Origin of the sequence: Chryseobacterium indologenes (genome assembly GCF_018362995.1) — a bacterium.
Lineage (GTDB): Bacteria > Bacteroidota > Bacteroidia > Flavobacteriales > Weeksellaceae > Chryseobacterium > Chryseobacterium indologenes_G.
Genome location: NZ_CP074372.1, coordinates 3,515,774 through 3,573,444 on the forward strand (window position 1 = coordinate 3,515,774; position 57,671 = coordinate 3,573,444).

General features: G+C 37.1%; 55 protein-coding genes (2 of these 55 running past the window's edge). 24 read left to right on the plus strand and 31 right to left on the minus strand.

From position 1 onward, the window contains the following. The 9 genes from hflX to DYR29_RS16000 form a co-directional block, all read left to right on the plus strand. Nucleotides 1-51, plus strand: the 3' end of a protein-coding gene (gene hflX / locus DYR29_RS15960; RefSeq protein WP_213277646.1) for a GTPase HflX. It extends 1,176 nt beyond the left edge of the window; 51 of the gene's 1,227 nt are visible here — the last part of the coding sequence; the start codon falls outside the window, past its left edge; it ends in the stop codon at nt 49-51. After that, nucleotides 51-686 carry a DUF4919 domain-containing protein gene (locus tag DYR29_RS15965; protein WP_213277647.1) on the plus strand — a complete coding sequence of 212 codons (636 nt, stop codon included), beginning with the start codon at nt 51-53 and terminating at the stop codon, nt 684-686. Before hflX ends, DYR29_RS15965 begins: the two co-directional genes overlap by 1 nt. A 21-nt stretch (nt 687-707) precedes the next feature. Continuing rightward, nucleotides 708-1,994 carry a cation:proton antiporter gene (locus DYR29_RS15970; RefSeq protein ID WP_213277648.1) on the plus strand — a complete coding sequence of 429 codons (1,287 nt, stop codon included), beginning with the start codon at nt 708-710 and terminating at the stop codon, nt 1,992-1,994. Between the two features lie 27 nt (nt 1,995-2,021). Continuing rightward, nucleotides 2,022-2,738, plus strand: a complete 717-nt coding sequence (locus tag DYR29_RS15975; protein ID WP_213277649.1) for a DNA alkylation repair protein — start codon at nt 2,022-2,024, stop codon at nt 2,736-2,738. A 91-nt stretch (nt 2,739-2,829) separates the two neighbouring features. After that, nucleotides 2,830-3,498 carry a hypothetical protein gene (locus DYR29_RS15980; protein WP_213277650.1) on the plus strand — a complete coding sequence of 223 codons (669 nt, stop codon included), beginning with the start codon at nt 2,830-2,832 and terminating at the stop codon, nt 3,496-3,498. A gap of 17 nt (nt 3,499-3,515) precedes the next feature. Next, nucleotides 3,516-5,537: a hypothetical protein gene (locus DYR29_RS15985; RefSeq protein WP_213277651.1), complete on the plus strand. Its 2,022-nt coding sequence runs from the start codon at nt 3,516-3,518 to the stop codon at nt 5,535-5,537. Next, complete coding sequence (locus DYR29_RS15990) at nt 5,538-6,773, plus strand: hypothetical protein (RefSeq protein WP_213277652.1); 1,236 nt, start codon at nt 5,538-5,540, stop codon at nt 6,771-6,773. Nucleotides 6,774-6,802: 29 nt separating this feature from the next. After that, nucleotides 6,803-7,141, plus strand: a complete 339-nt coding sequence (locus tag DYR29_RS15995) for a DUF6122 family protein (RefSeq protein WP_213277653.1) — start codon at nt 6,803-6,805, stop codon at nt 7,139-7,141. A gap of 66 nt (nt 7,142-7,207) precedes the next feature. Further along, nucleotides 7,208-8,278: a calcium:proton antiporter gene (locus DYR29_RS16000; RefSeq protein WP_213277654.1), complete on the plus strand. Its 1,071-nt coding sequence runs from the start codon at nt 7,208-7,210 to the stop codon at nt 8,276-8,278. A 52-nt stretch (nt 8,279-8,330) separates the two neighbouring features. On the opposite strand, the gene DYR29_RS16005 is transcribed toward DYR29_RS16000, so the two are convergent. Beyond that, nucleotides 8,331-8,711, minus strand: a complete 381-nt coding sequence (locus tag DYR29_RS16005; RefSeq protein ID WP_213277655.1) for a group III truncated hemoglobin — start codon at nt 8,709-8,711, stop codon at nt 8,331-8,333. A 163-nt stretch (nt 8,712-8,874) separates the two neighbouring features. Here DYR29_RS16005 and DYR29_RS16010 point away from each other — a divergent pair, with 163 nt between their 5' ends. The 3 genes from DYR29_RS16010 (at nt 8,875) to DYR29_RS16020 (ending at nt 10,870) form a co-directional block, all read left to right on the plus strand. Further along, nucleotides 8,875-9,846 carry an ion channel gene (locus tag DYR29_RS16010; RefSeq protein ID WP_213277656.1) on the plus strand — a complete coding sequence of 324 codons (972 nt, stop codon included), beginning with the start codon at nt 8,875-8,877 and terminating at the stop codon, nt 9,844-9,846. After that, nucleotides 9,847-10,335, plus strand: a complete 489-nt coding sequence (locus tag DYR29_RS16015; protein ID WP_213277657.1) for a YkgJ family cysteine cluster protein — start codon at nt 9,847-9,849, stop codon at nt 10,333-10,335. It begins immediately after the preceding gene. A gap of 232 nt (nt 10,336-10,567) precedes the next feature. Further along, a complete protein-coding gene (locus tag DYR29_RS16020) occupies nt 10,568-10,870 on the plus strand; it encodes a hypothetical protein (RefSeq protein WP_213277658.1) in 303 nt (100 codons plus the stop codon). Nucleotides 10,871-10,914: 44 nt separating this feature from the next. Here DYR29_RS16020 and DYR29_RS16025 read toward each other — a convergent pair whose 3' ends face one another. The 4 genes from DYR29_RS16025 to DYR29_RS16040 form a co-directional block, all read right to left on the minus strand. Continuing rightward, nucleotides 10,915-11,283 (minus strand): iron chaperone, encoded by a 369-nt coding sequence (locus DYR29_RS16025; RefSeq protein WP_213277659.1) that lies wholly within the window; start codon nt 11,281-11,283, stop codon nt 10,915-10,917. Nucleotides 11,284-11,413: 130 nt separating this feature from the next. Continuing rightward, on the minus strand, nt 11,414-12,772 hold the full coding sequence (gene gdhA, locus DYR29_RS16030) for an NADP-specific glutamate dehydrogenase (RefSeq protein ID WP_047380182.1): 1,359 nt from the start codon (nt 12,770-12,772) through the stop codon (nt 11,414-11,416). Nucleotides 12,773-12,962: 190 nt separating this feature from the next. Next, nucleotides 12,963-14,072 carry a DNA-processing protein DprA gene (gene dprA / locus DYR29_RS16035; protein ID WP_213277660.1) on the minus strand — a complete coding sequence of 370 codons (1,110 nt, stop codon included), beginning with the start codon at nt 14,070-14,072 and terminating at the stop codon, nt 12,963-12,965. Nucleotides 14,073-14,104: 32 nt separating this feature from the next. Further along, the gene (locus DYR29_RS16040; protein WP_213277661.1) at nt 14,105-14,872 is read right to left on the minus strand and encodes a rhomboid family intramembrane serine protease; all 768 of its coding nucleotides are present in this window, start codon (nt 14,870-14,872) and stop codon (nt 14,105-14,107) included. Between the two features lie 245 nt (nt 14,873-15,117). On the opposite strand from DYR29_RS16040, the gene DYR29_RS16045 reads away from it, so the two are divergent. Both DYR29_RS16045 and DYR29_RS16050 read left to right on the plus strand, forming a co-directional pair. Next, nucleotides 15,118-16,044, plus strand: a complete 927-nt coding sequence (locus DYR29_RS16045; RefSeq protein WP_213277662.1) for a DUF3078 domain-containing protein — start codon at nt 15,118-15,120, stop codon at nt 16,042-16,044. 225 nt (nt 16,045-16,269) lie between these two features. Then, nucleotides 16,270-17,193 carry a DUF3078 domain-containing protein gene (locus DYR29_RS16050; RefSeq protein ID WP_213277663.1) on the plus strand — a complete coding sequence of 308 codons (924 nt, stop codon included), beginning with the start codon at nt 16,270-16,272 and terminating at the stop codon, nt 17,191-17,193. Nucleotides 17,194-17,264: 71 nt separating this feature from the next. On the opposite strand, the gene sufD is transcribed toward DYR29_RS16050, so the two are convergent. The 5 genes from sufD to DYR29_RS16075 all read right to left on the minus strand — a co-directional run bounded on the left by sufD (nt 17,265) and on the right by DYR29_RS16075 (nt 21,867). Next, nucleotides 17,265-18,572 carry a Fe-S cluster assembly protein SufD gene (gene sufD, locus DYR29_RS16055; protein WP_047422488.1) on the minus strand — a complete coding sequence of 436 codons (1,308 nt, stop codon included), beginning with the start codon at nt 18,570-18,572 and terminating at the stop codon, nt 17,265-17,267. A gap of 161 nt (nt 18,573-18,733) precedes the next feature. Beyond that, nucleotides 18,734-19,477, minus strand: coding sequence for a Fe-S cluster assembly ATPase SufC (gene sufC / locus DYR29_RS16060; protein ID WP_213277664.1), 744 nt, complete (start codon nt 19,475-19,477; stop codon nt 18,734-18,736). 18 nt (nt 19,478-19,495) lie between these two features. Continuing rightward, nucleotides 19,496-19,999 carry a GNAT family N-acetyltransferase gene (locus DYR29_RS16065; protein WP_213277665.1) on the minus strand — a complete coding sequence of 168 codons (504 nt, stop codon included), beginning with the start codon at nt 19,997-19,999 and terminating at the stop codon, nt 19,496-19,498. Nucleotides 20,000-20,006: 7 nt separating this feature from the next. Then, nucleotides 20,007-21,455, minus strand: a complete 1,449-nt coding sequence (gene sufB / locus DYR29_RS16070; protein WP_047422168.1) for a Fe-S cluster assembly protein SufB — start codon at nt 21,453-21,455, stop codon at nt 20,007-20,009. 82 nt (nt 21,456-21,537) lie between these two features. Next, on the minus strand, nt 21,538-21,867 hold the full coding sequence (locus DYR29_RS16075; RefSeq protein WP_027372006.1) for a HesB/IscA family protein: 330 nt from the start codon (nt 21,865-21,867) through the stop codon (nt 21,538-21,540). Between the two features lie 213 nt (nt 21,868-22,080). Here DYR29_RS16075 and DYR29_RS16080 point away from each other — a divergent pair, with 213 nt between their 5' ends. Together DYR29_RS16080 and DYR29_RS16085 are read left to right on the plus strand one after the other, a co-directional pair. After that, entirely contained in the window at nt 22,081-23,019 is a 939-nt protein-coding gene (locus DYR29_RS16080) for a GLPGLI family protein (RefSeq protein WP_213277666.1), read from the plus strand. Nucleotides 23,020-23,030: 11 nt separating this feature from the next. After that, nucleotides 23,031-23,894: a GLPGLI family protein gene (locus tag DYR29_RS16085; protein WP_213277667.1), complete on the plus strand. Its 864-nt coding sequence runs from the start codon at nt 23,031-23,033 to the stop codon at nt 23,892-23,894. A 65-nt stretch (nt 23,895-23,959) separates the two neighbouring features. On the opposite strand, the gene ypfJ is transcribed toward DYR29_RS16085, so the two are convergent. The 13 genes from ypfJ to DYR29_RS16150 form a co-directional block, all read right to left on the minus strand. After that, on the minus strand, nt 23,960-24,823 hold the full coding sequence (gene ypfJ / locus DYR29_RS16090) for a KPN_02809 family neutral zinc metallopeptidase (protein WP_213277668.1): 864 nt from the start codon (nt 24,821-24,823) through the stop codon (nt 23,960-23,962). A gap of 66 nt (nt 24,824-24,889) precedes the next feature. Then, nucleotides 24,890-26,968 (minus strand): LTA synthase family protein, encoded by a 2,079-nt coding sequence (locus DYR29_RS16095; protein WP_213280643.1) that lies wholly within the window; start codon nt 26,966-26,968, stop codon nt 24,890-24,892. Between the two features lie 157 nt (nt 26,969-27,125). Continuing rightward, a complete protein-coding gene (ribH, locus tag DYR29_RS16100) occupies nt 27,126-27,644 on the minus strand; it encodes a 6,7-dimethyl-8-ribityllumazine synthase (RefSeq protein WP_213277669.1) in 519 nt (172 codons plus the stop codon). Nucleotides 27,645-27,647: 3 nt separating this feature from the next. Further along, entirely contained in the window at nt 27,648-28,355 is a 708-nt protein-coding gene (locus tag DYR29_RS16105) for a tetratricopeptide repeat protein (RefSeq protein WP_213277670.1), read from the minus strand. Between the two features lie 229 nt (nt 28,356-28,584). Next, the gene (locus tag DYR29_RS16110; protein ID WP_142717322.1) at nt 28,585-29,121 is read right to left on the minus strand and encodes an adenine phosphoribosyltransferase; all 537 of its coding nucleotides are present in this window, start codon (nt 29,119-29,121) and stop codon (nt 28,585-28,587) included. A 3-nt stretch (nt 29,122-29,124) separates the two neighbouring features. Continuing rightward, nucleotides 29,125-30,324: a hypothetical protein gene (locus tag DYR29_RS16115; protein WP_213277671.1), complete on the minus strand. Its 1,200-nt coding sequence runs from the start codon at nt 30,322-30,324 to the stop codon at nt 29,125-29,127. Nucleotides 30,325-30,499: 175 nt separating this feature from the next. Further along, the gene (locus DYR29_RS16120; protein ID WP_213277672.1) at nt 30,500-31,516 is read right to left on the minus strand and encodes a hypothetical protein; all 1,017 of its coding nucleotides are present in this window, start codon (nt 31,514-31,516) and stop codon (nt 30,500-30,502) included. 160 nt (nt 31,517-31,676) lie between these two features. Then, nucleotides 31,677-33,008, minus strand: coding sequence for a hypothetical protein (locus tag DYR29_RS16125; RefSeq protein ID WP_047422176.1), 1,332 nt, complete (start codon nt 33,006-33,008; stop codon nt 31,677-31,679). A gap of 8 nt (nt 33,009-33,016) precedes the next feature. Further along, nucleotides 33,017-33,706 carry a c-type cytochrome gene (locus DYR29_RS16130; protein WP_213277673.1) on the minus strand — a complete coding sequence of 230 codons (690 nt, stop codon included), beginning with the start codon at nt 33,704-33,706 and terminating at the stop codon, nt 33,017-33,019. Nucleotide 33,707: 1 nt separating this feature from the next. After that, nucleotides 33,708-34,229 (minus strand): DUF3341 domain-containing protein, encoded by a 522-nt coding sequence (locus tag DYR29_RS16135; RefSeq protein WP_047376185.1) that lies wholly within the window; start codon nt 34,227-34,229, stop codon nt 33,708-33,710. After that, nucleotides 34,216-35,613 (minus strand): NrfD/PsrC family molybdoenzyme membrane anchor subunit, encoded by a 1,398-nt coding sequence (gene nrfD / locus DYR29_RS16140; RefSeq protein ID WP_047380200.1) that lies wholly within the window; start codon nt 35,611-35,613, stop codon nt 34,216-34,218. The genes DYR29_RS16135 and nrfD overlap by 14 nt, the downstream gene beginning before the upstream one ends. Before the next feature lie 25 nt (nt 35,614-35,638). Further along, nucleotides 35,639-38,698 carry a TAT-variant-translocated molybdopterin oxidoreductase gene (locus tag DYR29_RS16145; RefSeq protein WP_213277674.1) on the minus strand — a complete coding sequence of 1,020 codons (3,060 nt, stop codon included), beginning with the start codon at nt 38,696-38,698 and terminating at the stop codon, nt 35,639-35,641. Between the two features lie 23 nt (nt 38,699-38,721). Next, nucleotides 38,722-40,080, minus strand: a complete 1,359-nt coding sequence (locus DYR29_RS16150; RefSeq protein ID WP_213277675.1) for a c-type cytochrome — start codon at nt 40,078-40,080, stop codon at nt 38,722-38,724. Nucleotides 40,081-40,264: 184 nt separating this feature from the next. Between DYR29_RS16150 and DYR29_RS16155 the strand changes: the two genes are divergently transcribed. Then, nucleotides 40,265-40,822 (plus strand): SPOR domain-containing protein, encoded by a 558-nt coding sequence (locus DYR29_RS16155; protein WP_213277676.1) that lies wholly within the window; start codon nt 40,265-40,267, stop codon nt 40,820-40,822. 55 nt (nt 40,823-40,877) lie between these two features. Here DYR29_RS16155 and DYR29_RS16160 read toward each other — a convergent pair whose 3' ends face one another. The 6 genes from DYR29_RS16160 to DYR29_RS16185 all read right to left on the minus strand — a co-directional run bounded on the left by DYR29_RS16160 (nt 40,878) and on the right by DYR29_RS16185 (nt 48,986). Next, complete coding sequence (locus DYR29_RS16160) at nt 40,878-42,155, minus strand: DUF6080 domain-containing protein (protein ID WP_249413519.1); 1,278 nt, start codon at nt 42,153-42,155, stop codon at nt 40,878-40,880. A 75-nt stretch (nt 42,156-42,230) separates the two neighbouring features. Further along, on the minus strand, nt 42,231-43,046 hold the full coding sequence (locus tag DYR29_RS16165) for a T9SS type A sorting domain-containing protein (protein WP_213277677.1): 816 nt from the start codon (nt 43,044-43,046) through the stop codon (nt 42,231-42,233). Between the two features lie 86 nt (nt 43,047-43,132). Beyond that, entirely contained in the window at nt 43,133-44,674 is a 1,542-nt protein-coding gene (locus tag DYR29_RS16170; protein ID WP_213277678.1) for a protein adenylyltransferase SelO, read from the minus strand. A gap of 75 nt (nt 44,675-44,749) precedes the next feature. Then, nucleotides 44,750-47,128 (minus strand): transglycosylase domain-containing protein, encoded by a 2,379-nt coding sequence (locus DYR29_RS16175; RefSeq protein WP_047422183.1) that lies wholly within the window; start codon nt 47,126-47,128, stop codon nt 44,750-44,752. 6 nt (nt 47,129-47,134) lie between these two features. Next, a complete protein-coding gene (locus tag DYR29_RS16180) occupies nt 47,135-47,599 on the minus strand; it encodes a gliding motility lipoprotein GldH (RefSeq protein WP_213277679.1) in 465 nt (154 codons plus the stop codon). Beyond that, nucleotides 47,592-48,986 carry a PSP1 domain-containing protein gene (locus DYR29_RS16185; RefSeq protein WP_213277680.1) on the minus strand — a complete coding sequence of 465 codons (1,395 nt, stop codon included), beginning with the start codon at nt 48,984-48,986 and terminating at the stop codon, nt 47,592-47,594. The genes DYR29_RS16180 and DYR29_RS16185 overlap by 8 nt, the downstream gene beginning before the upstream one ends. A 437-nt stretch (nt 48,987-49,423) precedes the next feature. On the opposite strand from DYR29_RS16185, the gene DYR29_RS16190 reads away from it, so the two are divergent. From DYR29_RS16190 to DYR29_RS16210, 5 genes are all read left to right on the plus strand, one after another. Continuing rightward, the gene (locus DYR29_RS16190) at nt 49,424-50,662 is read left to right on the plus strand and encodes an OmpP1/FadL family transporter (RefSeq protein WP_142717312.1); all 1,239 of its coding nucleotides are present in this window, start codon (nt 49,424-49,426) and stop codon (nt 50,660-50,662) included. Nucleotides 50,663-50,674: 12 nt separating this feature from the next. Continuing rightward, the gene (locus tag DYR29_RS16195; protein ID WP_213277681.1) at nt 50,675-52,237 is read left to right on the plus strand and encodes a G-D-S-L family lipolytic protein; all 1,563 of its coding nucleotides are present in this window, start codon (nt 50,675-50,677) and stop codon (nt 52,235-52,237) included. 85 nt (nt 52,238-52,322) lie between these two features. Then, nucleotides 52,323-53,261 (plus strand): ribose-phosphate pyrophosphokinase, encoded by a 939-nt coding sequence (locus tag DYR29_RS16200; RefSeq protein WP_047376208.1) that lies wholly within the window; start codon nt 52,323-52,325, stop codon nt 53,259-53,261. Between the two features lie 55 nt (nt 53,262-53,316). Further along, complete coding sequence (locus DYR29_RS16205) at nt 53,317-53,961, plus strand: 50S ribosomal protein L25/general stress protein Ctc (RefSeq protein ID WP_213277682.1); 645 nt, start codon at nt 53,317-53,319, stop codon at nt 53,959-53,961. A gap of 241 nt (nt 53,962-54,202) precedes the next feature. Then, nucleotides 54,203-55,423 carry an aminotransferase class V-fold PLP-dependent enzyme gene (locus tag DYR29_RS16210; protein WP_047422189.1) on the plus strand — a complete coding sequence of 407 codons (1,221 nt, stop codon included), beginning with the start codon at nt 54,203-54,205 and terminating at the stop codon, nt 55,421-55,423. A 52-nt stretch (nt 55,424-55,475) separates the two neighbouring features. Here the strand turns inward: DYR29_RS16210 and DYR29_RS16215 are convergent, their stop codons facing one another. Then, nucleotides 55,476-55,601 (minus strand): hypothetical protein, encoded by a 126-nt coding sequence (locus DYR29_RS16215; protein WP_047422190.1) that lies wholly within the window; start codon nt 55,599-55,601, stop codon nt 55,476-55,478. Nucleotides 55,602-55,754: 153 nt separating this feature from the next. Here DYR29_RS16215 and DYR29_RS16220 point away from each other — a divergent pair, with 153 nt between their 5' ends. Next, the gene (locus DYR29_RS16220; RefSeq protein ID WP_213277683.1) at nt 55,755-56,141 is read left to right on the plus strand and encodes a hypothetical protein; all 387 of its coding nucleotides are present in this window, start codon (nt 55,755-55,757) and stop codon (nt 56,139-56,141) included. A 33-nt stretch (nt 56,142-56,174) separates the two neighbouring features. After that, complete coding sequence (locus DYR29_RS16225) at nt 56,175-56,576, plus strand: T9SS type A sorting domain-containing protein (protein WP_213277684.1); 402 nt, start codon at nt 56,175-56,177, stop codon at nt 56,574-56,576. Nucleotides 56,577-56,655: 79 nt separating this feature from the next. Here the strand turns inward: DYR29_RS16225 and hemE are convergent, their stop codons facing one another. Continuing rightward, nucleotides 56,656-57,671 carry the 3' portion of a uroporphyrinogen decarboxylase gene (hemE, locus tag DYR29_RS16230; protein WP_213277685.1) on the minus strand. The gene runs 16 nt beyond the window's last position, so 1,016 of the gene's 1,032 nt are visible here — the last part of the coding sequence; its start codon lies beyond the right edge, outside the window; its stop codon occupies nt 56,656-56,658.

Here is a 57,671-nt window from a genome sequence, read left to right on the forward strand (position 1 = left end):
TTCCTTTTCGAATATTTCGATAACGACGAGGAAGAAGAAAGCAACAATTAATGAAATATCACTTTTTCCTTTTATTCATCATATTTTCGGTTTTTGGTTTCAGCCAGAAATCAAAACTTGATTTAAAAGCTGTTGAGAAAAGTCTCAAAAATTCTGATTCTCCTTATAATTACGAGAAGCTTATTTTTAAATATAAAGGATATCCAAAGTCTTTGGACAGTATAGAGTCACAATATCTTTACTATGGAAGAAATTTCAGGAAAGATAAGATAAGTACTTCAGATGATAGCTTTAAAAGCCTTGCTGAAGCCTTTAAACAGAATAATTTTGCAGACTGTATCAAGCAGGGAAAAGCCTTGTATGATAAAGATCCTACGAATCTGGATGTTTTGCTGATCCTTCTCAGAGCCTATGATTCTTTGAAGGATGGCAGCAATTTTATGCATCACCTGAATCAGTTTCGTTCGCTTACGGAAGGAATAAAAATATCAGGAGACGGCAAATCTGAAAAAACAGCCTATATCGTCAATTCTGTAGGAGATGAATATATTCTGCTGAACATTCTGAATATAGGACAGGATTATACGAGAAGCTCAAAACCTGCTAAGGATGGCATGTTTGATGTTTGGGAAAAAGAGGGGCAGCAGCTCTATATTAAAATACTCTATTTGGAACTCACCAATTAATCATAAAATAAGAAACACTTAGTGGAATTATATTATTCATTTTCAGCGTTAATCGTATTAGCATCAATATTCGCATATCTCAATTACAGATTTTTAAAACTTCCAAGTACTATCGGAATTATGGTGATCGCCATTGTGGTGTCTATTTTTCTGGTAATGTTCGGAGAAACAGTACTTCCGAGAACTTTCGGACACCTTCACAACCTGATGAACAGTATCGACTTTACGGAAGTTCTGATGGGAGCTATGCTTAATTTTCTTCTTTTTGCAGGAGGAATTCATATTAATATTAATGACCTGAAGGAGCAGTTCAGACCTGTAGTGATATTTTCCACGGTGGGAGTTGTGATTTCTACTTTTGTAGTAGGGTTCGGAATGTTTTATCTACTGCCTTATGTTGGGGTTAAACTTCCTTTCATCTACTGTCTTGTCTTTGGAGCATTGATTTCACCTACTGATCCGGTGGCGGTTTTGAGTGTTCTGAAACAGGCTAACGTATCCAAATCACTGGAAACAAAAGTAGCCGGAGAATCTCTTTTCAATGATGGTATGGCGGTTGTGGTCTTTACAGTAATCCTGCAGCTGGCGATCGGAAAAGAAGTGGATTTAAGTGTTGAAACAATCGGATTGCTTTTGCTTAAAGAAGCAGGAGGAGGTCTTTTACTGGGTGTTCTGTTAGGTTGGGTTACTTCAAGATTAATGCGTGAAGTGGATGATTATATTATCTCAGTATTAGTAACACTTTCTGTAGTGATGGGAGGTTATCTTATTGCGAGACAGATGCATATTTCAGGACCGTTGACTATGGTGGCAGCAGGATTATTTATGGGGAATTTCAACAGAAGTTTCAAAATGAAATCTGTCACGCAGGATTATCTTATCAAATTCTGGGAACTGATTGATGAAATCCTGAATGCCGTATTATTCCTGTTCATTGGGTTTGAGCTCTTGATGATTAAAGATCTTAAGCACTTTATGATTCCGGGCTTAGCAGCAATTGTAGTTGTGTTGTTTGCAAGATTTATTTCAATCTGGGGACCTACGAAGTTTACCTCTTTGAGAAGAAGTTTCAGCCCGCAGACGGTAAAAGTTCTGGTTTGGGGAGGAATCCGTGGAGGGGTTTCCATTGCATTGGCGATGTCTATTCCTAAAAGTGAGTATAGTGAGATTATTTTAAGTATTACCTACTGTGTAGTCGTCTTCTCGATCATTGTTCAGGGGCTTACTATTGCCAAGGTGGCCAATCCTAATAAGATTGCAAAAGAAGAGGAAGAACAGGAGAATATTACTTTAGAAGAGAAAGCTTAAATCACAAAAATAACAGTCGTTCCGGATATGAGTATCGTTAAAGAAATACAGGAAGCACTAGCTGTTTTGTCCATTCCTGAGAAGGCAGAATTCTTTCCAAGATTTTTCAAAACCGGAAAAGGAGAATATGGTGAAGGAGATCTGTTTCTGGGCGTGAAAGTTCCGGATCAGAGGTCTGTTGCCAAAGAATATTATCCGAAAATAAATTTGGAAGAACTCAGTACATTACTCTCTTCCAGATACCATGAACACAGACTGACAGCTCTTTTTATGCTGATTTCAAAGTTTGAAAAAACAAAAGATAAAGCGGTAAAAGAAGAAGTGGTTGCTTTTTATCTTGATCACCTCACTTACGTCAATAACTGGGACCTTGTAGATTCTACCTGTTATAAGATTCTTGGCAGATACGCTTTTGAAAATCAGAAAGAATATCTTCTCAGAGAACTTTCGGAGTCTGAGGAGATGTGGCACAAAAGAGTAGCCGTTGTCGGGACGATGCATTATATAAAAAAAGGGTCATTTGATCTTACTAAAGAATTCGTAACCAGAAACCTGAAGCATTCTCATGATCTGATGCATAAAGCTAATGGATGGCTGTTACGCGAAATGGGAAATAAAAATGAAGGAGAATTGATCAGCTACCTGAACCAATATTACAAAGAAATGCCCAGAACCTGTCTTCGGTATGCTATTGAAAAGCTGGACGAAGATCTTCGTCAGGATTATCTGAAAGGCCATATTTAAGTACCTGAAAACAGCTATTTATGCTCAAAAAATCAAAGATGATAAGGTTTTAAGGTCAGAATTGAGTAATTTTGTGGTTTTAAACCCAATCATGAAAAATTTTCTCAGATTATTTCTTCTATGTATCCCTTTGCTGTTCCTGACCAGTTGTTTCGACATTCTTGATAAAGTGAATGTAAAGGCAGACGGTACAGGAGAGTATACCATCATTCTGAATGCCAGCAAAAGCAAAACAAGGCTGGCCTCAATCTCCAAAATGGAAACCATCAACGGGAAAAAAGTTCCGAAAAAAGCAGATATTGAAAATAAAATCAATGAAGCGGCAAAAATTTTCAAAGGAACTCCCGGAATCAGCAACGTAAAAACCTCCATGGATTTTGATAATTATATCATCAAACTGAGCTGTAACTTCAAAAAGATTGAAAACATCAATGCCGGACTGGAAAAACTTAAAGCTCAGAATATATTGGGTAAAATGATTCCTACTCAAATTTACAGCCAGAATCTTGAAAAAAAGACATTGACAAGAAATAAGGTCAATACATTCAAAACAGATTACGAAAAGATGAGCAAGGCGGATAAAGAAGTCTTTAATGATGCCAGATATACTTCCATCATGCAGTTTGAAAGTACAGTGAAATCACAAACCAACAATGCTTATGTGCTTTCACCCAATAAAAAAGCGCTCAAACTGGAGGCTGATATCCTGGATCTGATTCTTCAGAAAAAACAAATACAAAACACTATTCTTTTTCAATAAATTTCTAAACTATAGTCATGAAATCTATCTTATTAAAAACACAAAAAATTATTTTTGTACTCTTTGGTTTTACACTGGTTTTTGCCCAAAATAGTATGAAAATTCCTGCTGATGCTGTATTTTATATGGAAGTCAACGGGAAACAGCTTAATAATAAAATCAACTGGAATAAACTGAATCCTTTGCTACATGAATTAAGCAAAAAGAACAAAGAAACCAAAGAAAACCTTTCATGGACAGATTATTCCAAAACCGGAATCAAATACGATGCTGTTCAATACCATTATGCAAGCTTTAATGACTCTATAAAAGCGTATAATACTCATTTTATCATTGATAATAAGGAAAAGTTTCAGGAATTCATTAATTCTGTCAAGAAAAAAGGGCAGGAAGTTTCTAATAGAAAGAACTATTCCTATGTAGATATCAATGACGATATTTTTGTTGCCTGGAACGGAAACCGTGCGGTTCTTAGGATGATAAGCTATACCAAACCTTACAAAGATCTTTGGGCAACAGAAGCGGTTGCAGACAGTACTGCCGTTGCCGTTGACTCCGTTTACGCAGAAGCAGGAGATACTGCTTATACTGATGAGCCGGAAAAGCCTTTTGATTACAAAGAAGAAATCAAAAACCTTAAGGACGATATCAAGTATCTTAAAGAAAGCATCAAGGATAACAACAACGAGATTGCAAGAATCCAAAAAGATATCAAATACCTTCAGAAACACCATAAATACCCTAAAGAGAAGGAGAGTGCTGAAAATGAAGAGGAAATGCCTGATGACGCTTATGCTTACGATGAAGAAGAGGATTTAGCTTACAAAAAAGAGCAGGATTCCATCCGCAAAGAAAACTTTAAGGTCGTTAAAAAGAATGCTGAAGATCATTTTGATCAGTACTTCAGTTCAAATCTGGAAATTGAAGTTCCAAAAGAAATGTTGTCGTTCAGAGATACCAATTCCGATGTTTTTGTCTACACAGACTACGGGAGAATTGTAAATGAAGGGATCTATGGCAAGATGACAAAGTTCTACAGCTATGGGCAGTTCTTTAAGAATATGTACAATTCCAACTATTCTTACAATCTGTATTTTGATAAAGATAAAGTAAGGCTTGTTAATAATTACCAACATAAAAATGCTGAAATTCAGAAGAATATATCTGCTATTTATAAAGGGAAGAAAAACAAAAAACTGCTGGAACTGATCAATGAAAAAAGCGTTGGTTACTATGCAATGAATGTGAATGGGGCGAAATGTTTCGACTTGATGTACAGCCTGCTTCAGGATTCCGGAGAAAATGAGTACAAAAAAGAAATGGAGCTCATTATGGAAACCATGAAAATTGTTCTGGATGAAGAGGCTATTACCAAAATAGCACCAGGAAACGGAATCTTTGTTTTGAATGAATTGAAGTCTAAAAAAGTAGAGTACACTGATTACGAATACGATGCTGACTTCAACGAAAAAGAAGTAAAGAAAACCAAAGATATCGCTGTTCCCAACTTTACTTTTGCTTTTGCAACAGAAAATGAGGGCTACTGGAACCGTATTTTTGATTTGCTTACAACCAATAAAAAACTGTCTAAAAGATTCTCTAAAAAAGGAAACCTATATACCTTTAAAGATGAAAAGAATGGTGGATATGTAGATCAGCTGTTCTTTACAGTAAAGGATGGAGTAGTATATCTGATGAGCTCTGCAGACAATATCTTATCCGTAAACCAATCCGATATTTCCAGAAAATGGGCGAAAGATTCTGCAAAATATCCTTTGTCAGGAAGATTGGATATCCAGAAACTTTTAACAGGTTTAGATAAAGAATTCAAAACTCCTAAAGAGAGAAAGGCACTGGATGCCATCAGAAAAAATGTAGGAGAGTTGTATTATAAGACAGAAGTGAAAGGGGAGAGCATCCAGACTGAAATGAATTATAATATTAAAGATTCTTCAGAAAACAGCTTAATGTATTTCTTTGATGTATTCGATCAGGTTTTTAAAACAAAAGAAAAAGAAGAGAAACCACAAATTTTATAGATGAACAAAAAGAAGATTATTGTCCCGTTAGTTGTATTGCTCGCTGTTGCAGCATATTTTGTGGTTTTTCATAAAAATAAGAACCTCAGATATCTTCCTGAAAATGCAGATGCAGTAATTTTAATTGATATAAAAAAAGTAACGGGACAATATCTCTTCAGCCTGGCTACACATCCTTCTCATTGGTCAGGAAATAAGGCTAAAGGTAAAAGCACAGGCTCACTGAAAGATTCAGGAATCAGAATTCCGGATTTCCTGCAGATTTTCCATATTAAAGACACGAAGTTTTCCGAATGGTACAGTGTTTTAGAACTTAAAGATTCCCAAAAATTCATTGCTTTTTTAAAGAAGCAGAGCTTTGCAGATAAAGGAAACAACCGTTTTCAGAAAGATCAGATTTTTCTTATGATCAACGGGAATCATTGTATTGCGGGAACTTCAGATTTGGCACTTGAAGCCATCCAAAAAGAGATTCAGGCTTCTTCAAACTCTGTCCGGGATGCAGATCAGTTTATTCATAACACGGCCGGAAGCATTTCTTTCATTTCCGGGAAGAAAATTCAAAACTTTTCTATTGAATTGAATGATGATGAAATTGAAATTAAAAACAATTCAAACTCTGAAATTCTTAATGCTGTCGCTTCCAAACTCCAAAAGGGAAATCACTTTCTTGATCTGGAATTAGACAAAGAAAACATCCGGAATTTTAGCCGTTTTTTCAATAAAAGTATTGCTGATTCTTCACAAGCTGTTTATCTGAAAGCAACGGCAGACCTTAAACAGGTCAATGATACGATTATCAGTTATGAATATGACGATAATTTCAATGAGGTTGAAAAAAAGACCTTTCAAAAAATCACACAGCCTGATTATACCATTGATATTAAAAGTGATGATCCGGGGAAAACCTGGGCATATTTCCAGTCTAAAAAGTGGATCAATAGCGAAAATCAATTTACCGGAATCCCTTTCCAGCCTAATCAAATCAACCAAAATAATGGCGGTGTTGTCATAAAATCAACCAGAAACCCCATAGCTTTATCACCCCAGTTAAAAGAAAACTACATTTTCATCAGAAACAGTGCCCTGCTGTATTCTTCTTTGAAAACGCTGGGCAATACTGAAAAAAGAATCATTTCAGATATAGAGTATGTGTTGTATGGAAATAAGTCGCAGGATTATTGGGTGAAAATAAAAGCGAAAAACGGAGAATTACCCTTAATTTTACGCTGGTAACCAGAGAAACCGAATAAAATTATCTATTAATGGCTCCATCAGACATCGCATTATTCAAAACCTTTACACATTATTTCCTGCATTTCGTTTTTCCGGTCTTTATTGCATTGATTTTTTATCGTAAAAACTGGAAGAAAGCTTATTTTATTCTCCTTGCTACAATGCTGGTAGATCTGGACCACCTTTTTGCCACTCCTGTTTTTGATCCGTCAAGAGAAAGTATAGGTTTTCATTTTTTGCATTCCTATTATGCTATTGCGGTGTATTTTTTGCTGCTGTTCTTTAAAGGAAATATCAGAATTATAGGAATCGGGCTTCTGTTTCATATGTTTACGGATTATCAGGACTTTAACTTCTGGCCTCATTAAAATATTATTAATATTTTCTTTTGATATTGAAATTTCTATAGATTTTTTGTATTTTGTAGTCACTTTATGAGACTTAAAGAATTTTTACATTACACCTATATTTTTCCTCTCCTTGCGGTAGGGTACTACTTTTCCGGACTAATGGGAACTGGAGTGCTTTATGACATTCTTGCGGGAATTTTATTGATTGGGAGTGTTTTATCGGCGGTACATCATGCAGAAGTGGTGGCTCATAAAGTAGGAGAACCTTTCGGAACCATTATTCTGGCTCTTTGTATCACCATTATTGAAGTTGCGCTTATCATCTCGCTGATGGTGGCCGGCGGAGATCAGGCGATCACGCTGGCCAGAGATACGGTTTTTGCCGCTGTAATGCTTATTCTTAACGGAATTCTGGGAATATGTATTCTTGTAGGCGGTGTCAAATATCATGAGCAGTTTTTTGCAAGAACTTCAGCAACTACTTATCTGGTAAGTATTGTTTCAATCCTGGTACTTACTCTTGTTCTTCCTAATTTTACATCAAGTGTCAACGGACCTTTCTATAACGAAGCTCAGCTTATCTTCATATCCATTGCCTGTCTTGTCATTTACGGTATTTTCCTGATGGTACAGACCGTTCGTCACAGAAGCTATTTTATTGTTCCTGACGAGCATCCTGACGAGCATTATATTCCGTCACTGACAAAAACGCTTATTAGTTTTGGTTTTCTCGTGGTTTGCCTTGTTATTGTAGTGCTTATGGCAAAAGGATTATCGGATACAATAGAAGGAATGGTACGAAGCCTTGGCGCTCCAAAATCTTTGGTAGGGGTCATTATTGCGGCCGTTGTTCTTCTTCCCGAAGGAGTAGCGGCAATCCGTGCAGCCAGGGCTAATCAGATTCAGTCAAGCTTAAATCTGGCATTAGGTTCTGCATTGGCAAGTATCGGATTAACGATTCCTGCGGTGTCAGTTGTCTGTATTATGTATGATATTCCTTTGGTACTTGGTTTGGACAAAAAAGATATTATTCTGCTTTCCTTATCCGTATTTATAGTTATGCTTTCATTAAGTCGCGGTAAGACCAATGTTCTGTACGGAACCGTTTTACTGGTAAACCTGGCCGCATATATCTTTACGGTAATCGTTCCTTAGATAAAAAGGCCCCCATAAAATAGATTCTGAGAATCCTGTATCCCGTAACTCACTACAGCCTTCTCGCCAATTCCATCTTGAAAGCCATTAGTTTTGCTATGTTTTCAGATTTGTAAATGGCCATATCTGCGTTTTCCCCTGCGAAGTTCTCCTCAATAGTAGTACGCCAAAGCTCTAGCCATCGGTCAAAATGTTTCTGCTCCATAGCCTGTATTTCATTAATCGGGAAATGAACGCCCATTGGATTTCCTTTATAAGACATCTGCCCGAAAAGAATAGATTCCCAGAAAGAATACATTTTAGGAAGATGTTTATCCCAGTCTACCTTAGCGACATCATTAAAGAAGAATCCTATGGTTTCATCCTTAGTGACCTTTGTATAAAATGAATTGACAAGGTGTTCAATATCCTCTCTTGATTCAAGCTTTTTCATAGTTCAAATGTACTCCAAAATCAAATTAAAACTCAAATGAATCAATTGATAAAATTCATCAAAACAATATTTTATCTTTGTACCGGAAACAGTAGAAAACAGATAAGCAAATTCTAGGTTTGCTGTTGAAATTTAAACTGTGCAAAAAATAAATGCTTAAAAAATGACAGGAGGATTCAGAAAAAAGATCCGTCAGAAAAATGCGGAGAACAGTGGCTTCGGAACTAATGCCTCCGGAAGATTTATCAATAAAGATGGCCTTCCGAATGTTCAGAGAAGAGGAGTGAATGTTTTCAACAGGCTAAGCTGGTATCATACCATGCTGAATCTTTCTTCATTTCGCTTTATCTCTTATCTGGTCATAGCCTACATTCTGATCAATCTTCTTTTTGCAATGATCTATTACCTGATAGGGGTAGAACATCTTACCGGGATAGATAAAAGCGATCCGTTGAATGAATTTATCGACGTTTTTTTCTTCAGTTCCCAGACGTTTACAACAGTTGGATATGGAAGAATAGCTCCGGTGGGATTTTTGGCAAGTCTGGTGGCTACATTTGAGGCTTTTCTGGGATTGCTTACCTTTGCCATTGCAACGGGACTTTTTTACGGAAGATTTTCAAGACCGAGAGCATATCTGAGATTTTCTGATATAGCAGTTATTGCCCCTTTTCAGGGATCTTCAGCGTTAATGTTCAGGCTGGCTCCTTATAAGAATAATGCATTGACGGATGCAGACGTAATTGTATCTGTGGCCATTGAAGTGATAGAAAACGGAGTTGCAAAAAGTAATTTTTACAGGCTTACTACTCAGCTGAGTAAGATTAATACACTGGCTCTTAACTGGACTGTAGTACATAAAATAGATGAAAACTCTCCATTTTATGGTTTTTCTGAAGAAGACTTTAAAAATACCGACCTTGAACTTATTGTGCAGGTACGTGCATTTGATGAAGTATTTTCCAATACAGTAGTCCAGCGGTCGTCTTATACGACCAGAGAAATTGTGTATGGAGCTAAATTTGTCCCTATGTACTATCCTAACAAAGAAAATCTCTCAACGGTTCTGGATCTGGATAAAATAAATGAATATAAGAAAGAAAAACTTCCGGATTCAGCTGGAAATAATGAATAAATGGATTTAGATTTTTATAAAAAACAAGCAATACAGAAGCAGAAGGAGCATAAGAAATTTCTGGACGGATTGAAGAAAAAACCGCCCAAAAACCTCGATTATATTGTGCAGGAAACCCATGATGAAGTTTTTGATGAAATAGACTGTTTACAATGTGCCAATTGCTGCAAAACAACCGGTCCTTTGTATACCGAAAAGGATATTGAGCGTATTGCCAAACATCTACGGATGAAATCTGCAGATTTTGAAGCAAAGTTTTTAAGAGTAGACGAAGACAATGATAAAGTACTGCAAAATCTTCCCTGCTATTTCCTGAACAGTGACAATACCTGTTCTATCTATGAAGTAAGGCCAAAAGCCTGCCGGGAATATCCTCATACAGACCGTAAAAAGATCTACCAGATTAATAATTTGATGCTGAAAAATACAGTGATCTGCCCGGCCGCCTTTGAATTCGTAGAAAAAATGATGAAGAATATAGCGAAGTAGCTCTAAAAGATAGAAGCAGGAAGATGGGAGAGAGAAGTTATTACATTAGCGAAGTGATGGTTCAATTGTGATGAATTTCCAGCTTCAAACTTCGGTGCTCCAGTTAAATTCGTTAGAATTATTTTTTGCAAATTCCTCTTAAATAATTATAAAGTACGTTAAATAAGCTTATTACACATAATTTTATAAATGATGCTTCGTTTAAGTTAAACAATCATTTAAATATTACATTATGAAAAAGTTATTTTTAACGGCAGCGTTTACATTAGTCGGAGTAATCGCAGTATCAGCACAATCAACAACACAAAAGCCGGCCGATACTTCTACTAATAACCCAACGACAACTCAAACACAACAACCGAATACACAGACTACAAGTCCTTCGGATCCAAAGACTCAACAGGAAAAAACACCTGCTACTACAACGGAAACTGCTCCTGCAACTGACCCAACCGTAAGTACAACACCTACAGATGCTACTAAACCTGCGGATGCACCAAAAGAAGAAAAGAAAGACAAAAAGAAAAAAAAGTAAAATCGCTTTAGCAAACACTAGTCGGAATCCTGAAATCTTGTATTTCAGGATTTTTTTTGTTCAATTTCCTCTACTTTGAACCGGACAATCTTATTGACTAAGTCCAGCGGGAGATCACCAGAAATCGGAAACTGCACAGCTCCTTTGGAAAACGTATATTTTCTTTCCTTAAAATCTGTTTCAAAATTACGGATTCCTTCAGCTCCGGGATAAAAGCCAATGTGTTTTTTATACGCGGCAAAATAAACCAAAGGTTTTCCTTTGTACCTGAAAGCCGGCATCTGATATCCAATATATTCTTCCAGATCAGGAACCTGTGAATGGATGGCTTGTCTCAGTTCAAGCAGCTTTTCCTGTACTTCTATCGGGAACAGAAGAATATATTCATCAATATTTTTAAAAGTGTTTTTCATACTATAAAAATAAAAAAAGCGCTGCATATAGCAGCGCTTTCTCCTTTCACTTTTTACTTTTTTCCCATTATCCCGGGAACAGGCTATATCAAAAAAGGTCGGGAATTTTTCCCAACCTTTATTTTTTCTGTTACACAACTCCTTGAGCTAGCATTGCTTCTGCTACTTTTACGAAGCCGGCAATATTTGCACCTTTTACGTAGTTTACATAACCGTCTTCGTCTTTTCCGTAGTCTCTACAAGCTTTGTGAATACCAATCATGATTTCCTTTAATCTTGCATCAACTTCTTCAGAAGTCCAGTTAAGACGGATAGAGTTCTGAGTCATCTCTAATCCTGATGTAGCAACACCTCCAGCGTTGGAAGCTTTACCAGGAGAGAATAATACTTTATTATCTAAGAAATAGTTGATTGCATCTAGTGTAGAAGGCATGTTAGCCGCTTCAGTTACACAAACACATCCGTTTTCAACTAATTTTCTTGCATCATCTAAATCTAATTCATTTTGAGTTGCAGAAGGGAACGCAACGTCACACTTCACATCCCAAGGACGTTTTCCAGCGTGGAATTCAGCAGAAGGATATTTTTTAGCATAATCTTCAGCTCTGTTATTTCCTGAAGATCTAAGCTCTAATAAATAATCGATCTTTTCTCCGCTGATACCATCTTTATCATAGATGTATCCATCTGGTCCAGAGATTGTTACTACTTTAGCACCTAGTTCAGTTGCTTTTTTGATAACTCCCCATGCTACGTTTCCGAAACCTGATACAGTTACTGTTTTACCTTCGAAGTTTTGTCCGATAGTCTTAAGCATCTGCTCAGCAAAATATACTACACCGTATCCTGTAGCTTCAGGACGGATTAATGAACCTCCGTAAGCAAGACCTTTTCCAGTAAGAACTCCGGTAAACTCGTTTCTGATTTTCTTGTACTGTCCGAATAAATACCCGATTTCTCTTGCTCCAACACCGATATCTCCTGCAGGTACGTCTGTTTCAGGACCGATGTGCTTGCATAATTCTGTCATGAAAGCCTGGCAGAAACGCATTACTTCCATGTCAGATTTACCTTGTGGGTCGAAATCTGAACCTCCTTTACCACCTCCCATTGGAAGAGTTGTCAAAGAGTTTTTGAATACTTGTTCAAAAGCTAAGAACTTAAGAACTGATAAGTTTACAGTAGGGTGGAAACGGATTCCTCCTTTGTATGGCCCAATTGCAGAGTTCATTTGAATTCTGAAACCTCTGTTAACCTGAATTTCTCCTTTGTCATCAACCCATGGAACTCTGAAAATAATAATTCTTTCAGCTTCAGCCATTCTTTCAAGCAGCTTCATTCCGGTGTATTCTTTTTTAGTAGCAATGAATGGAATTACAGTTACGGCAACTTCTTTTACAGCCTGTAAGAACTCCGGTTCGTTAGGATTTTTTGCTTCAATTTTTGCAATAAACTCTTGGATTTTCTGGTCAATATTATATTGTTCCATATATTAAGGTTGAATATTATTGTCAACAAATTTAATTTTTTTTTCAAGATTCACAACACTGTATTTCAACATTGTTAAAAATTAAATAATAATGTTTCGTAATATTATTAAATTAATAATTTGCGATCAAATTTTATTAAAAATGAAATGTTATGTGTGAAATAATGCAATATTAAGAAATCATTAAATCTTAAATTGCGATGAATTGCCTCCCGGAAAATGATTTTACTTTCCCTAAAAGTTCCAATTCCAAAATTATTGGTAAGATTTTGTGAGTAGGAAGCTCAATTTTCTGGGACAGATCATCCAAAGAAATCTGAGGCTGGTCTTTAATGGATTTATATATTAAATATTGATTATCAGAAAGTTGTATTGTGGTCTCACTATAAGGAAATAACTCTTCAATTTTTTCTTTAGGAGCATTAAATCCCAGCATACCGATAAGATCTTTTATGGTAGAAATAGCTGTTGCTTTATTATGGAAAATCAGTTGATTACATCCCTGGCTGCAGAGATCTGTAATTTTTCCGGGAAGAGCGAAAACATCCCGGTTATAATCATTGGCAAAAGCGGCCGTGCTTACAGATCCTCCTCCAAAACCGGTTTCCACCACAATGGTTGCCGGAGATATCCCTGCTACAATTCTATTTCTCTGGATGAAGTTTTCACGGTCTGGTTTTTTAGAAGAACTGAACTCCGTGATTAATGCTCCTCCTTCCTGAAGAATTTTCTCGGAAAGTTTCCTGTTTTTTGCCGGATATAAATATTGAAAGCCATGTGCAAGAACTCCTATTGTAGGTTTCTGATGAGAGATAGACTGCTCATGAACCTCTTTGTCAACTCCCAGAGCAAGTCCGCTTACTGATAAATAAGTAGAAGACTGAGAGGCTTCAAAGAAGTCTTCAATAAACTGTCGGCCATACGATGTCATATTTCTGGTTCCGACAATGCTTACTTTGGAAACTGAATCATCAATGTTTCCTTTTTGATAAAGAATAGCAGGAGCATCATTACATTCATTGAGGAGAAAAGGTGTCTCACCAAGATGTTTCAGCCTGATCTGAATATTATTCTTTTCGCAAAAATTTAATTCTTCTTCTGCGAATTCCAAATGATTGTCATTCCCAATGTCTGAAACTGTTTTTTGTCCTATGCCTTCCAGCTTTTTATATTCTTTCTTTGCCCTTTTCCATGCTTCCTGGGCACTTCCAAAAGTACGGACAAGTTTATGAAAATGAATGTCGCCTATCTGGCTGCACTCGCGGAGGGCGATTGCATATAAGTATTCTTCGGAAATCATGTGTGTTTTTTTCAAATGTAGTGAATTAAGTGTTATCTTTTCCTTAATTCATCCAAATGATCCCAGATATCATCTCTTTTTTTATAAGGGAGCTCCATGAAATCTTCAGGATGGTTTTCCTTGTATTCCTGCCACAGTTTATCATCCTTTTCACTATAATAATTAGGGAATTCCCAAATGAACTTTTTCTTCTTTTCTCCAACATTTTTGAAGGCAAATGCAATTATACTTCCGACTACGGCTCCTGAAAGATGGGCCTGCCATGAAATTTTACTCGGCTCCTGCATGTTATAAAACAGCTCTTCCGGCAGCATTCCCCAGACTAAGCTTCCATAATACAGGACAACAAGCATTGAAATGGTCAGGAGCTTTGTATTCCATTTAAATACACCGCTGAAGAAAAGGAAGAAGGCCAGGACATACACCACACCACTGGCTCCGATTGTACATGTGTACATATATTCGCCGGAGAGAATGTCAATAGGAGGGAGAAGCCACACTAAAAGCCCTGTTGCCAGCCAGCCAATAATAAAAACTTTGTTCGCAACCACAGGATAAAACTGATAAAGCAAAAACATAAGTGCAGCTATTGGAATAGAGTTTCCTATAATATGATCAATATTTCCATGCAAAAGAGGAGATGTGACTATGCCGAGCAGCCCTTCAGGCAAAAGTGGAATGATCGCTCCAAAGCAGCTTTGAAAAAAGCCCTGCATTTGTAAGAAATACCCGAACCACATCGCAGAAAGCATCAGCAAAGGGTATATAATCGCTCTTTTGGAAATTGCATTTTTAAACATGAGGATTTTACGTCAAATCAAAAGCCAATGATAAATTTCGGAAAATTTGTCGATGAATCAATTTCTACTTATCTGATTTTAAGACAAAAGGTATCAAATTTATTTTTAAACTTATTATTTGGCATTGATTTTATTGAGATATCTTATTGTTAAGGAATTAAACTTTATGAATTAGCATTCTTTAAGCTGAATTTATCTTTAAAAAAAATTATATTAATACTTTTGCAGTGAAAATTATTTGAGTAATGAAGAAGTTTTTATTGATTCTTTCCTTTTTTATGGGGATTTATGCAAGTGCACAAGAAGAATTGAAGAAAGATTCTGTTGTGGTAGACACAGTAAAATACTGGTCAGTGATAGGAAAAAACACATTAATGATCAATCAGGCTGCCTTTTCAAACTGGGTAGGAGGTGGAGCCAACAACGTAGGATGGCTTGCAGGGATCAATTACAATCTCACGTATGAAAAAGACAATGACCTATGGGAGAATATCATTATCCTAGGGTATGGACAAAATGATACTAAAGGATTAGGAATAAGAAAAACGCAGGACGTTATCAATGTTTCTACCAATTATGGGCGAAAATTCTCAAAAAGCTGGTATTTTTCTATGGGTGCGGGATTACAATCACAGTTTGCGGCAGGATATGAAGACGGGAATAATCCTGAAGCCAAAAAGATCTCAAATTTTATGGCCCCAGGTTACCTGAACGTCGGGATGGGTATCACCTATAGACCGAATGAAGATCTGACGGTAACTTTGCGTCCTACCAACGCCAGGTGGACCTTTGTATTGGATAAAGACCTTCAGACAGCAGGAAGTTATGGTTTGAAAAGTGATGGTGATTCTTCTTTATTGCAGTTCGGTTTCCTGGGAACGGCAATTTATAAATTGAAAATAATGGAAGATATCTATCTGACGAATACGGCTTCGGTTTTCTCGAATTACCTTGACCGTCCGGACAGATTGGTTCTTGCTTACGGAGCTTTATTAAATCTTAAAGTCAACAAATATATTTCATCCAATGTGACCGTTGATTTGCTGTATGATCACAACCAGATCGAAAAAACACAGCTGAAACAAACCCTTGGAATCGGATTCGCTTATACCATTGATAATGGCGTGAAACGCTCTGACCGTAAGGACAGCCAATGGTGGATTAAAAAGTAATATAAGAAATCAATTTAATAGAAAAACACTTCAGAAATGAGGTGTTTTTTGCTTTTAAAATACTGTAGTTTTAAGTTGACTTAAGTTTGCGGTATAATATGAGGTGGTTTAAATGGTTTGTTTTCATTGTGTTATAAGCGGAAAATCAACTATGTTAAATTCATTTTAAAGTGAATTTTCTTCCGACGTAGATTATTATTTATACATTTGTAATAAATCATTATTATGAAAAAACTTTTATTGATCAGTTCCATTTCTTTTGGAGCGATAGCTTTGGCGCAGGAAACCAAAACAGATGCTCCGGCAGCAGATACCGTTAAAGCCTGGTCTATTCAGGGACAAAATACATTAATGCTTAATCAGGCTGCCTTTTCAAACTGGGTAGGAGGTGGAGCCAACAACGTAGGATGGCTTGCCGGTGTCAATTATAACTTGACGTATGAGAAAGGGAAAGATCTTTGGGAAAACATCATTATTCTGGGCTATGGGCAGAATAATACCCAGGGAACAGGAGTGAGAAAAACTCAGGATGTTATCAACCTTTCTACAAACTATGGTAGAAAATTTGCCGAAAGCTGGTATTTCTCGGCAGGAGCCGGGCTTCAGACTCAGTTTGCTCCGGGATATGAAGACGGGAACAATCCTGATGCTAAAAAGATCTCCAATTTCATGGCTCCGGGATACCTGAATGTGGGGGCAGGGGTTACCTACCGTCCTAATGATAATCTGACCGTAACATTACGTCCTGCTAACGCGAGATGGACTTTTGTTTTAGATAAGGATCTCCAGACTGCCGGGACGTACGGCCTTAAAAATGATGGTGATTCATCCCTTTTCCAGTTCGGTTTCCTTGGAACAGCCATTTATAAGATCAAAATCATGGAGAATATTAATCTGACGAATACAGCGTCTGTATTTTCAAATTACCTGGATCATCCTGATAGATTGGTATTGGCTTACGGAGCGGTCTTAAATATGAAGATCAATAAATATATTTCGTCCAATATTACCCTAGATCTTTTGTATGACCACAATCAGATCTGGAAAACACAGCTGAAGCAGACGTTGGGTGTAGGACTGGCTTATAATTTTGATAGCGGTAAGAAACGTTCGGATAATAAGGATAACCAGGGCTGGTTAAAGAAATAAACGGAATAATCCGTAAGAAATAAAAAAGCACTTCAAAAAGAAGTGCTTTTGTGTATCAATATATATAAGTCTTAGAACTCTATATCTACTCCCAGTTTCTCCGCCAATAGCTTTGAAATTTTTTCTTTTAGAGGTTCTATATCAATATTCTGCATGGCATCATTTGCGAAAGCATATAATAGTAATGCCTGAGCTTCTTTTTTAGAGATTCCTCTTGCTCTCAGGTAGAATAAAGCATCTTCATTCAGCTGGCCTACCGTACATCCGTGAGAACATTTTACATCATCTGCAAAGATCTCCAACTGAGGTTTTGTATCGATGCTTGCCCCTTCACTTAATAGCACGTTATTGTTTTGCTGATAAGCGTTTGTCTTCTGAGCAATTTTATCTACAAAAACTTTTCCGTTGAAAACTCCGTGTGCATTGCCATCGAAGATTCCTTTGTAGTTCTGATAACTTTCACAGTTTGGGAAATTGTGGTGAACCGCCGTATGGTGATCTACCAGCTGATCTTTCCCGATGATTGTGATTCCGTTCATAAATGAATTGATATTCGATCCATTATGAATAAAATCAAGGTTGTTTCTTACCAGTTTACCTCCGAAAGAGAAAGTATTTACAGTAGTTAAGCTGTCTTTCTCCTGTCTTGCAAACGTGTTGTCGATAAGATATGTTGTGTTGTTGTCATTCTGAAGCTTATGCCAGTCAGCTTTTGCATTAGGATAGGTAAAGATCTCCGTTACAGAGTTTGTCAATACATATGTGCTGTCAAAATTGTGGTGGCTTTCAATCACTTCTACTTTTGCTCCTTCTTCAACGATCAAAAGATTTCTTGTATTGTAGAACGTATTTTCCTCTTGATTCTGAGAAATATAAAAAACGTGGATTGGCTTTTCAATCACTACATTTTTAGGGACTTTCAAAAAGAAGCCGTATTTACAGTAAGCAAGGTTTAAGTTTGTAAAAGCCTGTTCTTTAGAAGCAATGCTGTTGAAATACTTTTCAAAAACTTCTTTATGCTTCTCATCATTCAGTGCATAGTTGAATGAAAGGAACTCTACATTTTCAATAGAAACTTTTGAAAGTTCCTTGTGAAGTTTACCATTTACAAAAACAATCCAATCAAAATTTTCTTCTCCAAGGTGCAGTTCATCAAACTGCTCTTTAGTGATATTGTGGCTCTCTTTCGGGAAGAAGTTGTAGCTTTTTTCCGTGATTTCCTTTAGATTGGTATATTTATATTCTTCGTCTTTTTTTGTCGGAAAACCAACGTTTTGAAATCTCTGAAGAGCTGCTTTTCTACTGTCATCCAGAAACCGGTGACGAAGACTCTCCAAAAATTCATTATGGTTCTCTATAATTTGTTCTTTTAATGCCATTACTGGTATATCTGTGGTTTGCACCATTTTTCTTTTTTTATTAACTAAAATATTGTTATTCCGGGAATAGGGAACCCAATTTTTAATATAGAGATTCTTCTTTTTACAGAATGTTATCAATGACCGCAAAATTATAATCTCTGAAATAATATATCTTCTTCTTAGTTAAGAAGCCAGTCGTAACCTTTTTCTTCAAGTTCTAATGCTAAAGATTTATCACCGGTTTTGATGATTTTTCCATCCGCTAAAACGTGAACGAAGTCAGGTTGAATATAGTTAAGCAATCTCTGATAGTGTGTAATCAAAAGAACTGCATTTCCTTCATTTTTAAAGTGGTTTACTCCATCTGCTACGATTCTTAAAGCATCGATATCCAATCCGGAATCGGTCTCATCAAGAATAGCCAGTTTAGGATTAAGCATCATCATCTGGAAGATCTCGTTTCTTTTCTTTTCACCTCCGGAGAATCCCTCGTTTAATGATCTTGAAAGGAAATCTTTCTTGATACCCAGTTTTTCAGATTTTTCACGGATTAATGCAAGCATTTCTTTTGCAGGCATTTCTTCCAATCCATTTGCTTTTCTTGTTTCGTTTAAAGCAGCCTTGATAAAGTTCGTTACAGAAACTCCCGGAATTTCCACTGGATATTGGAAAGAAAGGAAAATCCCTTTGTGAGCTCTATCTTCAGGAGCGTCTTCACTGATGTCTTCTCCCTGGAAAAGAATTTCTCCACCAGTCACTTCGTAATCTTCTTTTCCTGCGATTACAGAAGAAAGGGTAGATTTCCCGGCTCCGTTCGGCCCCATGATAGCGTGAACTTCGCCTGGCTTTATTTCAAGATTAATACCTTTTAATATTTCTGCGCCATCTTCAATTCTGGCGTGAAGGTTTTTAATTTCTAACATTTTATTTGCTTAAACAAATTATTTTTGAATTCTATATACTAAACTTTCAGGTTGACCAGGAACATCATTAAGAGTCCCGATTTTGATCATACCTGCCTTTTCCAAAACTTTAACAGAAGCTATATTGGTAGGACGAACGATTGCGAATATTTCCTCATTGTTCTCCTTAAAGCCAAAATCTATAGCTTTCTTTGTGAATTCTGTGGCATATCCCTTCCCCCATGCCTGGGAAGCAAAACGATAGCCTAAATTCAATTTTTCTTTGTCTCCGTAGAGTTTGTAGCTCAGTCCTCCAAAACCTATTATATTTTCAGGGCTTTCCTTTTCAGCAATAGCCCAGCTTCCAAAATGATGGCTGTCCCAATGATCAAGCATTTTTGTAAATGTATTCTCTGCTTTTTCAAAGCTCATGGGTCCGCTTGGGTTATGAATATTGGTTTCAGGGTCGTGATTAATTTCAAAGAAACGTTCAAAATCTTCTTTTGCCGGTTTTCTTAAAATTAATCTCTCTGTAACTACCATATTTATTTTATCCTACTGATCCTTCTAATGAAATCTCAAGTAATTTCTGTGCTTCAATAGCAAATTCCATTGGAAGCTTGTTTAAAACTTCTTTACTGAAACCATTTACGATCAAAGCAATTGCTCTTTCTGTATCAATACCTCTCTGGTTACAGTAGAAAATCTGATCTTCCCCGATTTTTGAAGTCGTTGCCTCGTGCTCTAACTGTGCAGTAGGATCTTTGATTTCAATATAAGGGAAAGTGTGTGCACCACATTCATTACCCATCAATAAAGAGTCACATTGTGAGAAGTTTCTTGCTCCTTTTGCTGAAGGCATTACTTTCACCTGTCCTCTGTATGAGTTTTGAGATTTTCCTGCAGAAATACCTTTAGAAATGATCGTTGACTTGGTATTTTTTCCAATATGGATCATTTTTGTTCCTGTATCTGCATACTGGTGGTTATTCGTTACAGCGATAGAGTAGAACTCTCCGATAGAATTGTCTCCTTTAAGGATACAAGACGGATATTTCCATGTTACTGCCGAACCTGTTTCCACCTGTGTCCATGAGATTTTTGCATTTCTTTCGCAAAGTCCTCTTTTCGTTACAAAGTTGAATACCCCTCCTTTACCTTCTTCATTACCTGGATACCAGTTCTGAACGGTAGAATATTTGATCTCAGCTCCGTCTAAAGCGATAAGTTCCACTACCGCTGCGTGAAGCTGGTTTTCATCTCTTGACGGTGCTGTACAGCCCTCAAGATAAGAAACGTAACTTCCCTCATCAGCTACAAGAAGCGTTCTTTCAAACTGTCCTGTTCCTGCCTGGTTGATACGGAAATAAGTGGAAAGCTCCATTGGGCATTTTACCCCTTTGGGAATATAACAGAAACTTCCGTCAGAGAATACTGCGGAATTCAATGCTGCATAAAAGTTATCTCCTCTCGGAACTACTTTTCCAAGATATTTTCTTACTAAATCAGGGTGGTTTTTAATGGCCTCAGAAATTGAACAGAAAATAATTCCTTTCTCTGCCAACGTATCCTGGAAAGTAGTTTTCACAGAAATTGAGTCCATTACGATATCTACAGCAACTCCTGAAAGTCTTTTCTGCTCTTCGATATTGATTCCTAATTTTGCAAATGTTTTCAGCAATTCAGGATCTACCTCGTCAAGACTAGCCAGTTCCGGTTTTACTTTAGGAGCAGCATAGTAACGGATTGCTTGAAAATCCGGTTTTTCATATTTGATATTCGCCCAGTTAGGCTCTACCATTTTCAACCAGATTTTGAAAGATTCCAAACGCCATTCAGTCATCCATTCCGGCTCTTCTTTTTTAGCAGAGATGGCACGGATGATATCCTCATTTAAACCGATCGGGAAATCTTCATAATCAATTTTGGTTTCCCAACCGAATTCATATTTTTTATTTTCTAGATCGACTCTTAAATCGTCTTCTGTATATTTACTCATTACTTTTTTTTAGATTTCAGATTTTAGATTTCAAAATTCAGAATGATTCTGAGATCTGAACTCTAGGATCTAAGGCCTTTTCTTAAAGACTAAATGATTCTCCACATCCACATGTTCTGGATGCATTCGGGTTGTTAAATACAAACCCTTTTCCGTTCAATCCTCCTGAATACTCAAGAGTTGTTCCTGCCAAATAAAGGATGGATTTTTTATCTATAATAATTTTGATGTTATTATCTTCAAATATCTGATCTGTGTCTGTTTTTTGGTTATCAAACTTTAAAACATACTCTAAACCAGAGCATCCGCCGCTTTTCACCCCTACTCTTATATAATCTTCAGCAGGGTTAAAACCATCTTCAGTCATCAACTGAATGGCTTTCTCCTTTGCATAGTCTGATACTTTTATCATTGTATTTATTTAGAATGATTTAATGATGCAAAAATACGAACTAATTTCCGCAATCTCAAATCGAAGATATCTATTTTAATGATTCTGATATTAATAGGGGTTTTAAAAGGGATGATTTATGTTAAAGTTTGATAAATTTCTTATCCTGATGTGAAGATTTTACTTCTGATTTTAACCTTGAAAGGTATTTTCTATCTATAAAGAAAATTGGTAATGGGACAAAAAATAATAATTTTTTTTGTATTGTTTCTCACTGCAGTGTCTTACGGACAGACCACAAGATATGTTTATGAAACGCTGGTAAACCCGGATTCTATTAATCTGGTTAGCATGAAAAGCGAAAGAACTTTTCTGGATGTAAAAGGAGATAGATCTTTATTTATCAGTGAAAATAAATTAAAAAGAGATTCTCTTTTTAATTCGTTCAGGTCAGAATTGAAAGAAGCTCATAAAAAAGAAGAAAAAGATTTTTCAAAATCTGAAGGTGCCCAACATTTTGAACCTACTTTCTTTGAATATTTTATTACGAAGAGTATTCCGGAACAGAAAGTGTATTATTATGAAAAAACAGCAGGAAAACAAATTTATTATCAGGAAGACAGACCTATAAAATGGGAAATAACAAATCTTATTGAAAAACAAAACGGATATCCGGCTCAAAAAGCAGTTGCGGAATTTGGTGGCAGAGTCTGGACAGCTTGGTTTACAAAAGAAATTCCTTTGTCTGACGGACCGTATAAATTCTCAGGATTACCAGGGTTGATTGTAAAGCTGGAAGATGATAAAGGAGATTATAAATTTGATCTTGCTAAAAAAATTACCATTAAAAATGCTTTTGAAGAACAATTAAATTCCGATGCTAAACAAAGCACAAGAGTTAATTTTCATGGTGATAAAGCTGCACTGGAACTGGAGTTTGGTAAAAACAGAAAAGCTATAGCCGGAAATACAGGAGGTGGAAATGTAAATGCCGGAGGAAGACACAGCGGTGGTATGAACGGAGGTGGAATGAGAGGCGGCGGCCACGGAGGTGGTGGAATGCATCGGGGAATGGGTAACGAAAATCAAAGTTTCCCTGTGCAGCAGAATCCTTCTGCAGAAAACCATTCTTTTGCCGGAAGTATAGATCAGAATCCAATTGAATTAAAATAAAAAAAATATAAATGAAAAAATTAGGTATTATCGCATTGGCACTCTTCATACAGAATGTTTCTGCACAAACTAACAGGTTTGTGTATCAGGTGACTATGAAGCCCGATGCAGAAAATAAAACAGACATCAAGACAGAAAATGCTTATCTGGATATTTCTCCGGAAAAATCTGTATTTTACTCTGAAAACAGAATCAAAAGAGATTCTATCATGCAAAAAGCCTTTCAGGGAGGTGGCGGTAGAGGAAGTATCAACCGAGATCAGATGGAAAGTCTGAGAACGAATATCAACTATTCCGTAGAAAAGGATAAGACTAATCAGAAGACATATTTCAAAGACAGAATTGGCCGTGATATCTATTCGTATGAAGAAGACAGACCGCTGAACTGGAAAATAGAATCAGAAACAAGAAAAATAGGAGAGTATAAAGTTCAGAAGGCTGAAACTGATTTTGGAGGAAGAAAATGGACGGCATGGTTTACAACAGATCTTCCTTATCAGGATGGGCCTTACAAGTTCGGAGGGCTTCCGGGACTGATCGTAAAAGTAGAAGATGATAAAGGAGATTATTCTTTTGATTTAATGAAAAACTATAAGATTGCCGAATTGCCTGCTTTGAATCAGTTTGGAAATACATTAAAAGTGAAAAGAGCAGACTATCTGAAACAGCAGCAGAAATTCAAAACAGATCCAATGTCATTCATGACCCAAGGAGGTGGCGGACAAGGAGGATTCTCGACTACTATGAGAGTAGGAGGAGGAAGAGGCCCGGGAGGCGGTGGAGGAAATCAGAACCCTGCGGACATGAGGAAAAGAATGGAAGAAAGAGTGAAGGAAGAAGCTAAGAAAAATTCTAATCCAATCGAATTGCAATAAATAAAAATGCGGCCTTACTTTAAGGCCGCATTTTTATTTTATATAATCTGAATAATTTTGATAAACTATTTTAATAATTGGTTGAAAGTATCCCCCTGTCTGATATCTCCGGTGTTGTACCCTTTCATAAACCATTCTTTACGCTGCGCAGATGATCCGTGAGTGAAGCTTTCCTGATTGACGTATCCCTGGCCTCTTCTCTGAATATTATCATCTCCAACGGCTTCTGCAGCATCTATGGCAGACTCAATGTCCCCAGGTTCCAGTATATGTTTGCTGTCATTTGTTCTTTTTGCCCAAACTCCGGCATAGAAATCAGCCTGTAATTCTGTAGCCACGGATACTCTGTTCATCTGTTCTTCAGAATATCTTCCGCTTCTTCTTAATGCATCCACTTTTTGAGTAGTTCCTAAAAGAGTCTGAACATGGTGTCCTACTTCATGGGCAAGAACATAAGCTACCGTAAATTCCGTTACTTTCGCCCCGAATTTTTGCTGAAGCTCACCGAAAAAACTCATATCCATATATACTTTCTGATCTGCCGGGCAATAAAAAGGTCCCATGGCAGATTGAGCTGTACCACACGCTGAAGAAGTGGTGTTTTCAAAAAGAACAATACCAGGATCGGTATAAGTCATTCCATTTTCAGTAAAAATCTGATTCCAGGTCTGGCTATTCCATGCATCCATCATTTTTACCATTTCCCCGATTTGTTTTTCACCGGCTGTAAGCTCTCTCTGTTCTCCGGAATTTCCGGAAGGCTGCATACTGCCGGAATTCAAAATACCGGATGGATCACCTCCCAAAAAGAATACAATGGCTGCTATAATTAAAGTTCCAAGTCCTCCGCCTACGATCATACCACCACTTCCTCCTCCGGAACCACGGCGGTCATCAACGTTTCCGCCTCTGTCGTCTGTCCATTTCATAGTAATAAATTTATTCGTTAATTTAAATATTTTACGCCAAATTATATGCTAAAAATATTTAGATATTTATCTGTTAAGTTGTTTCGTTTTTAGCCAGTAAGATGTAGACTGATACGCTGATACAGCATCATCTACCAGTTTCTGGTCTGGATTTTTTAATAATTTTTCGTCATAATACAGTTTAAAGGCTGGAGCCAGATCGCTTTTTTCCAGTTCCAAAGAATATTGTTTTACCTTTTTTACCGGGGAAATAATGGTCAGATGTCCGTCTTTTATAAAACCAAGATCCTGATAGGTTGCAACATAAGCTTTAGGCTGGAATTCCGGTTTGAATACATCCTGACCTAAGAATTTAGATTGGTAGCTGAAGTTCAATAGTCCTAAAACGGTTGGCATTAAGTCTATCTGAGACATCAGAGCATCAAATTTCTGAGGCTGAATAAATCCTTCTGAAAATACAATTGCAGGAATTCTGTATTTATCCATAGGAAGTTCTGTTTTTCCGGCACTTGATGCACAGTGATCTGCAATGATCACAAAAACAGTGTTTTTATACCAGTCTTGTTTCTTAGCCATCTCAAAGAACAGTTTAAGCGAATAATCAGTGTATTTTACACCACCTTCACGTGATTTTGCCGTTCCCGGAATATCAATTCTTCCGTCAGGGTAAGTAAATGGTCTGTGATTGGAAACTGTCATCCAATGATTGAAGAATGGTTTTCCTGACTTAGCTTCAGCACTCATCACCTGAATTGCTTTTGTAGCCATATCTTCATCAGCAACACCCCAAACATTGGCAAAAGTGATTTCTTCCGGTTTAAAGTTGTTTCTGTCTACGATATCATAGCCGTTTCCTTGGAAGAAATCCTGCATATTATCAAAATAGCTGTATCCTCCGTATAAAAATTTGACATCATACCCTTTGGATTTGAATACATTTCCGGTTGTGAATTTGTTTTTATTGTCATCTCTTTTGATGATACTTTCTCCTGCAGTGGGGGGAATACACAATGTTAAAGCTTCCAGCCCGCGTACTGTTCTGTTTCCTGTAGCATAAAGGTTGGTAAACATCAGCGACTTGTCTGCAAGGCTGTCAAGGAAAGGTGTGATTTTTTGTGTATTTCCATAATGTTCCATGAAATCGGCAGAAAGGCTTTCGATAGAGATCAATACTACATTTTTCTTCATTTCAGGCTGCTCAGCAACAATATTTCTTGATAATGTCTGCTGTGGGTACTGGCTTAGAAAATTCTTTTCAGCCTGCTGTTGATTGATCTGGGAGTAAAACTGGAAGTAATCCAGCTCATTATGCGTAAAAGCCCAATAGAACTTTGGCAGTCCGTTGGCTTCAATTTCATCTGCAAATACATTATCTGACCTGATTTGCATTAAAGAAGGAATTGCGAGTACGCTAAGCGCACAAAGTACCATGAAACTTCCCAGAAGAACCATTTTTTGTTTAAAATCCGGAAGTTCCAGCAGCTCATCTTTTGTTTTCTTATAAATGAACCATGTGATGGTAAGCGTAACGATCATGATCCCTGAAAATAAAGGAATGACAGGATAACTTTCCATGATATTTCCAATCACTTCATTGGTGTAAATCAGATAATCTACTGCAATAAAGTTATAGCGAACTCCGAATTCATTGTAAAAGAAGTATTCACTTACGCCATTGAAGATAATTAGAAGAACATATAATAATAATGTGATGAAATATAAGATGTTACGAATCTTTACTCTTTGTTTAGGAAGGAAGAGCATCAATCCAAAGAAAAGTGTTTTTATTCCTACAAAAACAAGCGCTATTTCCATTATAGAACCTCCGTATTGCTTGAAAATGTTGTTAGGAACAAGCCATATATAAAGGAAGAACAGGACCAGCACTCCTAAAATAATATATCCGTAAGGTTTTTTATATTTTGAATTGGAAAGGAAGAGAAAATAAAGCGCGAGAATAGTACTGGCAAGAATGAATACAAAAATATCATTCACCAGACCTATCAACAGAACTTTTACGACTTCGAAAAATCCAAAACTAGCGGTAGTGATAGGATGAAAAAAGAATACTGTCCTTATTATCAATGAAATAATAAGATAGAAAATTCCTAAATATAGGAACGGTTTTATTTTTTTTAAAAACATGTATTGACTGTTTTTATTGGTTTTCACAAAGATAGTTTTTGTACAGAACTTTTGATGAAAAAAACAAAAACATCTTTTTATTAATAGGATTTTTTATACTTCAATAAAAAAGGACTATTAAAAAATAGTCCCAATATACTGTTAAGGTGATCTGCGGTTAAGAGTGTCCGAAACCGATATTTCCTTTTTTGTCAGATAATTTCTTTTTGAAATCAATCATTCTAAGAGCTGTAACGGCTGCTTCAACTCCTTTGTTTCCAAGGTCACCACCGCTTCTTGCGATAGATTGCTCTTTAGTGTCGTCTGTCAATACACAGAAAATTGTAGGAGTGTCCGTCATAATGTTACAGTCTTTGATTCCCTGTGCTACTGCAGAACATACATAGTCAAAATGAGGAGTTTCCCCACGGATTACACACCCGATAGAAATTACTGCGTCATATTTTCTCTCTTTGCAAAGCTGCATGCTTGCATAGTTGAGTTCAAAAGCTCCGGGAACAGAGAAAAGTTTGATGTTTTCAGGTTTTACCCCCTCTTTTTCAAGGATTTCCAAAGCTGCATCACGAAGATTGTACGTTACAAAATCATTCCACTCAGAAAAAACAATGCCGATAGAAAAATCTTCGGCATTAGTTATATGAAGTGGCTTGTAATCGGAAAGATTAACTGTTGCCATTTTTTAGTAATATTTAGTCATTTCAATATAAGAATCAGACATTCCGTTGTCGTAGTCCTGATATTTCTCATCAATTGCAGAGAAGTATTTTTTAGCTTCTGCATTTTTCTTTAATCCTAAAGCAACGATACCTGCTTTTCTTGTGAAATAGTATGCTGTATACGGATCATCAGAAGCTGTTGCTGCTTTGTCTAATAAAGCTAAAGCTTCATCATTTTTGTTAAGACCTGATTTAGCATCTGCCATAGCTCCGTATTTCATTGCTACTAAAGTTTTGTTGTCAGATGAAAATTGATCTAAAAGATCATAAGCTTCCTGGAATTTTCCTTCCTTGAACTTTAATAAACCTGCATTATAAGATGAAAGTTTACCAATTTTAGTAGAAGAATATTCGTTATATGTACCTACAAAACCTGGGTTAGCTGCAGATTTTCCACCCAAAGCATCTTTATCTTTACCTTCAGTAAGACTTTTTTGAGCAGAAAGGAAACTTTTCACAGCTTCAGCATTCTTTGGAGCAATTACAAATTGCTTGTAAGCGAAGAATCCTAACACTGCTAAAATTAATGCTCCAAATACAAAACCTAGAGGCTTTGAATATTTTTCAACAAATCTTTCAGTGTTTAAAGCTTCTCTGTCAAGGTCTTTAAAGAACTCAACCGTTTCTTTACCTTCTTGCTCGTTCTGAGCACTCTTTCCCAATTTTGCCATAAGTTTTTAAAAATTGAAATGCAAATTTAATTGTTTCTGAGAGATTTACAAAATACTTTCTGAGTATTATTGATGAAATCTTGTGAATTGTTAATTGTGAATGATGAATTTATTAAAAAAAAGATGCTTCGGCAAGCTCAGTATGACACTTTTAATACTACTTGCTTTCATCTCAAAGTAAATTATTAGCGTTGTCATGCTGAGCCTGTCGAAGCATATATATTAAATCTTAATATCCTAAAATATGGTAGATCTCTGCACCGAATTTTTTCAGCTTTTCGTCACCACCCAAGCCTTGTAAGCCAATTAGGAAACTGAATTGGGAAACAGTTGCTCCCTGTTTTTCTATCAGTTTAGCTGCTGCTTCAGTAGTTCCTCCTGTTGCTAAAAGATCATCATGAATCAAAACTCTTTGTCCCGGTTTTATCTGTCCTTCGCGGGTTTCGATGATGGCACTTCCATATTCCAGATCGTATTTTTCTGAAATGACAGGGGGAGGAAGTTTTCCGGCTTTTCTGATTAAGATGAACGGAACTTCCAATGCTACGGCAATTGCAATTCCAAACAAATAACCACGGCTTTCGATTCCGCAGACTGCATCCACTTTCCCTTTACTGAAGGCTGCAAGATCTGCAATCACGTCTTCGTAAAGTTTCGGGTCTAAAAAGATGGGTGAAATATCCTTAAACTGTATTCCCGGAATCGGAAAATCAGGGATATTTTCAATTGTTTCTTCTAATTTTTTGATCAGTTCTGCTGAAGCCATTTATTAATTAATTTTATAGCTGGAAATTTTCCAGTCTCCGTTTACATTTTTAAGGCCGAAAGTTACTTTTAATGAAGTTGTCTTCCCGCTTTTATCCGTTACATCATAGGTGGCATTTACGCTTGCACTGTTGGCTGTGGCACCACTTGTAGTAATATTCTTTACGCTTACATTTTTCACAGATCCGAAACCTGAAGTAGGATTTGAGAAAGACTCATAGCTTCCCCAGCTTGGATTGCTGGCTGTTTCGTAAGCTGCTTTTAAGTTTTGTGAACTTACGCTGTTCAAAAATTTACTTACTGTATTTTTAGGATCTGCAGTTGGCTGTTTTGGAGCAGCTGGTGCTGATGGATTAGCTGTTGCAGGATCTGTAGTTGTTCCGGTGGTTGCAGATGGATTATTAGGATCTATTACAGCACTCGGTTGGTCGGGTACAGCTGTTGTATCGGTTTTAGGAATGGCAGGAACTTTCAGAGCTGCTGCATTCACATCAAGACCAATTTTTGACATTTTGAAAGTTTTCGCAGTTGTTTTTACAGAAACTGTGATATCGATTTTGTTATCTACAACTTTTGCTGCCGGAATAGAGGAGAACTTTAGGTTGAATCCTTTAAAGTTATTATCCTGCATCAGGTTTTTAGCGGTAGCAAGTCTTACTCCGTTACTGAATACTTCAAGGGTTGCTTCCAGACCTGCACCTGTAAAAGATACCGGGTTTCCTGCAGCATCTACAAGTCTTGGTACAATTTGAATAGCAGTAGGAGCTCCGGTTCCGTCATCTCCTGTAGGTTTCGTTATAAGGCTTAATGATCCTGCTTTTACGTCATTAGGATCGCTTTCTTTAGCTTTATCATCCCCGAAGATATTCATTTCTCCAAGTGATGGAGGGGCAGTACTGGCCCATTCTATTCCGTTTTTCTGCGCAACTTCGTCTGCCAGGGACATAATCTCAGGAACTTTTTTCCCGTTGATCAGCTTTCCAAGGGCTTTTAGCTCGTTTACATCACCATCGGCTTCTACGCCAAATGTTTTAAGGATATAAAGAGCCTCATTAAACTTAATCTGTTTAATGGTTGGTAAACTGGAAGTCATATCATTGATACTTGACTGCAGTGTTTTAGTATTCGTAGCATCTACATGATCTTTCTTACATGCTGTAAAAAGCAACAGACTGAAAACAAGTAGAAAAGAAAACTTTTTCATTTTTATTTGGTTTGTTGCAAATTTAATAAAACCTTTATTAATACCGGATTTTATTTTTTACTTTATGTTTTTTGCTTAATTATTATTTTTTTCCTGAAAAGGATGATGTTCTTTTAATTTTAGAATTCAATTTGAATATTTAGAGCATGGAAAGTGATTCTGAACCGGGTTTTCATTATTTTTTATTGGTTTGCTCTTTTAGATCACCTTTGAAAAAACTGCTGAAAATGGTCTGCATATTAGGAAATGATGAATCCTGCCAGTAGGGTGTTTTGTAATTGCTGTTGTCTTTATCGAATTTCACTTTCTCAATATCATTGTCATTACTGAAATTAAGTTCTGCGGGATAAAAGTTAGTATAAACGGCTATCTGATTGTAATTGGGTTCGCTTTTATGTTTTAGTTTTACAAAAATAAGCTCATTATACTCCAGGAAATCTTTCAGTGTTTTTTCTGATCCCTTGTCAAAGGACATATTTAAAATTGTTCTGATATCATAGAATCTGTATCCTAAGAAAGAAAATTCTTTATCCTGAAGCAGGCCACCAGTTACTTCGATCTGATCTTTGCGATCCCCTTTTAATTCTTTAATGATATTTTTTGTTGTTTTATATTCTTCCGGATTTCCTACGTTTTTAAGTTTTGGAAGCTGCAGGGAATTTCCATAATCCCATGATGAAGTTTCTTTTTTCTCATTTTTAGATTCTGCCAGTCTGAAAACTCTGTACTGTTCTACATTGGCGCTTTTCAGTTTTTTTGATTTATTATCAAAAATGTAGGTTACAATTCCGTCTGCGTAACTATTTAGTTTATTGTTTACGGTTACATAAGCGTTAAAATTTCCTTTGATGAAAATGTATTTGGCTGGCTTATTATTTTTGATGACAACGGTTTCAATTTCTTTTACCTGATCATTGATTTTAATGATTGGCTGGTCAAAATCTGAATAGGATAGTGTGGCAACCGGAAAGTTATTATAAACCAGCTGAAATTTTTCCTGAGCAGGAGATAGTGACTGTTTGTCAATCTTGCCATCAATATCAGAGTAGGCGAGGATGCTGCCGTCTTTGCCAAATACGGAAACTCTGGGAAGAGGGTTATTATTTTTTTCAGAAACAAAAGTAATGACCTGTGCATTCGTGAATACGGAGATCAGAGTGAATAGAAAGTAAAAAAGGTGAATTTTTTTCATTGGAGTATTTTGTTTTTGGCGTTAATAATACAACCGACTTTTATATAAAGACTCGAAAAACAGAAAATGGTTGCCTGAAAATTCTTGTTTGCGTCATTGCATAAAAAAAGACTGATTGTTTAACAATCAGTCTTTTATAATTTTATTTTGTTACAAGTCCTTAGAAAGGATACTCATAAATTTCAGATTCGTGTAAGAATGGGTTTCCTGTAGGAATCAACTTCAGTTTTGATAAAGCTGAAAGTACAGTAAACATAAATAGTCCAGCTACGAATAGAACTGCTCCAAGGATTAACAAGAATACTTCAGGAGTGTTCCAGTATGGTCCTACCGTTCCCGGCATTACCATGTTGAAGTAATCTAAAAGGTGTCCTAAGATAACTACTACTGCCATTGTGGTAACTACTTTGTAGTTTCTCTTGATGCTGCTGCTTACTAATACCAATAGCGGTAATAAGAAGTTTACAATCAGCATTGGTAAAAACGTAGTACCATAGTGCTGGAATCTACCGAAGAAGTAGTTAACCTCTTCCGGAACGTTTGCATACCAGTAAAGCATGAACTGAGCGAACCATGTATATGTCCAAAGCATACTTGTAGCGAAAAGGAAAACTCCTAAATCGTGTAAGTGGTTGTCATTGAACTGTGGTAAGAAACCATTTTTCTTAAGATAGACACTTAATAAAATGATTACAGCAATACCACTTGAAAGGCAGCTAACCATTGAATACCAGATGTACATTGTAGAGTACCAGTGAGGGTCAATAGACATCAACCAGTCCCAAGCCCAAGCTGCAGAAGCAAATCCGAAGAATACGATATATCCTACTGCCCATCTGTAAAGGAACTGATATTCCACTTTTGATTTTGTCTCGTCTACTTTTTTAGACTGAGCTTTAAGTTTCCAAGCAAAGAAAGAAGCACCAATCACATAGATTAAAGTTCTTATTGCATAGAAAGGAATATTTAAGAATCTTTTCTTTTCAAATAGGATCACATCAAAATGAGCAGACTCTGGATTTGTCAATTCAGGGTCCATCCAGTGGAATAAATGACCATTATGAGTGATGTTTAGGATCATTAAGATAACCAGGATTGCACCACCGTAAGGAATATAAGAAGCAATAGCCTCCATTACTCTTGTGATGATAATAGGCCATCCTGCGTGAGCTGCGTGCTGAATACAGTAAAAGAACAGTACAGCGCAACTTACTCCAAAGAAAAAGACAGCTACAAAGTGCAGCGATGCTAATGGCTGGTTGTGAACCTGAAGCTCAGCATGCTCTAAATGAGCTGCGTGATCCTGAGGTCCCACCATTTCACTTGAGTGTGTAGGAGCATCATGACCAGAAGCATGAACAGCTTCCATCATGTGTTCTATTTTCTCAGTAGAAATTCCTTTGTTCATAAAGAAACCAATACCGAAAAGAACTAAACCTACAACAAGAAGTATTATAGAAGTTGATTTTAATTTTGGTGAAAAACTATACATTTCTTTTCTTATTTTTTAGTTTCGGTAGTCGTTTCAGTTGTTGCTGGTGCCGCCGCTGTAGCTGCTGCCGGTGCTGCTGCTCCTTTTTTGAAAGCACTCATCACATACATTGCTACTCTCCATCTGTCTCCTGCGTTCAATTGTCCCGCATAAGATCCCATGGCATTTCTACCGTTTGTTAATACATAATGAACAGATCCTACAGTAATTTCTCTGTCAGCATAGTTTGGTACTCCAGAGAATGCTCCACTTTGAACGATAGGTCCTTGTCCATCACCTCCTGTACCGTGACATGCAGCACAAGTGTGATCAAACAATATTTTACCTCTTTCAAGATCCTTAGCTGCATTAGCAGGGTTCAAAGGAGATACTGTAAGTTTTTTAGAAGCGTCATACCCAGCGTTGTACTCGTCAACATTCTTAGGTAGTAAGCTTTCTTCAAAAATGCCATCTTTATTTTGAGAAACTGATCCTTCTACAGGAGAAAGACCTGTTGCGCCACTATTTTTAACAAAAGCAGGAATTTCATTTTCATGATCTGAATAAGCATCCTGTGCTTTCATCAATGGATCATAAGCTACCGGAAAATACATGTCCGGGAAATATACCAGCGGAGTATTCTCCTTTGGTCCGCAAGAGTTAAGTAAAACCGTTGTTAAACCTAAAACTGCTGTAATTTTTAATACATTCTTTTTCATTTTAAGCGTCTTTAACAGTTATTTCTTCAACTCCAGTTTCAATAAGCAACTGTTTTACAGATTCTACATCTTCAGTTACAAATTCCATCATGAATTTATCATCAGTAGTTCTCGGGTCTGGGTTCTGAGCAGGAGCTCCCGGATACATTTTGTTTCTAACCAAGAAAGTTAAAGACATCATGTGAGCAGCACAGAATACCATTAATTCGAACATTGGAACTACGAATGCCGGCATGTTGTGTGCCCAGTCAAAAGCTGGTTTACCACCGATATTCTGCGGCCAGTCGTGATTCATCACATACCAAGTTACAGTAGCACCGATAGTAACACCGTAAAGAGCATATAAGAATGCGGCATCAGAAATTCTTGTTTTCTTTAACCCTAAAGCCTTGTCTAGTCCGTGAACCGGAAACGGAGTATACACTTCGTTTATAGCGATTCCTTTATCGTTGAATGCCTTAACGCCGTTCATTAAATCGTCGTCATCAGCATAAAGTCCGTATACAATTTTAGTGGTGCTCATCTCCTTCTTTTGCTTTATAAGTTTCACCTGAGATTTTCAAAATCGATTTTAATTCAGCCTGTGCAATTACAGGGAATGTTCTTGCGTATAATAAGAATAATACAGAGAAGAATCCGATAGTTCCCAAATATACACCCACATCAATGATCGTTGGCTTAAACATTGTCCATGATCCTGGTAAGTAGTCTCTAGAAAGGTTGATAACGATGATATCAAAACGCTCAAACCACATACCGATGTTGATGATTAATGCAACAATAAATGTCCAGATAATGTTCGTTCTAAGTCTCTTGAACCAGAATGAAGCAGGAACAACAAGGTTACAGATGATCAATGACCAGAATGCCCACCAGTAAGGTCCTACAGCAGCACCTGGAGAAAGATATGTGAAATCTTCAAATCTAGATCCTGAGTACCATCCGATGAAATATTCAGTAGCATAAGCTACAGTTACCATACCACCTGTAAGAACGATTACGATGTTCATAATTTCGATATGATACATTGTAATATATTCTTCTAAGTGACAAACTTTTCTTGCAATTAACAATAGAGTCTGTACCATTGCAAATCCTGAGAAGATCGCACCAGCTACAAAGTAAGGAGGGTAGATTGTTGAGTGCCATCCTTTAATAACTGAAGTTGCGAAGTCAAAAGATACGGTAGTGTGTACTGAGAATACAAGTGGAGTAGCCAAACCTGCAAGAACCAAAGAAAGTTCTTCGAATCTTTGCCAGTGTTTTGCTTTACCACCCCAACCGAATGCAAGGAATGTATAAATTTTCTTAGTCCAAGGAGTTTTCGCTCTATCTCTGATCATTGCAAAGTCAGGGATTAGTCCCATGAACCAGAATACAGTTGATACTGAGAAATACGTAGAGATCGCAAATACGTCCCAAAGTAGAGGAGAGTTGAAGTTCCCCCAAAGAGAACCGAATTGGTTTGGTAAAGGGAATACCCAATATCCAACCCAAACTCTACCCATGTGGATTACAGGGAAGATTGCTGCCTGTACAACCGCAAAGATCGTCATCGCCTCTGCAGATCTGTTTACAGACATTCTCCATCTCTGTCTAAATAATAATAATACTGCTGAGATTAGGGTCCCGGCGTGACCGATACCTACCCACCATACGAAGTTGGTAATATCCCAACCCCAGTTAATAGTTCTGTTAAGCCCCCATGCTCCAATACCTGTCCCGATAGTGTAAGCGATACAGCCGAATCCATAGAGGAATAGAACTAGTGCAGCATATAGTGAGATCCACCATAATTTACCTGCTCTTTCTTCGATAGGTCGTGCGATATCTTCTGTAATATCGTGATAAGTTTTGTGACCAATAATTAGAGGTTCCCTTATCGGAGCTTCGTAATGTCCTGACATTTTTTACCTATTTATTATTTAAACTTTATTTTTCTACTCTGTTTCTTACTTTAGTGTGATAGAACACGTTTGGTTTTGTTCCGATCTCCTCAAGTAAATAATATCTTCTGTTAGATGCATATTGCTCTCTAATTGCAGAATCTTTATCATTCATGTCTCCAAATGTCATTGCTCCTGTAGAACAAGCTTTAGAACAAGCAGTCTGGAATTCTCCATCCTTCACTTTTCTTCCCTCCTTCTTAGCCTCAAGAATAGTATTCTGAGTCATTTGGATACACATTGAACATTTCTCCATTACCCCTCTAGTTCTTACAACTACATCCGGGTTAAGTACCATTCTTCCTAAATCGTTGTTCATGTTGAAATCGAACTTGTCATTTAGGTTATAAGTAAACCAGTTGAAACGTCTTACTTTGTACGGACAGTTGTTTGCACAATATCTTGTACCGATACATCTGTTGTAAGCCATATGGTTTTGACCTTGCTTACCGTGTGAAGTAGCCGCTACCGGACATACAGTTTCACATGGAGCGTGGTTACAGTGCTGACACATTACAGGCTGGAAGATTACATCCGGGTTGTCTGCAGGGTGGTTTAATGCACCTCCGTCTCCAAAAGCAGTACCATACAATTCAGGTACAGCCATTCCTTCTTTCAATCCTTCGTATACTTCTACTTTTTGTCTTGAAGAATAGTAACGGTCAATTCTTAACCAGTACATATCTCTTGACATTCTTACCTCTTCTTTACCTACTACAGGAACGTTGTTTTCTGCCTGACAAGCAATAATACATGCTCCACAACCAGTACAAGAGTTCAAGTCAATAGATAAGTTGAAGTGAGGACCATCTGTATCATCGAAAGCATCCCAAAGGTCGATTTTTCTCGCCGGAAGTGCTCCGCTGATTGTGTGATATTCCAAAGGCTTATTCCATCCTTTGTGCTCATCATCAAAAGCAACGTTAATGAATTCAGCTAAAGGAACTTCCTTCGCGATTTCATAACGACCCATTAATGTATTTTGAAGCTGGATCCCTGCAAATTCGTGATCTTCTCCTGTTTTTTCGATTTTAACACCTGAAAGAACAAGGTTAGAACCATCAAATAAAGGATAAGCATTTACACCAGTATCTGCAGTTGCCCCTGAGTTTTTCTTACCATAACCAAGTGCAAGACCTACAGATCCTTCAGCTTGTCCTGGCTGTACAAATACAGGAACGTTTTCTATTTTTACTCCGTTTACAGTAAGGTTTACAATAGAACCATCCAGCTGCATTCTTGCATTAAGATCGTTGTCAATTGCAAATTTCTCTGCATCTTTAGAAGAAATTGTAAGGTAGTTATCCCAAGACATTCTTGTAATTGGGTCTGGTAACTCCTGCAGCCAAGGGTTGTTTGACTGAGTACCATCTCCCATTGAAGTCTTAGTGTATAATACTAATTCTAATTCAGAAGCTTTGAAGTTTCCTAATTCAGCAACAGCCTGTGCACCGTTTCCACCTGTGTAAGATAAAGTTGTCGTGTTTGTAGAAGCGTTGATACCGTTATACAATGCTTTGTTGAAAGAAGTACCACCTAAAAGTGAAGCAGAGCTTGCTTTTAAATAATCGTAGTAATTGTTTGCTGCATTGTTTTTACCATTCTTCCAAACCAATAGAGATTCTTCAATCTGTCTTGATTTGTAGATTTTCTGAATAGTAGGCTGCATCAATGAATATACTCCTGTCTGTGGTTCGATATCTCCCCAAGACTCTAGCCAGTTAGCTACAGGAATTACAGCTTTCGCTGCTTTGTACATTTCATTTTTCTTATCTGCTACAGCAACTACGTAAGGAACTTTTGATAAAGATTTTTTGAAATCTTCTCCTTTTGGATGAGAGTAGATAGGGTCTACGTTGTTTGTAACCAATACACCAACTTGTCCACCATTTACCCATCCTAGGAATTCCTGGTATCTCGCACCGTTAAATTCTTTAAGGAAGTTTGCTTTACCAGTGAAAGCTACTGAACCTAATTTTTGGTTGATTAAGTGTGCTAAAACCTGTGCTCCTTTAGAACCGTCAGCAAAAACAACAGCTTTGCTTCCTTTTGCCTTCAATTCGTTAGCAATTTCAGTAGCAGTCTTATCAGAAGTACCGCCACCTACGATTGCATTGTAAACTTCAACTAAAGTCTTGTTTACAGCACTTGGTTTTAATCTGTATCTTGAGTCAGCATTAGCACCAGTTAATGACATGTTAGATTCCACTTGGATGTGTCTCAACATGTTTGCTCCCGGTTTTCTAGCCGCTGCATAAGAAGTTTCTAAGCTTGAAGCGTTATAGTCTCCTAAGAAATCAGCCTGGAAAGAAACTACCAATTCAGAACCTTTAAGGTCATAAACAGGTAATGCTCTTTGTCCGAATACTTCCTGAGCTGCATCTAATCCTGCAGAGTAAGGGAAAGCATCATAAGTTACTAATTCAGCTGTAGGATATTTAGCTTTGAATTCAGCGAATAACTTTTTGAAAGTTGGTGAAGCAAAAGAGTGTGATAAAACCACAATCTTTTTGCCAGACGCTTTAGCTTCTTCCAGACCTTTAATAACAAAACTGTCTACTTTATCGAAAGTTTCATCTTTACCGTCCAGTTTAGGCTGCTTTACTTTATCATTATCATAAAGAGAAAGTACACTTGCCTGAGCTCTTGCATTAGTTTTACCTAAATCGCCACCAGCCGGGTTTGGTTCAATTTTGATGGGTCTACCTTCACGGGTTTTTACTAAAACACTAGCAAAGTCGAAACCGTCAAAATATGTTGAAGCGTAATAATTAGGGACTCCCGGAATAATATCATGCGGTTTTACCACATAAGGAATCGTTTTGATTACCGGAGCTTCGCAGGCAGCTAATGTAACTGCTGCTGTAGAGAATCCTAATAATTTCAGGAAATCTCTTCTTGAAGTACTAGATCCGTTTTTCTCAGCATCTCCAAGGAAATCTTCTACCGGAATTTCTTCCTGAAACTCTTTCTGAGCCAGCTTATTATTCAAAGCTGGATCTTTAAGTTCATGAATACTTCTGAATTGTATTTTGTTTGAAGCCATTTATACTTCTAATTTTTTAGTTATTAATAATGACATTTACCACACTCAAGACCTCCAATTGCATCTACAGTGATCTTACCTCCATCTTGTGGATATTGTTTTTTCAACTTGTCGTGTAGATTTTTGAAGTACTCTTTATTATAACCGTTGTTCATATCAACTTCAGTCGTTCTGTGACACTCGATACACCATCCCATAGTAAAGTCGTTAGCCATTTGAACAACATTCATTGTATCAATTTTACCGTGACAAGCTTTACATACAACATCAATTTTGTTGGTAGGATTCTTTTTGTTGAAAGAATTGATGATCGCTTGTTCTCCAGCAATTACGTGCTGAGAGTGGTTGAAGTAAACGAAGTCTGGCATGTTGTGGATTCTTGTCCATTCAACCGGTTGTGTTTTTCCTGTGTACTGTTGTTTTGCAGGATCCCAACCTGTTGCAGCGTAGATCTTCTGGATTTCTCCGTCATAGAATGCCTTATCTTTTCCTGGCTCCATGTAGTGATCTGCATTGTATTCAGAAATTGTTCTGTGACAGTTCATACAAACGTTCATAGAAGGGATTTCAGATACCTTTCCGTATTTAGCACTAGAGTGACATAACTGACAGTCAATTTTTTGTTCTCCGGCGTGAATTTTGTGAGAGAAGTAGATAGGCTGCTCAGGTTTGTACCCTTTGTAAACCCCAATCCACATCAACCAGTTCCATACTCCATAAGCGGCTAAAATAGCAAGGATTGCTAATAAACCTTTACCAATGTAGTGGAACTTCTCATACATTTCACTGAAAGAACGAACTCTTGTTTCGTTAAGTCCAGCTAAATCTTCAGATTGACCCAGCTTTACCAATTGTCTTAGTTTTGCTAAGATCCAAACCAGTAAACCTGCGATCGCTAAAAGTGAAATGATAACAACGTTTGTAGTAGTTTTGTCTGCAGGTGCTGCCGCAGTAGCGTCAGTTGCAGGAGTTGCTTCCGGCTTTTTCTCTTCCGGAGCCGGAGGATTAGTAGTGAAAGCTAAAATGTCGTCAATATCCTTATCTGTAAGATTTGGAAAGACCTGCATTTCAGTCTTATTAAACTTTTCAAAAATCTCATTGGCGTATTTATCCCCAGAAGCTCTCAGAGCTTTGTTGTCTTTGATCCACTTGTGAAGCCAATCTTTGTCTACACCACCTTCTGTCTTTACTCGTTCTACAACCCCCTTTAATGGTGGTCCAACAACTTGTTTGTCCAGCGCGTGACATGCAGTACAATTCGCTTTGAAAAGTTTCTCTCCGTTTTTAGGATCGCCGTCTTGCCCGTAAAATGAAGCACTGGTTGATAGCAATAAGCCTATTGCGATCAACGTTTTTTTATAATGCTTTCTCCAACTAATCATTTAAATTATCTTATGTTAGTAAATTATTGAACATTCAATCAATTCGGCAAAAATAATATTTTTAACAGGAATTTAACGGTATATCGAAAAGGGAAAATATCATTTACGTTTAATTTGTATTGATTCTAAATAACCTGTTTGGTATAGTTTTTTAATTTGTATAAATTTGCGAAAACAAGTTTAAATGAAAAATTTGATTAAAATATTTTCGATATTATCACTATTTGGTTTTTATAATATTGAAGCCCAGCAAGTTGTTAAAAAAGATACCCTTTCAGGTACAGAACTTGTTATGACAATGGATTCCAAAATAAATGCAGCTTTGGAAGGAATTGAAGGAAAATGTGCTAAAGTTGCTCCTACAAATTCTTCTAAAGATTCCGGCTCCAATGATAGTGGATTTTCTACAGGGATAAGTACAAAACCTCCTAAAATTTTTGTGCCGAGCAGAGAGCTTACCAATGCTGAAATTTGTAAGAAAAATCCTAGAATTTTAGGTTTTAAAATTCAGATTACCACTGTGAAAAGTAATGAAGAAGCGAATGAAGTAAAGTCTTATTTCAGAAAAAGATTTCCTAATCTTAAGGTGGAAACGGATGCTTCTTTAAGACCTAACTATAAGATCCTGGCAGGAAGTTATTTCACAAAACAAAGTGCAGCGAGCGACCTTTCGAAAATCAAAGAATATTTCAAATCTGCAGTTGCAGTACAGTACAGAATTTTCTGTGCAGAAGCAAAATAGAATTGATTCCTTTCAACATAAAAACAAAAAAGCTGAGAAATTTTCTCAGCTTTTTTTATTGGTAATAAGTTTCCATAAACCAGAAGAACTCTGCCATCCGGAATAAATTGTTCGCAAGCAGATAAACAAATAGTAAAATCACAGTTAGTGTTAAAACCGACATTATTTTCGGTGACGATCTATAGGCATAAAAAAGCCACCCCAAAAGAAGCGGATAGACGAAAACAAAATGTCCTCCATAGATGGATGAAGTATGAAGTCCGAACCTCATCCCACAATGGATCACGATGTCAACGAAAAGAGAAATGGCAATAATCTGGACCCATTTGTTCTTAAAATTTTTAAAATAACTCCAAATGATTAGGGTTAATAATATGGCAACAAAAAAGTAAGGAAAGACAGATGAATAAAGATCCATATACAGTCCTTTAAAGTCGAAACCCTTCATATTGTGTTTATCCGAAATAATAAATCCCGGGAAAAGAATGTTGCCACCAAAAAAGAAAGAGAGTATCATATCCCAGGTCGGCATGGATTCTACATTAGAGAATTTTTCATATTGCTGGTTAGTCTTGGAAAAGATATTCTGATATTTAAAATCGATTCTGTTCAGATAGAGCAGCACAAAGCAGATAGAAGCAATGCTTATCCTAAGCACAGCATTTCCGAATTTTCTCCAATCCCTGAAAAGGTTTTTTTCAAAAAGAAGTGGAATGAAAACTTTTACAAAATTGGTAATAGTAAGCCCGCCAATGGTAATTCCTGCAAGCGAAAGAGCTATAGCAGGTGTTTTTTCTTCGTTTCTGAGTTTTATAGCTGCATAATAATTGTATAATGAGAGCAAAAACAGGGTGTAGGTGAAATTTTCCGGAGTAAAGGACAATATGATATTGGTTGAAAAAACTCCAAAAAATAAAATGATTAAAACACTTAACCATAACGGGAGGCAGATGATGTTCTTTAGATATTTGAAAACCTGAACAATGTTTAAGCTGATAATAATATTGCTGAGCCAAGCCAGTGTAAGCCTGAAGTTGGCATCCATTTTTCCGCCAGAAATGAATAATGAAAGCTCTCTTACCCAGTTGAAAAAATAATAGGATAGTGGGTGTCTTTCAAAACTTCCTCCTGTCATAAGGATAGATTTGTTATCAAAACTGAAATAAGCATCCCATGGAATTCTGTTGTCAAAAATAATTCTGTAATGAAGAGCAATATATGAACCTAAAATTCCATAGCAGATCATAAAAAAGAGAAAAACTGCCAGCTCGGTGTAAGTGGAAGGGAAAATCAGTTTAAAGAAATTGATGATTTTTGTTTTGATAAAAGACACGTGTCAAATTTTTTGCAAAAGTAAAATAAAAAAAACCACCAAAGCTGGTGGTTGTAAAAGTTTGTATAAACGTTGTTATTGTTTGATTACTTTTTCTGTTTTTGAAGTTCCATCAGAGAAGTCCACTTTTAATAGATAAACTCCTTTTGGAAGTGAAGAAATATCTAATCTTTCAGAAGTATTATTGAGTAGTGATTTTCCGCTCGCATCAATTACTGTGGCAGATTTGACTTTTTTATCTGTTTTGATATTAATTTCTCCTTTTGTTGGGTTAGGATAGATGTTAGTGATATCCTTTACTTTAGCCCCTGCTTCCTGCGTAGCTAGTGTTGCGCTTGATAGAACCTGTACATCATCTATTGAAAGGCTATCCGCATCATTGGCAACATAGTGGAATCTGAATTTAACATTTGCCTGTCCAGCATATGGTGTTAAGCTAACTGTAACAGCCAATGTTGCATAATCAACAAATACTCCATAGTCTTCTTCAACCCATACCTGAGTCCATGTAGTTCCTCCATCTGTGGAAACCTCTACTTTTAAATCTCCGTTAGGATTGGGATCAACCATGTATTCGTATCCTATTTTGGCATTAAACTTTAGCACTGGACTTGTTGTTCCTACTAAGCTGAAAGAAGGACTTGTTAAATGAGCGTCCTGTGCCTGAGCAATCCATCCGATACCCGCGGATTTTCCTCCTGTGATATTAAATGTTGCTTGTCCGGTTGCATTGAAGATTGTTGTAGTAAATCCCCAAGGTCTGGATGCTACATTTGTGCCTGTTGTCCATCCCGTAGGGGGAAATGTTGTACCTTGGAAAGTCTCTGAGAGAATTTGTGCATTCCCAAATATAAAAGAGACTAAAAACATGAATAGTAATTTTGTTTTCATTTGTTTTGGTTTTAAAGTTATTGGTAAATGTAATAAAAAAATGAAAATAATTACTCTTTTTTAGGTTATTTATGAATATTTATTATTTACGAACTACATGAAAGTGTGGAACATCCTGCAGTATCATCATAGCCAGATGGCCTTTTGACCGAGAACTCAGGATACAATTCCTGATAAGGAGATTCTAAAGCTTTAGTGAGTTTTTCCAGCATTTCTTTTTTACCGTTATTGATCTCTTCAATGCATTCGTAAAGAAGATAGTTTCTTAGGATGAATTTTGGATTTGCTTTTTTCATCATACCTAATGAAACCTCTCTTGATATAGAATTTAAACTTAATCTTGCTTCATAGCTCTTAATGAAGTTACTAAGTTTCGACAACATTTCTTCATTTAAAACAATGTAAGAAATCTCTTTGAAATGTTCTTTGATATCAGTTTCCGGAGTCATTTTTTCCAGTTGAGTGAAGAATAGGGTATAGTCGAGCTGAAGTTCCTGCATTAATCCCTGCCAATTGGTGAAAAAATCCTCATCTTCTTTTTGAAGCTGGCCAAACCCGAATTTTTCACAAAGCATCTTATCATGAGCTTTCCAGAAATAAGTTCCAAAGTTATTTAAGGTATCTTCTAAAAACTTTTCATCTTTAATTAGGGGATGAAGCGCATTAGCAAGCTGCCAAAGGTTCCATTGGGCAATCTGTCCCTGTTTTCCGAATGCATATCTTCTTCCCGGAAGGTCTGTGGTATTGGGGGTGAAATTCAAATCATATTCATCCATCATGGAGTAAGGTCCGTAATCAATAGTTAACCCCAGGACAGACATATTATCTGTGTTCATCACTCCATGTACAAATCCTACTCTGAACCATTCCACCATTAAGTCTGCGGTACGGGTACAGATGTTTTCAAAAAAATCTTTGTATTTCTGATTGTCTGATGATGTTATTTCCGGATAATAGTTTTCAATAGTAAAATCGGCAAGTTCCTGCAGGCTATTGTATTCTCTTTGAGCAGACATCAGTTCAAAATGTCCGAAGCGCAGGAAACTTTCAGCAGTTCTGATGACCACTGCACCTTTTTCAAGCTGAGGATTTCCACTGTACATAATATCGCGCATTACATCTTCGCCGGTAAAAGCCAGACTAAGTGCTCTTGTTGTAGGAACTCCTAAATGATACATCGCTTCACTCATCAGATATTCACGTACAGAAGATCTCAATACGGCCCTTCCGTCAGCATGTCTGGAATAGGGAGTTGCTCCGGCTCCTTTCCATTGGATTTCTGTCTTTTTTCCAGCCTCATTTGTGATTTCACCAGCAAGGATTGCTCTTCCGTCTCCGAGTTGACCTGCCCAGTTTCCAAACTGATGTCCTGCATACGCTGTAGCATAAGTTTGAACGTTTTCCGGGAGGTTATTTCCGACCAGAAAGTCCAGATCTTTATCTTCAAATTTTCCTAATCCTATTTCTTCGGACAAGACTTCATTAAAAGCAATCAATTCAGGTTGACCAAAACCGGCGGGTTTGGTAGTAGAAAATAAAACCTTTGGGGTATTTCTCTGCATGGGGTTGTTTGAAAAATCACCTGGGAAATTCTCGATGAAAGGTTGTCTGATGCGTTCGATATTCATACTTCAAAGGTATTAATTATAAAAGAAAAGACCTTCCAAATTATTGAAAGGTCTTGTGTATTTATAAAAGAGAATTTATTTATTGAAATCTACTTCATCATTGGAATGGAGATTTTCATTAATGTTGTCCTCTTTCTTTTCTGTTGGTTTTTTAGGCGTAGGATCTGCCGGTCTTGGATTTTTGATCTCATCGATCGTCTGAAGGCTTCCGTCATCTCCGTATCCTCCGCTTAATCCTTTAAGGTTTGAACAGCCGTCTTTCCAATCGGAAGGTTTAACGAACTTATCATCAGGAGTAACTCCTAAACTTTTATCTGCCCAAACTTTCTTCATGAAGATAGCCCAGATTGGCAATGCCATTTTTGCACCCTGACCTTCACCGGTTCCAAAGAAGTGAGTTGCTCTGTCTTCCCATCCAACCCATGCTCCGGTTGCTAATTTTGGAGTGATTCCCATAAACCATCCGTCGGAGTTGTTCTGAGTTGTTCCTGTTTTGGCAGCAATTTCTACTGCTTTTGAAATTCCTCTTCTTCCCAGCTCTCCGGAAGCGGTTCCGTACTGTGCAACACCTTTCATCAGTTCGATCATAGTGTAGGCGTACATTGGGTTCATGACCTCTTTTGGTTCTACATTTACTTCTTTGATTACTCTACCGTTGGCATCTTCAATTCTCCAGATCATTTCCGGTTTATTGTAGTTACCATAGTTGGCAAAAGTACTGTAGGCACCAAGCATTTCATAAATAGTAATATCTGATGAACCTAAAGCAATTGTATTGTTTCTCGGAATATCTTCTGTTACTCCAAGATCTCTTGCAGTCTGGATTACAGCATCTACTCCTGTCATTTCAATAAGTCTAGCAGCAACAGGGTTTTGAGAGTGTGCCAATGCGTCTTTCAAAGTAAGCATTCCTCCTCTTCCCGGCACATGCCATCCGTTATGATCATAAGTTCCGTTAGAAACCGCCGAACAAGGAGTCATTCCCAGTTTCATGATAGCGGTGGCATATACGAAAGGCTTGAAGGTGGATCCTACCTGTCTCTTACCTTGCTTGATATGGTCATATTGGAAGTGCTGCCAGTCAATACCTCCCACCCATGCTTTGATCTCTCCGGTTCCCGGAACCATAGACATCAGACCTGCCTGAGCAATTTGTTTATGGTATCTGATAGAATCCCAAGGAGACATTTCAACTTCTTCCTCTCCGTTCCATGTGAATCGTGAAGTTTTGATAGGTTTTTTGAATTCCATCATAATGGAGTCTTCTGGCATTCCGTCAGCTTTTAACAGCTTGTATCGGCCTGTTCTCTTCATAGCCTGAAGCATCACATCTTTGATCTGTTTATCATTAAGATAGTAGAAAGGTCTGTTTTTTCTTCCTCTTTGTTCTGCATCAAATCTCTTCTGAAGATCCGTTAAGTGTTCTTTGATTGCTTCTTCTGCATACTTCTGCATCTTAGAATCAAGAGTAACATATATTTTTAAACCGTCTTTGTAAAGGTTAAGTTTTTTACCGGTTTCTTTTTCATGAGATTCAAGATACTTATCAATCTCTTTTCTCAGATAGAATTTGTAATAAGCCGAATATCCGTCAGTAATACTTTTAATAGGGTGGAAGTCTACTTCAATAGGAGTATTGGCTGCTTTTTCGTAAGTGGCAGCATCAATATATCCGGTTTTCTGCATCTGATCCAATACTACATTCCTTCTTTCTTTTGCCTTTTCAGGGTATCTGTAAGGGTTGTTTTTTCTTGGGTTTTCAAGCATTGCTACAAATGTTGCAGCCTCAGGTAATGTAAGTTCCGAAGTCTTTTTGTTAAAATAAACTCGGGAAGCCATTTCAATACCGTTAGCATTGAAAAGGAAATCAAATTTATTGAAATAAAGAGTGACAATCTCTTCTTTGGTATATCTTTTTTCAAGGCTTACCGCTACTACCCATTCCTTTAATTTCTGAAAGGCTCTTTCAATTTTATTTTGAGAAGCATTTCCTGTGAAAAGAAGCTTTGCCAGCTGCTGGGTGATTGTAGAACCCCCACCACGGCCACCGCCATATGCCACCGCTCTGGCAATAGAATATAAGTCGATTCCTGAGTGTTCTTTGAAACGCTCATCTTCTTTAGCCTGAAGGGCATAGATAAGGTAAGGAGGAAGATCCTTATAAACGATAGGCTGTGTTTTTTCCTTTTCGAATTTACCCAGCATAACTCCATCTGAAGAAATGATTTCTGAAGCGACAAAGATGTCAGGGTTCTCAAGTTCTTTCACATCAGGCATTTCCCCAAGGAATCCCTGAGAAACTGCAAAGAAAAGTCCCGAAATTCCCAGAACTACCGCAACGAGCCCAATCCAAATAAATGAGACCCATTTTTTCCAGGAGGTATCTTTCTTTTTTTTAGGAGGCAGAGGAAATGTTTTCCCCTTATTTCCTGCATTTTTTTTGTTTTCTTCCATTTATGGTTACGGTTTAGCCGTTTCTATTTTTACCCCAATATCCTCAATTCCCGAAAGGTTGTCATTTCTCATTGCCTGAATCAGACCGATTTCATATTTTCCCTTTCCCGGAAACTGATAATTCAATTTATACTGAAACAAAGTTTCCTTTGTATCACCAAAGCCTGTACCAAGCCACTCTCCATTTGGTTTTGCCAGTACATAATTCAGGGTGTCAGTTTCCTTTTTCTTGTTCTGGAGATTGGTGAAGTTCACAATAAACCTTATATTGCTGTAAGGGTAGCTGTTATTGTTTCTTACGACAAATATAATATTTTTAGGATTCTGCGGATCTGAAATTTCAAGATTAAATTTTTGCTCATTTTTCTTATTCCATTTGTTATCAACGGAATTCATGATGACATCTCCTCCTGAGGAAGAGTTACAGCTAAAGAAAAGGATAAGGGAAAATAATCCTAAAATTTTATGCATTATTATCTTTTTTTGGAGGATACTTCTTTTTAAATTTCTTCTTGTTCGGATTGTTTTGAGGCTTCTTATCATCACCAGAGTTTCCTTCTGCTTTTTCCACAGGCGCTTTTTGCTGTGGATTTTGTTTCTGAGGTCTTGGTTGATTTCCAGATTGAGCATTAGGGTTTTCGGACTTTTCAGATCTTTCAGGTCTGTCTTGTCTCTCCGGTCTGTTTCTTTTTTGACCTTGTGGCTGTCCTTGTTGCCCCTGTTGATTGTTTGACTTATTCTGGTTGCTTCTGTTCCTGTTTCCTCTGTTTTTCTTCTCAAAACGATCTACACTGTTTTCCTGGATCAGATCAATATTTTGAGTAGAAGCTTCCGGTTGTTTCAGGTCTTCAAGAGGAAGTATTTTTTCTCCTCTTTTATTTTTTGAAATCAGTTTTTTAACAAGGTCGATATCAAAATCATACCATGCAATGGAACTGTCTACATAAGCAAACCACATTTTCTTTTTAAAGACATCAATTTTGATGCAAAATGCTTTTCCTTTCTCTGTTTCTAAAGTAGTTGAGGAAGAAGGGAAATTGCTTAATGCATCCAAATAACTGTCCAGCTCGTAGTTAAGGCAGCATTTCAGCTTACCACATTGTCCTGCAAGCTTTTGAGGGTTAATACTCAACTGCTGATATCTTGCGACATTGGTGTTTACAGATCTGAAATCCGTAAGCCATGTAGAGCAGCAAAGTTCACGTCCGCAAGATCCTATTCCGCCTACTTTTGCAGCTTCCTGTCTGAAACCGATCTGTTTCATATCGATCTTAGTACGGAATGCTCCGGCATAATCTTTAATTAACTGTCTGAAATCCACCCGGTTTTCAGCTGTGTAATAAAAGGTGATTTTTGAAGAGTCACCTTGGTATTCCACATCAGTAACTTTCATTTCAAGGCCTATTCTCTGAGCAATTTTTCTTGCTTCAAGCTTTACACCGTCTTCTTTTTTTCTTGCTTCCTGCCATACCTCAAGATCTTTTTGGTTGGCCTGTCTGTATATTTTGAGTGCCAATTCTTCAGAAAACTTTTTCTTTTTCATCTGAATCTTTACTAATTCTCCCGTAAGGCTTACAACGCCTACATCGTGTCCCGGACTTGATTCTACTGTAACTACGCTACCAATATGTAAAGGAATATTATTTACATTCTTATAAAACGATTTTCTGTCATTTTTAAACCTGACTTCTACAAAATCACACCTGTTAGGTGCAGGATTGTTGATGTCAGATAGCCAGTCAAAAACACTTAATTTATAACTATTCCCGCAGGTATTTACACTTTCACAGCCATTTGCGGTTTTTTTAGGGCCGCAAGAATGTGCAGAATCGCCGGATGTTTTACATCCACAACTCATATTACTATTATTTATAATCTGCAAATTTATGTATTTTTATCTTTATGCAATTCTAAAATACTTAAATAACCTGAATTCGGAGTAAAACATTGATGTATTTTAAGTAAGAATGCAAGCTAATGACTGAGATAAGCCTGTTATAAGGGAATAGTTGGAGAGGAAGATTTTTTAACTTTAACATTTATTATCATTTGTTTCCTTATTCCTAATTTTTGAAGAGGATAACTTAAAAGTTAAACGATTGTTTAAAGTTAAACAACCCAATACGACTTTTATAAAAATATCTTTAAACATTTAATAATGAAAATTTTATATTGTATTAATTTGAAGGTATTATTTTAAACATAGCTTTCTTTTAAGATATTGTTTAAAATATTAGCAAATATTAACAGACGTATTCAAAATAATTTTATATTTGGCTTATATAATAATAGTCTATGAAAAAAATATTAGTATCAACTGCTTTATTGGCGGGAGTTCTATCTTACGCAGGAGGCTTCAGAGTTTCCCTGCAAGGGGTAAAACAATTGGCAATGGCGCATACTAGTGCTCATGCCGAAGACGCGAGTGTGACATTCTTTAACCCTGCGGGTATGTCATTTATCCCTTCCAAACTGAGTGTAGTGGCAGGAGGGTTTGCTGCAAGTAACAAAGTTACTTTTCAAAATTTCAATACTTTACAAAGTACAGAAACAGATAACCCTGTAGGAACACCGTTCTACGCTGCGATTACTTATAGACCAATAGAAAAGCTAACAGTGGGTCTTAGTGTTACAACACCTTTTGGAAGTACAATTAAATGGCCAAATGACTGGGAAGGTAAAGAAATGGTTCAGAAACTGGAGCTGAAGAGTTTCTACTTCCAGCCAATGGTTTCTGTGAAACTTGCTCCATGGGTATCTTTTGGTGCTAGTTATATCTACGCAAAAGGAGTTGTAGATTGGGATAAAGCTGTAACACAATTTGGAGGACAGGTAAATATCAACGATAAAAAAGCAAGTGGCCATGGATATGGTTTCGGTTTCTATTTCAGACCTGATCCGAAATTAGATGTAAGTATTGCCTATCGTTCAGCAATTGATATGAAAGCTAAAAAAGGGACCGCTACATTCCAGTTCCCGTCTCAGTCTATTTATACACAGTTGAAGCTGAATGCAGCAGGACAGGATGGCTTCTCAGCAGTTCTTCCATTAGTGGAAGAATATACCATCGGTTTAACCTATAAAGTGACACCGAAATGGCAGGTTTCAGCAGACTTTAACTATCATGGATGGGAAAGATACAGCAAGCTTACTTTAGATTTCGAGAATGCTCCTATTGGGAATAACCCAACAGATCCAACGATTCTTACCAATCCTAAGAACTTCAAAAATTCCAAAACATTCAGATTGGGAACTCAATATGCATTCACCAATATGATCTACGGACGTTTAGGAGCTTATTATGATGAAGCACCTTATACAACTGACAACTTTATTCCGGAAACACCTTCATATGACACATATGTGGTAACAGGAGGGATAGGTATTAAGCTGAAACAATTCGGAGTTGATATTGCAGGAGGATATGCAATGCCTCAATACAGAAATGTAAATAACGCTAATCTAGGTTTCTACGGACAATCAAAAGCAACAGCGTTTTACTTAGGACTAGGTTTATCGTATAATCCTTTTTAATTTTAGAAGACTATGAAAAAAATTATAATATCGACAATTGCAGTTTCTGCACTTCTTTTTACAGTAACAAGCTGTAATACGGATTTCGATACGGATGTAAAAGATATCCAGGTAACAAAAGGAGACGCAGACTTTACAAAATATATTTCTTTAGGAAACTCTCTTACTTCAGGATATCGTGATGGTGCTCTTTACAGCAGCGGCCAAAATGAATCTTACCCAAGTATGATTGCTGCACAGATGAAACTTGCAGGTGGAGGAGATTTTAAACAACCTTTAATACCTAATGATATAGGAGGATTCAACAATCTTCCCGGATTCTCTGGAAAATTGACTCTTCAGGTTGTTAACGGATCTTTAGCGCCTGTGCCAAGCGGACCAGCAGCGGCACTAGATGTGTTATCTGGAGGAGGTACTTATAATAATATGGGTGTACCTGGTGCAAAGTCATTTCATTTAGTAGCTCCAGGTTATGGTAGTCAGGCGGGGCTTCTAACAGGAACTGCTAATCCTTATTTTGTGAGATTTGCCTCTTCTGCTACAACAAGTGTGCTGGCTGATGCCATGGCTCAGAAAGCTACCTTCTTCTCTCTTTGGATAGGAAATAATGATGTATTGTCATATGCTACCAATGGAGGTACAAACTCTCAAACTGTAGGAGGTGTTACAACTTATACGGCTGCTACGGTTCAAACGGGAAATACAAACCCTACAACTTATAAATCAAATGATATTTCAGATCCTGCACTTGTGGCTGGATCTATCAAGGCTGTTTTAGACGGACTTAAAAGTGTGGGAACAACAAAAGGTGTTATTGCCAATATCCCTTCTGTTACTTCAGTTCCTTTCTTTACTACAGTTCCTTATAACCCTTTGACACCTGCTCTTTTAGGTTCAAACTTAACAACTCTTAATACAAGTTTGTATGGTCCTTTAAAGCAGGCTCTTACTGCTTTTGGAGCTGGGGATAGAATTAACTTACTTTCCGCAACGGGTCCAAACCCTGTATTAATTAAAGATGTTGCCTTGACAGATCTTTCAGCTCAGCTTACAGCGGCACTTACACCTTCTTTAGGATTACCTACAGCAACGGCTTTTGGTCAGATCTTCGGGCAGGCAAGACAAGCAACGGCAGATGATTATATCTTGCTTACTACAAGTTCTGTGATTGGAAGTACTGCAGCAGGAGTTCCTGCTCCGGTAAACATTTATGGAATTTCTTATCCGTTACAAAACCAACATGTACTGACGAAAACAGAAGCTGGCTATGTGAAAACAGCTACAACAGCATATAATGCTTCTATAAAAGGACTTGCTGATTCTTATGGATTAGCTTTTGTAGATGCCGGTGCTAAGATGCTGGAACTAAACGCGCAATCTGGTATTTCATATGACGGTGTGAAATATACTGCGAAATTTGTTACAGGAGGAGCTTTCTCTCTGGATGGAGTTCACCTTACAGGACGTGGATATGGTATTGTTGCTAATGAGTTTATCAAGTCTATCAATGCTAAATACAAGTCTACACTTCCGCAGGTAGATCCAAACAAATATTCAGGAGTTAAATTCCCTTAATAATTGATAAAATAAAAACTTAGAAACCACAGGAGTAAATCTTGTGGTTTTTTTTTAAATTTGCAAAATCTTTTAAAAAGTAAAAATGGCCGATCAGTTAAGTTATCTATTTTGTACAAGAACCAGCAGGGACTTGGCAGAGAAAATTGCCCAGAATTATGGGAAAGAATTAGGGAAAATCAACTTTCAGGAGTTCAGCGACGGGGAATTTGAGCCTGTTTTGGACGAATCTGTAAGAGGAGGAAGAGTTTTCCTGATTGGATCTACATTCCCTCCTGCAGACAATCTTTTGGAGCTTCTTCTAATGATTGATGCAGCGAAAAGAGCTTCTGCAAAGAGCATTACCGTTGTAATTCCTTACTTCGGACTTGCCAGACAGGACAGAAAAGACAAACCAAGAGCGCCGATCGGTGCGAAGTTAGTTGCAAACCTTCTTACAGCAGCAGGGGCAACAAGAGTGATGACAATGGATCTTCACGCAGATCAGATCCAGGGATTCTTCGAAATTCCGGTAGATCATTTATATGCTTCAAGTATTTTCGTAGATTACATCAGATCTTTAAATCTTGATAGCCTTACCATTGCTTCTCCGGATATGGGAGGTGCGAAAAGAGCTAAAAACTATGCAGGTCACTTAGGTGCTGAAGTAGTAATTGCTTATAAGGAAAGAAAAAAAGCGAATGTTGTAGAAGAAATGTTCCTTATTGGTGATGTTACAGGTAAAAACGTAATCCTTATTGATGATATGATTGATACTGCAGGGACACTTTGCAAAGCAGCAGATATCTTAATTGAAAAGGGAGCAAAAACAGTAAGAGCTATGGCAACTCACGGAGTGCTTTCAGGAAAGGCTTACGAGAATATTGAGAACTCAAAATTGTTGGAAGTTATTGTAACTGACTCAATTCCTGTTAAAAATAATTTGTCATCTAAAATAAAAGTGCTATCTTGCGCCCCGTTATTTGCAGATGTTATGACTATGGTTCATGAGCACAAATCAATTAGCAGCAAGTTTGTTATTTAATTGATTTTAAGCGTATTGCAAATTAAATAAGAATAATTTTTTAAATTTATTATAAATGAAATCTATTACAATTCAAGGTACAAAAAGAGAAAACGTGGGCAAAAAGTCTACAAAAGCTTTACGTGATGCTGAATTAGTTCCTTGTGTTGTTTATGGAGGTGAAGCACCTTTAAACTTCTCTGCTGAAGAGAAAGCTTTTAAAGGATTAGTATACACTCCTGAAGCACACACGGTATCTATTGAGGTTGACGGAAAAACAATTCCAGCTGTTCTTCAGGACATTCAGTTTCACCCAATCACTGACAAGATTCTTCACATTGACTTCTATCAACTATCTGACGATAAGCCAGTAGTAATGGAAGTTCCTGTAAGAATTACTGGACGTTCAAAAGGTGTTGTAGCTGGTGGTGTTTTACGTCAGTCTTTCAGAAAACTAAAAGTAAAAGCTATTCCTGCTAACTTGCCAGATGAGATCGTTGTAGATGTTACTCCATTAAGAATTGGCAACAAACTTTACATCGGTGGTATCAAAACAGAAGGATATTCTTTCATGCACCCGGACAATGCAGTAGTAGTTGCTGTTAAGATGTCTAGAAATGCAATGAAAGGAGGTGCAGCAGCAATGGATGATGAGGATGAAGAAGAAGTTGCAACTGAAGAAGGTGCAGCTCCTGAAGCAGCTGAAACTGCAGCAGAATAAGAATTGCTTATTTAAACAATATAAGACCCGTCATTTTTTGACGGGTTTTTTTGTGTAATGGCTAAAGACAAAAAGAATTTGCTCTTTTGTGTATAATCTCATCAGCTTTTTTCGCTATGCGCTATCGAATATTTCTATCAACTGATAACTATCAGCTCTCAGCCCCATGCTTTCTTTCAGAAAAAAAGCCGTAAATTTGAAGAGTTCTAAATAAGGACGTCTTAATTTAAAAAATAAATAAATGTTTGACATTCAGGAAATAAGAAGCCAGTTTTCTATATTGGACAGAGAAGTGAATGGTAAACCATTGGTTTACCTGGATAATGCAGCTACATCTCAAAAGCCAAATTCGGTTTTGGAAGTCTGTCACGCATATTATACAGAACTTAATGCCAATGTTCACAGAGGAATTCATACCCTAAGCCAGCTGGCTACGGAAGAAATGGAGCTTTCAAGAAGAAAGATTCAGAAATTCATCAATGCTGAACATGATTTTGAAGTGATTTTTACAAAAGGGACAACAGAAGGGTTGAACCTGATCGCTTATATTTTAACACAGAAACTGCAGAAAGATGATGAGATCATTATTTCATATCTGGAGCATCATTCTAATATTGTTCCATGGCAGATGCTTTGTGAAAGAACAGGAGCAAAACTTCGTGTAATTCCAATTGATGAAAACGGAATTCTTCAGATGGATCATTTTGATCAGTTTTTAAGCGAAAAAACAAAGGTTGTTTCTGTAAATCAGGTTTCCAATGCTTTGGGAATTGTAAATCCTATTGAAGAAATTATAGCAAAAACAAGAAAGAATACAGACGCTTATATTGTGATTGACGGTGCCCAGTCTGCTCCGCACTTCAATATTGATGTGCAGAAGCTGGATTGTGATTTCTTTGTGTTTTCAGGTCATAAAATGTATGCACCCATGGGAACAGGTATTCTGTATGGAAAACGTGAAATATTAGAAGCTTTACCGCCATTTCATGGAGGAGGAGAGATGATTGCGACATGTTCTTTTGAAGGAACTACTTATGCAGGTCTTCCATTTAAATATGAAGCAGGAACACCCAATGTAGGAGGAAATATTGCCTTAGGAGCTGCTGTTGATTTTATGAACAAGATAGGTCATGCCAATATTCAGAATCATGAGAATGCTTTATTGGAATATGCCCAGAAGCAGCTTTTGGAAATAGAAGGAATTAAAATCTATGGAGAAAAAGCAAAGAGAACAGGTGTTGTTTCCTTTAATCTTGAAGGTGTGGGAATAGCATCTGATGTAGGAATGATCCTGGATAAAATGGGAATTGCCGTAAGAACAGGACATCACTGTACACAACCGATCATGAACTTCTTTAATATTGCAGGAACGGTAAGAGCCAGTTTCGCTGTTTATAATACTTTTGAGGAAATTGATATTCTGGTAGAAGGAGTTAAGAAAGCACAACGAATGTTGAGCTAATTAATTCTTTATTATATAAATTAAAAAGCAGCTGTTGAGCTGCTTTTTTTTATTATTCCCATGGAACGCAGTAACATCGGCCGTCAATAATGACCTGATAATATCCAATGGCACATTCAAGGCAGATTTCTCCACCTGCCATGATGCTTTTCATCTTGTCTTTGTTTAGTTTTTTCATTTGATGTGATTTAAAGGTTAGATTTAAAGATATAAATAATTAGGAATAGGATCGTGATTTTTATATCATTTTTATAACATATTGATTTTCATATTTAATTATGATTTGTAATATATTATTTCTTAATTTTATATAAACATCAAATATTTTATTATGAAAAAATTATTTATCTTCTTTTTATCCATTTGTGGAATATGTGATGCACAAGTTTTTTCTGAAAACTTCAACGGTAATGCTTTGCCGACCGGATGGACGGTAGAAAATCCCGATACAGCTTTTAATTGGAATGTGGGTGCGCAAAATGGTTTTGCTGGTTTTCCTAGCGGAGCTGCTTTTTTTGATGATGACGATGCAGGGCCAACCGGAGTTAATACGAATGCGAGATTGATTTCTCCTGTAATTAACCTTACAGGAGTTGTAAACCCAAAGCTGTCGTTTAATTATGCCAATATGATTTATAATCTTGATTCTACTCTAAAAGTTGAAGTTTTCAATGGAACTTCCTGGACCCAGGTTTTTACCTTTTCAGGTGAAGCGTGAGTATGGGATCTTGATTTTAATACCTTTTCATACGTGGTAACGAGTTATGCTGCTGCAGCAAATGTAGACTTGACACCCTATGTAAATCTGGCTTTTAAGCTAAGATTTGTGTATGACGATGCCGGTGACTATTCTTACGGTGTTGTAGTAGATAATGTGATGATTACAAGCGGGGTTTTGGCTGTCTCAGAAGCTTTACATTCTGATCATATAATGGTATATCCAAATCCTGTAAGAGATAATATTCATATTAAACTGGGATCTCAGAATAAGCTTGAAAAAGTCAGCGTTATTGATATGTCCGGAAAGCTTGTGAAAACTTTTGATAAAGAATCGGATTCATATGATGTATCTGATATTCCCAAAGGAGCTTATATCATAATAATTACAAATAATAACCGGGAAGTGATTAAGAAGAAAATAATAAAGAAATAAGACTTATCAATAAACTATTAAAACAAAAAAACCTTATAGAATATCCTATAAGGTTTTTATATTTTCAAAAGAAATAAACTTATATATTCGGTTTCCAGTCAACGACTGCTCTGATGAATGCCTCAGCATTTTCTACAGGAACATTAGGTAAAATTCCGTGACCTAGATTGGCAATATATCTGTCTTTTCCGAAACGGTTGATCATCTCATTCACCATTTTCTTGATCGTCTCAGGAGTGGAGTGAAGTCTTGCAGGATCAAAGTTACCCTGTAACGTCATCGTGTGATTGGTCAGTGTTCTGGCAAATTCCGGCTTAATAGTCCAGTCTACTCCTAGAGCAGAAGCTTTAGACATCGTCATGTCTTCCAATGCGAACCAACATCCTTTTCCAAATACCACCACATGAGTAAGCGGGCTTAATGCTTCAACAATCTGGTTGATGTACTGCCATGAGAATTCCTGATAATCTGTAGGAGAAAGCATTCCTCCCCAAGAATCAAAAACCTGTACTGCGGAAACTCCTTTTTCTACTTTTCTCTTTAAATAGGCAATTGTAGTATCAGTAATTTTTTGCAGTAATAAATGAGCTGCTTCAGGCTGCTGGAAACAGAAAGACTTTGCAATATCAAATGCCTTGCTTCCTTTCCCTTCCACACAATAACAAAGGATTGTCCATGGAGAACCTGCAAAACCGATCAATGGAATGTCATTGTCCAGTTTCTGTAGTGTAAGCTCAATAGCATCAAAAACGTAGCCTAAAGTATCATTCACATCCGGAGTTTCAATATTCTGAACCTGCTCCATTGTTCTGATAGGAGTATCTAACCATGGTCCAACAGATTCTTTCATTTTGAAATCAATTCCCATTGCCTGCGGAACTACCAGGATATCAGAAAACAGAATCGCTGCGTCCAAAGGAAATCTGCGAATAGGCTGTAGAGTAATCTCAGCCGCAAGTTCAGGAGTCTGACATCTTGTAAAGAAATCATACTGATCTCTTAAAGCAATGAATTCCGGCAGATATCTTCCAGCCTGCCTCATCATCCAGACAGGAGGTCTTTCAACGGTTTCTCCGCGAAGTGCTTTTAAATATA

Coding starts and splice junctions, on each gene's coding strand:
- DYR29_RS16195 (WP_213277681.1), top strand. CDS start 50,675: ATGAAAAAAATTATAATATCGACAATTGCAGTTTCTGCACTTCTTTTT.
- DYR29_RS16080 (WP_213277666.1), top strand. CDS start 22,081: ATGGGACAAAAAATAATAATTTTTTTTGTATTGTTTCTCACTGCAGTG.
- DYR29_RS16085 (WP_213277667.1), top strand. CDS start 23,031: ATGAAAAAATTAGGTATTATCGCATTGGCACTCTTCATACAGAATGTT.
- DYR29_RS16210 (WP_047422189.1), top strand. CDS start 54,203: ATGTTTGACATTCAGGAAATAAGAAGCCAGTTTTCTATATTGGACAGA.
- DYR29_RS16005 (WP_213277655.1), bottom strand. CDS start 8,711: ATGAAAAAGCTTGAATCAAGAGAGGATATTGAACACCTTGTCAATTCA.
- DYR29_RS16215 (WP_047422190.1), bottom strand. CDS start 55,601: ATGAAAAAACTAAACAAAGACAAGATGAAAAGCATCATGGCAGGTGGA.
- DYR29_RS16040 (WP_213277661.1), bottom strand. CDS start 14,872: ATGTTTAAAAATGCAATTTCCAAAAGAGCGATTATATACCCTTTGCTG.
- DYR29_RS16115 (WP_213277671.1), bottom strand. CDS start 30,324: ATGAAAAAGTTTTCTTTTCTACTTGTTTTCAGTCTGTTGCTTTTTACA.
- DYR29_RS16130 (WP_213277673.1), bottom strand. CDS start 33,706: ATGAAAAAGAATGTATTAAAAATTACAGCAGTTTTAGGTTTAACAACG.
- DYR29_RS15985 (WP_213277651.1), top strand. CDS start 3,516: ATGAAATCTATCTTATTAAAAACACAAAAAATTATTTTTGTACTCTTT.
- DYR29_RS16045 (WP_213277662.1), top strand. CDS start 15,118: ATGAAGAAGTTTTTATTGATTCTTTCCTTTTTTATGGGGATTTATGCA.
- DYR29_RS15965 (WP_213277647.1), top strand. CDS start 51: ATGAAATATCACTTTTTCCTTTTATTCATCATATTTTCGGTTTTTGGT.
- DYR29_RS16050 (WP_213277663.1), top strand. CDS start 16,270: ATGAAAAAACTTTTATTGATCAGTTCCATTTCTTTTGGAGCGATAGCT.
- DYR29_RS16025 (WP_213277659.1), bottom strand. CDS start 11,283: ATGAAAAACACTTTTAAAAATATTGATGAATATATTCTTCTGTTCCCG.
- DYR29_RS16185 (WP_213277680.1), bottom strand. CDS start 48,986: ATGAGTTGTGGATGTAAAACATCCGGCGATTCTGCACATTCTTGCGGC.
- DYR29_RS15975 (WP_213277649.1), top strand. CDS start 2,022: ATGAGTATCGTTAAAGAAATACAGGAAGCACTAGCTGTTTTGTCCATT.
- DYR29_RS16120 (WP_213277672.1), bottom strand. CDS start 31,516: ATGAAAAAAATTCACCTTTTTTACTTTCTATTCACTCTGATCTCCGTA.
- DYR29_RS16095 (WP_213280643.1), bottom strand. CDS start 26,968: ATGTTTTTAAAAAAAATAAAACCGTTCCTATATTTAGGAATTTTCTAT.
- gdhA (WP_047380182.1), bottom strand. CDS start 12,772: ATGGAACAATATAATATTGACCAGAAAATCCAAGAGTTTATTGCAAAA.
- DYR29_RS16190 (WP_142717312.1), top strand. CDS start 49,424: ATGAAAAAAATATTAGTATCAACTGCTTTATTGGCGGGAGTTCTATCT.
- DYR29_RS16075 (WP_027372006.1), bottom strand. CDS start 21,867: ATGATAAAAGTATCAGACTATGCAAAGGAGAAAGCCATTCAGTTGATG.
- DYR29_RS16150 (WP_213277675.1), bottom strand. CDS start 40,080: ATGATTAGTTGGAGAAAGCATTATAAAAAAACGTTGATCGCAATAGGC.
- DYR29_RS16145 (WP_213277674.1), bottom strand. CDS start 38,698: ATGGCTTCAAACAAAATACAATTCAGAAGTATTCATGAACTTAAAGAT.
- DYR29_RS15995 (WP_213277653.1), top strand. CDS start 6,803: ATGGCTCCATCAGACATCGCATTATTCAAAACCTTTACACATTATTTC.
- DYR29_RS16015 (WP_213277657.1), top strand. CDS start 9,847: ATGGATTTAGATTTTTATAAAAAACAAGCAATACAGAAGCAGAAGGAG.
- DYR29_RS16180 (WP_213277679.1), bottom strand. CDS start 47,599: ATGCATAAAATTTTAGGATTATTTTCCCTTATCCTTTTCTTTAGCTGT.
- ypfJ (WP_213277668.1), bottom strand. CDS start 24,823: ATGAAATGGACAGACGACAGAGGCGGAAACGTTGATGACCGCCGTGGT.
- DYR29_RS16200 (WP_047376208.1), top strand. CDS start 52,323: ATGGCCGATCAGTTAAGTTATCTATTTTGTACAAGAACCAGCAGGGAC.
- DYR29_RS16110 (WP_142717322.1), bottom strand. CDS start 29,121: ATGGCTTCAGCAGAACTGATCAAAAAATTAGAAGAAACAATTGAAAAT.
- sufD (WP_047422488.1), bottom strand. CDS start 18,572: ATGGCATTAAAAGAACAAATTATAGAGAACCATAATGAATTTTTGGAG.
- nrfD (WP_047380200.1), bottom strand. CDS start 35,613: ATGTCAGGACATTACGAAGCTCCGATAAGGGAACCTCTAATTATTGGT.
- DYR29_RS16165 (WP_213277677.1), bottom strand. CDS start 43,046: ATGAAAACAAAATTACTATTCATGTTTTTAGTCTCTTTTATATTTGGG.
- DYR29_RS16105 (WP_213277670.1), bottom strand. CDS start 28,355: ATGGCAAAATTGGGAAAGAGTGCTCAGAACGAGCAAGAAGGTAAAGAA.
- DYR29_RS16175 (WP_047422183.1), bottom strand. CDS start 47,128: ATGGAAGAAAACAAAAAAAATGCAGGAAATAAGGGGAAAACATTTCCT.
- DYR29_RS16155 (WP_213277676.1), top strand. CDS start 40,265: ATGAAAAATTTGATTAAAATATTTTCGATATTATCACTATTTGGTTTT.
- dprA (WP_213277660.1), bottom strand. CDS start 14,072: ATGATTTCCGAAGAATACTTATATGCAATCGCCCTCCGCGAGTGCAGC.
- DYR29_RS16020 (WP_213277658.1), top strand. CDS start 10,568: ATGAAAAAGTTATTTTTAACGGCAGCGTTTACATTAGTCGGAGTAATC.
- DYR29_RS15980 (WP_213277650.1), top strand. CDS start 2,830: ATGAAAAATTTTCTCAGATTATTTCTTCTATGTATCCCTTTGCTGTTC.
- DYR29_RS15990 (WP_213277652.1), top strand. CDS start 5,538: ATGAACAAAAAGAAGATTATTGTCCCGTTAGTTGTATTGCTCGCTGTT.
- DYR29_RS16135 (WP_047376185.1), bottom strand. CDS start 34,229: ATGAGCACCACTAAAATTGTATACGGACTTTATGCTGATGACGACGAT.
- DYR29_RS16000 (WP_213277654.1), top strand. CDS start 7,208: ATGAGACTTAAAGAATTTTTACATTACACCTATATTTTTCCTCTCCTT.
- DYR29_RS16125 (WP_047422176.1), bottom strand. CDS start 33,008: ATGTATAGTTTTTCACCAAAATTAAAATCAACTTCTATAATACTTCTT.
- DYR29_RS16170 (WP_213277678.1), bottom strand. CDS start 44,674: ATGAATATCGAACGCATCAGACAACCTTTCATCGAGAATTTCCCAGGT.
- DYR29_RS16205 (WP_213277682.1), top strand. CDS start 53,317: ATGAAATCTATTACAATTCAAGGTACAAAAAGAGAAAACGTGGGCAAA.
- DYR29_RS16065 (WP_213277665.1), bottom strand. CDS start 19,999: ATGGTAGTTACAGAGAGATTAATTTTAAGAAAACCGGCAAAAGAAGAT.
- DYR29_RS16220 (WP_213277683.1), top strand. CDS start 55,755: ATGAAAAAATTATTTATCTTCTTTTTATCCATTTGTGGAATATGTGAT.
- sufB (WP_047422168.1), bottom strand. CDS start 21,455: ATGAGTAAATATACAGAAGACGATTTAAGAGTCGATCTAGAAAATAAA.
- ribH (WP_213277669.1), bottom strand. CDS start 27,644: ATGGCAACAGTTAATCTTTCCGATTACAAGCCACTTCATATAACTAAT.
- sufC (WP_213277664.1), bottom strand. CDS start 19,477: ATGTTAGAAATTAAAAACCTTCACGCCAGAATTGAAGATGGCGCAGAA.
- DYR29_RS16010 (WP_213277656.1), top strand. CDS start 8,875: ATGACAGGAGGATTCAGAAAAAAGATCCGTCAGAAAAATGCGGAGAAC.